Annotated in this window: 51 protein-coding genes and 1 pseudogene (2 of these 52 running past the window's edge); 31 read left to right on the forward strand and 21 right to left on the reverse strand. The window is 57.3% G+C overall.

Annotation, left to right across the window (positions count from 1 at the left end; translation table 11 throughout):
- The 4 genes from ACZ1G5_RS04865 to ACZ1G5_RS04880 all read left to right on the forward strand — a co-directional run.
- Positions 1 to 601 carry the 3' portion of a LysR family transcriptional regulator gene (locus ACZ1G5_RS04865; RefSeq protein WP_472731780.1) on the forward strand. The gene continues 305 nt to the left of window position 1, outside the view, so 601 of the gene's 906 nt are visible here — the last part of the coding sequence; its start codon lies beyond the left edge, outside the window; it ends in the stop codon at positions 599 to 601.
- A 93-nt stretch (positions 602 to 694) separates the two neighbouring features.
- Positions 695 to 2,299: an FAD-dependent oxidoreductase gene (locus tag ACZ1G5_RS04870; RefSeq protein ID WP_472731781.1), complete on the forward strand. Its 1,605-nt coding sequence runs from the start codon at positions 695 to 697 to the stop codon at positions 2,297 to 2,299.
- A 201-nt stretch (positions 2,300 to 2,500) separates the two neighbouring features.
- Positions 2,501 to 3,334: a helix-turn-helix domain-containing protein gene (locus ACZ1G5_RS04875; protein ID WP_472731782.1), complete on the forward strand. Its 834-nt coding sequence runs from the start codon at positions 2,501 to 2,503 to the stop codon at positions 3,332 to 3,334.
- Entirely contained in the window at positions 3,331 to 3,705 is a 375-nt protein-coding gene (locus ACZ1G5_RS04880) for a hypothetical protein (RefSeq protein WP_472731783.1), read from the forward strand. The genes ACZ1G5_RS04875 and ACZ1G5_RS04880 overlap by 4 nt, the downstream gene beginning before the upstream one ends.
- Positions 3,706 to 3,896: 191 nt before the next feature.
- Here ACZ1G5_RS04880 and ACZ1G5_RS04885 read toward each other — a convergent pair whose 3' ends face one another.
- The 4 genes and pseudogenes from ACZ1G5_RS04885 to ACZ1G5_RS04900 all read right to left on the reverse strand — a co-directional run.
- Positions 3,897 to 4,772, reverse strand: coding sequence for a metallophosphoesterase (locus ACZ1G5_RS04885; RefSeq protein WP_472731784.1), 876 nt, complete (start codon positions 4,770 to 4,772; stop codon positions 3,897 to 3,899).
- Positions 4,773 to 4,781: 9 nt separating this feature from the next.
- The gene (locus tag ACZ1G5_RS04890; RefSeq protein ID WP_472731785.1) at positions 4,782 to 5,882 is read right to left on the reverse strand and encodes an AAA family ATPase; all 1,101 of its coding nucleotides are present in this window, start codon (positions 5,880 to 5,882) and stop codon (positions 4,782 to 4,784) included.
- Between the two features lie 329 nt (positions 5,883 to 6,211).
- Positions 6,212 to 9,352: an LAGLIDADG family homing endonuclease gene (locus ACZ1G5_RS04895; protein ID WP_472734274.1), complete on the reverse strand. Its 3,141-nt coding sequence runs from the start codon at positions 9,350 to 9,352 to the stop codon at positions 6,212 to 6,214.
- A 39-nt stretch (positions 9,353 to 9,391) separates the two neighbouring features.
- Positions 9,392 to 9,655: pseudogene (locus ACZ1G5_RS04900) on the reverse strand (ribonucleotide reductase N-terminal alpha domain-containing protein); the annotation flags it as partial.
- A 174-nt stretch (positions 9,656 to 9,829) separates the two neighbouring features.
- Between ACZ1G5_RS04900 and ACZ1G5_RS04905 the strand changes: the two are divergent.
- The 3 genes from ACZ1G5_RS04905 to ACZ1G5_RS04915 are packed head-to-tail and all read left to right on the forward strand — an operon-like array spanning position 9,830 to position 12,635.
- Positions 9,830 to 10,261, forward strand: a complete 432-nt coding sequence (locus ACZ1G5_RS04905) for a DUF1489 family protein (RefSeq protein WP_472731786.1) — start codon at positions 9,830 to 9,832, stop codon at positions 10,259 to 10,261.
- 33 nt (positions 10,262 to 10,294) lie between these two features.
- Positions 10,295 to 11,830 (forward strand): AMP-binding protein, encoded by a 1,536-nt coding sequence (locus ACZ1G5_RS04910; RefSeq protein WP_472731787.1) that lies wholly within the window; start codon positions 10,295 to 10,297, stop codon positions 11,828 to 11,830.
- Positions 11,831 to 11,843: 13 nt separating this feature from the next.
- On the forward strand, positions 11,844 to 12,635 hold the full coding sequence (locus tag ACZ1G5_RS04915) for a YkgJ family cysteine cluster protein (protein WP_472731788.1): 792 nt from the start codon (positions 11,844 to 11,846) through the stop codon (positions 12,633 to 12,635).
- Here ACZ1G5_RS04915 and hisG read toward each other — a convergent pair.
- The 4 genes from hisG to ACZ1G5_RS04935 all read right to left on the reverse strand — a co-directional run bounded on the left by hisG (position 12,632) and on the right by ACZ1G5_RS04935 (position 16,561).
- Positions 12,632 to 13,324 carry an ATP phosphoribosyltransferase gene (hisG, locus tag ACZ1G5_RS04920; protein WP_472731789.1) on the reverse strand — a complete coding sequence of 231 codons (693 nt, stop codon included), beginning with the start codon at positions 13,322 to 13,324 and terminating at the stop codon, positions 12,632 to 12,634. The two genes, ACZ1G5_RS04915 and hisG, sit on opposite strands and share 4 nt — an antisense overlap.
- Complete coding sequence (locus ACZ1G5_RS04925; RefSeq protein ID WP_472731790.1) at positions 13,321 to 14,394, reverse strand: ATP phosphoribosyltransferase regulatory subunit; 1,074 nt, start codon at positions 14,392 to 14,394, stop codon at positions 13,321 to 13,323. The genes hisG and ACZ1G5_RS04925 overlap by 4 nt, the downstream gene beginning before the upstream one ends.
- Positions 14,395 to 14,544: 150 nt before the next feature.
- The gene (gene hisS / locus ACZ1G5_RS04930) at positions 14,545 to 16,050 is read right to left on the reverse strand and encodes a histidine--tRNA ligase (RefSeq protein ID WP_472731791.1); all 1,506 of its coding nucleotides are present in this window, start codon (positions 16,048 to 16,050) and stop codon (positions 14,545 to 14,547) included.
- 52 nt (positions 16,051 to 16,102) lie between these two features.
- The gene (locus tag ACZ1G5_RS04935) at positions 16,103 to 16,561 is read right to left on the reverse strand and encodes an Lrp/AsnC family transcriptional regulator (RefSeq protein WP_472731792.1); all 459 of its coding nucleotides are present in this window, start codon (positions 16,559 to 16,561) and stop codon (positions 16,103 to 16,105) included.
- A 73-nt stretch (positions 16,562 to 16,634) separates the two neighbouring features.
- Between ACZ1G5_RS04935 and ACZ1G5_RS04940 the strand changes: the two genes are divergently transcribed.
- Positions 16,635 to 17,462: a phenylalanine 4-monooxygenase gene (locus ACZ1G5_RS04940; protein ID WP_472734275.1), complete on the forward strand. Its 828-nt coding sequence runs from the start codon at positions 16,635 to 16,637 to the stop codon at positions 17,460 to 17,462.
- Positions 17,463 to 17,471: 9 nt separating this feature from the next.
- The gene (locus tag ACZ1G5_RS04945) at positions 17,472 to 17,675 is read left to right on the forward strand and encodes a SlyX family protein (RefSeq protein ID WP_472731793.1); all 204 of its coding nucleotides are present in this window, start codon (positions 17,472 to 17,474) and stop codon (positions 17,673 to 17,675) included.
- A 40-nt stretch (positions 17,676 to 17,715) separates the two neighbouring features.
- Here ACZ1G5_RS04945 and dnaE read toward each other — a convergent pair whose 3' ends face one another.
- Positions 17,716 to 21,213: a DNA polymerase III subunit alpha gene (dnaE, locus tag ACZ1G5_RS04950; protein ID WP_472731794.1), complete on the reverse strand. Its 3,498-nt coding sequence runs from the start codon at positions 21,211 to 21,213 to the stop codon at positions 17,716 to 17,718.
- Between the two features lie 113 nt (positions 21,214 to 21,326).
- Between dnaE and ACZ1G5_RS04955 the strand changes: the two genes are divergently transcribed.
- From ACZ1G5_RS04955 to ACZ1G5_RS05020, 14 genes are all read left to right on the forward strand, one after another.
- Positions 21,327 to 21,656 carry an ArsR/SmtB family transcription factor gene (locus ACZ1G5_RS04955; protein ID WP_472731795.1) on the forward strand — a complete coding sequence of 110 codons (330 nt, stop codon included), beginning with the start codon at positions 21,327 to 21,329 and terminating at the stop codon, positions 21,654 to 21,656.
- 88 nt (positions 21,657 to 21,744) lie between these two features.
- On the forward strand, positions 21,745 to 22,209 hold the full coding sequence (locus ACZ1G5_RS04960; protein ID WP_472731796.1) for an SRPBCC domain-containing protein: 465 nt from the start codon (positions 21,745 to 21,747) through the stop codon (positions 22,207 to 22,209).
- Between the two features lie 198 nt (positions 22,210 to 22,407).
- Positions 22,408 to 23,763, forward strand: coding sequence for a xanthine dehydrogenase small subunit (locus tag ACZ1G5_RS04965; protein WP_472731797.1), 1,356 nt, complete (start codon positions 22,408 to 22,410; stop codon positions 23,761 to 23,763).
- Positions 23,760 to 26,147, forward strand: a complete 2,388-nt coding sequence (gene xdhB, locus ACZ1G5_RS04970) for a xanthine dehydrogenase molybdopterin binding subunit (protein ID WP_472731798.1) — start codon at positions 23,760 to 23,762, stop codon at positions 26,145 to 26,147. The genes ACZ1G5_RS04965 and xdhB overlap by 4 nt, the downstream gene beginning before the upstream one ends.
- The gene (gene xdhC, locus ACZ1G5_RS04975; RefSeq protein ID WP_472731799.1) at positions 26,144 to 26,884 is read left to right on the forward strand and encodes a xanthine dehydrogenase accessory protein XdhC; all 741 of its coding nucleotides are present in this window, start codon (positions 26,144 to 26,146) and stop codon (positions 26,882 to 26,884) included. Before xdhB ends, xdhC begins: the two co-directional genes overlap by 4 nt.
- Positions 26,881 to 28,404: an ABC transporter ATP-binding protein gene (locus ACZ1G5_RS04980; protein ID WP_472731800.1), complete on the forward strand. Its 1,524-nt coding sequence runs from the start codon at positions 26,881 to 26,883 to the stop codon at positions 28,402 to 28,404. The genes xdhC and ACZ1G5_RS04980 overlap by 4 nt, the downstream gene beginning before the upstream one ends.
- 51 nt (positions 28,405 to 28,455) lie before the next feature.
- Entirely contained in the window at positions 28,456 to 29,538 is a 1,083-nt protein-coding gene (locus ACZ1G5_RS04985; protein ID WP_472731801.1) for an ABC transporter permease, read from the forward strand.
- Positions 29,538 to 30,452: an ABC transporter permease gene (locus tag ACZ1G5_RS04990; RefSeq protein ID WP_472731802.1), complete on the forward strand. Its 915-nt coding sequence runs from the start codon at positions 29,538 to 29,540 to the stop codon at positions 30,450 to 30,452. Before ACZ1G5_RS04985 ends, ACZ1G5_RS04990 begins: the two co-directional genes overlap by 1 nt.
- Positions 30,453 to 30,482: 30 nt before the next feature.
- On the forward strand, positions 30,483 to 31,562 hold the full coding sequence (locus tag ACZ1G5_RS04995) for a BMP family ABC transporter substrate-binding protein (RefSeq protein ID WP_472731803.1): 1,080 nt from the start codon (positions 30,483 to 30,485) through the stop codon (positions 31,560 to 31,562).
- 294 nt (positions 31,563 to 31,856) lie between these two features.
- Positions 31,857 to 32,813 (forward strand): type IV pili methyl-accepting chemotaxis transducer N-terminal domain-containing protein, encoded by a 957-nt coding sequence (locus tag ACZ1G5_RS05000; protein WP_472731804.1) that lies wholly within the window; start codon positions 31,857 to 31,859, stop codon positions 32,811 to 32,813.
- 89 nt (positions 32,814 to 32,902) lie between these two features.
- Positions 32,903 to 33,751 (forward strand): MBL fold metallo-hydrolase, encoded by an 849-nt coding sequence (locus ACZ1G5_RS05005; RefSeq protein ID WP_472731805.1) that lies wholly within the window; start codon positions 32,903 to 32,905, stop codon positions 33,749 to 33,751.
- A 94-nt stretch (positions 33,752 to 33,845) separates the two neighbouring features.
- The gene (locus ACZ1G5_RS05010) at positions 33,846 to 35,714 is read left to right on the forward strand and encodes a putative bifunctional diguanylate cyclase/phosphodiesterase (protein ID WP_472731806.1); all 1,869 of its coding nucleotides are present in this window, start codon (positions 33,846 to 33,848) and stop codon (positions 35,712 to 35,714) included.
- A 21-nt stretch (positions 35,715 to 35,735) separates the two neighbouring features.
- Positions 35,736 to 37,391, forward strand: coding sequence for an energy-dependent translational throttle protein EttA (gene ettA, locus ACZ1G5_RS05015; RefSeq protein WP_472731807.1), 1,656 nt, complete (start codon positions 35,736 to 35,738; stop codon positions 37,389 to 37,391).
- Positions 37,391 to 37,762, forward strand: a complete 372-nt coding sequence (locus ACZ1G5_RS05020; RefSeq protein ID WP_472731808.1) for a hypothetical protein — start codon at positions 37,391 to 37,393, stop codon at positions 37,760 to 37,762. Before ettA ends, ACZ1G5_RS05020 begins: the two co-directional genes overlap by 1 nt.
- Here the strand turns inward: ACZ1G5_RS05020 and ACZ1G5_RS05025 are convergent, their stop codons facing one another.
- The gene (locus ACZ1G5_RS05025) at positions 37,763 to 38,257 is read right to left on the reverse strand and encodes a hypothetical protein (protein ID WP_472731809.1); all 495 of its coding nucleotides are present in this window, start codon (positions 38,255 to 38,257) and stop codon (positions 37,763 to 37,765) included.
- A 330-nt stretch (positions 38,258 to 38,587) separates the two neighbouring features.
- Between ACZ1G5_RS05025 and ACZ1G5_RS05030 the strand changes: the two genes are divergently transcribed.
- Both ACZ1G5_RS05030 and ACZ1G5_RS05035 read left to right on the forward strand, forming a co-directional pair.
- Positions 38,588 to 38,794, forward strand: coding sequence for a cold-shock protein (locus tag ACZ1G5_RS05030; RefSeq protein WP_008231132.1), 207 nt, complete (start codon positions 38,588 to 38,590; stop codon positions 38,792 to 38,794).
- Between the two features lie 232 nt (positions 38,795 to 39,026).
- Positions 39,027 to 39,236: a cold-shock protein gene (locus tag ACZ1G5_RS05035; protein WP_055291916.1), complete on the forward strand. Its 210-nt coding sequence runs from the start codon at positions 39,027 to 39,029 to the stop codon at positions 39,234 to 39,236.
- Between the two features lie 60 nt (positions 39,237 to 39,296).
- Here the strand turns inward: ACZ1G5_RS05035 and ACZ1G5_RS05040 are convergent, their stop codons facing one another.
- The 3 genes from ACZ1G5_RS05040 to ACZ1G5_RS05050 are packed head-to-tail and all read right to left on the reverse strand — an operon-like array spanning position 39,297 to position 40,736.
- A complete protein-coding gene (locus tag ACZ1G5_RS05040; RefSeq protein WP_472731810.1) occupies positions 39,297 to 39,497 on the reverse strand; it encodes a dodecin family protein in 201 nt (66 codons plus the stop codon).
- 35 nt (positions 39,498 to 39,532) lie between these two features.
- The gene (locus tag ACZ1G5_RS05045) at positions 39,533 to 40,120 is read right to left on the reverse strand and encodes an SOS response-associated peptidase (RefSeq protein WP_472731811.1); all 588 of its coding nucleotides are present in this window, start codon (positions 40,118 to 40,120) and stop codon (positions 39,533 to 39,535) included.
- 4 nt (positions 40,121 to 40,124) lie between these two features.
- On the reverse strand, positions 40,125 to 40,736 hold the full coding sequence (locus ACZ1G5_RS05050) for an arylesterase (protein ID WP_472731812.1): 612 nt from the start codon (positions 40,734 to 40,736) through the stop codon (positions 40,125 to 40,127).
- 70 nt (positions 40,737 to 40,806) lie between these two features.
- Between ACZ1G5_RS05050 and ACZ1G5_RS05055 the strand changes: the two genes are divergently transcribed.
- The 3 genes from ACZ1G5_RS05055 to ACZ1G5_RS05065 are packed head-to-tail and all read left to right on the forward strand — an operon-like array spanning position 40,807 to position 44,563.
- A complete protein-coding gene (locus ACZ1G5_RS05055; protein ID WP_472731813.1) occupies positions 40,807 to 41,499 on the forward strand; it encodes an ABC transporter ATP-binding protein in 693 nt (230 codons plus the stop codon).
- Complete coding sequence (locus tag ACZ1G5_RS05060; RefSeq protein WP_472731814.1) at positions 41,496 to 44,012, forward strand: ABC transporter permease; 2,517 nt, start codon at positions 41,496 to 41,498, stop codon at positions 44,010 to 44,012. The genes ACZ1G5_RS05055 and ACZ1G5_RS05060 overlap by 4 nt, the downstream gene beginning before the upstream one ends.
- Complete coding sequence (locus ACZ1G5_RS05065) at positions 44,009 to 44,563, forward strand: gamma-glutamylcyclotransferase (RefSeq protein WP_472731815.1); 555 nt, start codon at positions 44,009 to 44,011, stop codon at positions 44,561 to 44,563. The genes ACZ1G5_RS05060 and ACZ1G5_RS05065 overlap by 4 nt, the downstream gene beginning before the upstream one ends.
- On the opposite strand, the gene ACZ1G5_RS05070 is transcribed toward ACZ1G5_RS05065, so the two are convergent.
- The 6 genes from ACZ1G5_RS05070 to ACZ1G5_RS05095 form a co-directional block, all read right to left on the reverse strand.
- Positions 44,534 to 45,937 (reverse strand): MATE family efflux transporter, encoded by a 1,404-nt coding sequence (locus ACZ1G5_RS05070; protein WP_472731816.1) that lies wholly within the window; start codon positions 45,935 to 45,937, stop codon positions 44,534 to 44,536. The two genes, ACZ1G5_RS05065 and ACZ1G5_RS05070, sit on opposite strands and share 30 nt — an antisense overlap.
- An 88-nt stretch (positions 45,938 to 46,025) precedes the next feature.
- Positions 46,026 to 47,348 carry a glutamate--tRNA ligase gene (gene gltX / locus ACZ1G5_RS05075; RefSeq protein ID WP_472731817.1) on the reverse strand — a complete coding sequence of 441 codons (1,323 nt, stop codon included), beginning with the start codon at positions 47,346 to 47,348 and terminating at the stop codon, positions 46,026 to 46,028.
- A 120-nt stretch (positions 47,349 to 47,468) separates the two neighbouring features.
- Positions 47,469 to 47,897 carry a DUF1801 domain-containing protein gene (locus tag ACZ1G5_RS05080; protein ID WP_472731818.1) on the reverse strand — a complete coding sequence of 143 codons (429 nt, stop codon included), beginning with the start codon at positions 47,895 to 47,897 and terminating at the stop codon, positions 47,469 to 47,471.
- On the reverse strand, positions 47,884 to 48,438 hold the full coding sequence (locus ACZ1G5_RS05085) for a hypothetical protein (RefSeq protein WP_472731819.1): 555 nt from the start codon (positions 48,436 to 48,438) through the stop codon (positions 47,884 to 47,886). The genes ACZ1G5_RS05080 and ACZ1G5_RS05085 overlap by 14 nt, the downstream gene beginning before the upstream one ends.
- Positions 48,431 to 49,261, reverse strand: coding sequence for a hypothetical protein (locus ACZ1G5_RS05090; RefSeq protein WP_472731820.1), 831 nt, complete (start codon positions 49,259 to 49,261; stop codon positions 48,431 to 48,433). Before ACZ1G5_RS05090 ends, ACZ1G5_RS05085 begins: the two co-directional genes overlap by 8 nt.
- The gene (locus ACZ1G5_RS05095) at positions 49,251 to 50,912 is read right to left on the reverse strand and encodes an NAD+ synthase (protein WP_472731821.1); all 1,662 of its coding nucleotides are present in this window, start codon (positions 50,910 to 50,912) and stop codon (positions 49,251 to 49,253) included. Before ACZ1G5_RS05095 ends, ACZ1G5_RS05090 begins: the two co-directional genes overlap by 11 nt.
- A 146-nt stretch (positions 50,913 to 51,058) precedes the next feature.
- On the opposite strand from ACZ1G5_RS05095, the gene ACZ1G5_RS05100 reads away from it, so the two are divergent.
- Positions 51,059 to 52,465 carry an MORN repeat-containing protein gene (locus ACZ1G5_RS05100; protein ID WP_472734276.1) on the forward strand — a complete coding sequence of 469 codons (1,407 nt, stop codon included), beginning with the start codon at positions 51,059 to 51,061 and terminating at the stop codon, positions 52,463 to 52,465.
- Positions 52,466 to 52,528: 63 nt separating this feature from the next.
- Here ACZ1G5_RS05100 and ACZ1G5_RS05105 read toward each other — a convergent pair whose 3' ends face one another.
- On the reverse strand, positions 52,529 to 54,052 hold the full coding sequence (locus tag ACZ1G5_RS05105; RefSeq protein WP_472731822.1) for a cryptochrome/photolyase family protein: 1,524 nt from the start codon (positions 54,050 to 54,052) through the stop codon (positions 52,529 to 52,531).
- Complete coding sequence (locus ACZ1G5_RS05110; RefSeq protein WP_472731823.1) at positions 54,049 to 54,711, reverse strand: SDR family NAD(P)-dependent oxidoreductase; 663 nt, start codon at positions 54,709 to 54,711, stop codon at positions 54,049 to 54,051. The genes ACZ1G5_RS05105 and ACZ1G5_RS05110 overlap by 4 nt, the downstream gene beginning before the upstream one ends.
- A 331-nt stretch (positions 54,712 to 55,042) precedes the next feature.
- Here ACZ1G5_RS05110 and ACZ1G5_RS05115 point away from each other — a divergent pair, with 331 nt between their 5' ends.
- Positions 55,043 to 56,602 carry a 2-isopropylmalate synthase gene (locus ACZ1G5_RS05115; protein ID WP_472731824.1) on the forward strand — a complete coding sequence of 520 codons (1,560 nt, stop codon included), beginning with the start codon at positions 55,043 to 55,045 and terminating at the stop codon, positions 56,600 to 56,602.
- 311 nt (positions 56,603 to 56,913) lie between these two features.
- Positions 56,914 to 57,671, forward strand: the 5' portion of a protein-coding gene (locus tag ACZ1G5_RS05120) for a rod shape-determining protein (RefSeq protein WP_100367661.1). It continues 280 nt past the right edge of the window; the window shows 758 of its 1,038 coding nt (coding positions 1-758); its start codon is at positions 56,914 to 56,916; its stop codon lies beyond the right edge, outside the window.

The following is a 57,671-nucleotide window of genomic DNA, read 5'->3' on the forward strand; positions in this document are numbered from 1 at the left end:
GCAGTCGTTCGGGGGTGCAATTGCGGCGCAGTGTCGGCGGGATTTTCCCGGGATCATCCTCGACATTGCCCTTCTTGATCGCCCCGTTGATTTGATGAACGAAGGATTTGACGGTGGGATTTACATCGGTGCCTTGCCAGACAGCCAACAGGCGGCGCGTACAATCGCGGTCGCCAAAACGATCCCCGTCGGCGCGCAAAATGTTTTGGGCGACAAAGGCATACCGCAAAGACCGTCCGATCTGGCCAAGCTTCCCGCGCTGACATTAGAGGGCGGCAAGGCACGCGCATGGACGTTTTTCCAAGACGCCAAACCAACCAGCGTCACAGTGAACCCTGTCGTCACGATGAATTCGTTAGCCGTCCTGCGGGATGCTGCGGTTGCGGGTGCTGGTATCGCCTATCTTCCCGAGTTCCTGGTTCAAAAGGACATCACCAGCGGTGCATTGATGCGCCTTTTGCCAAACTGGGACGGCGAGGATGTAACAATCTCGTTTGTGTACCCATCCCCCTATTCCGTCACCGCGCGCTTACGTGCCTTCATTGATGTTCTTGTGCAGCAATTTCCCGATCGTAGGCTAATGGATCGGCAGCCTCGCTGATCTATGCGCGTTTTTCATGTCTCTCAAGGTCGCTCCTTTCGGTGCCCAAGGACATGTGCAACACTTGGTTCATCCCCCTTCAGGAGCGCGTTTATGGAAAGCCTTGCCAGTAATCTTAAAGAAATGGCGCGCACGCCATTGCATGAAAGCCATGTTGCCGAATTGCGCAAAGAAGGACGTATCGTAGACTATGCGAAGGGCGACATCATCGCCGAAGTTGGCGATCCGATGGATACGTTTGTCTATATCTTGGACGGCGCCATCGAAGTCATTGATCCCTTCACCCGCGAGTCTTATTTGCCCGCGTCGCTTGGGCCAACCCAATTTATGGGCGAGATTTCGTTTTTGAATGGCGGGGCCTACGCCATGCCGATGCGCGCCAAAGAAGACACAACAGCCATTGTCGTGCCCCGCGAAAACATGCTGGCGGCGATGGCACGTATTCCGGAAATGTCGGACATCGTCATTACCGTCTTTGCGGCCCGTCGTCGCCGTCAACTTGAAGACGGTGATACCTCGCTTAGGCTTATCGGCCTCGAGGTTAGCGCACAAATTCGCACGATTGCCGATTTTGCGTCGCGCAACAAAATCCCGTTCCAAGTTATCGAAATAGGATCAGCGCAAGCCCAAGGGATCGCACAGACTTGTGGTGTCGCGTTGACAGAACCGGCTGTGATTTTCGGACAAGACCGGGTCGTCGAAAACCCAACCCCAGCCAGGGTTGCACGCCTGCTTGGGCTTGATTTGGTGATAGATGCCGATGAGGTCGTCGATGTCTTGATCGTTGGTGCCGGCCCCGCAGGTGTCGCAGCGGCCGTCTATGCTGGTGCCGAAGGGCTATCCGCCATCGTGGTCGAAGACATCGCCGTTGGTGGACAGGCAGGCACGTCAAGCCGGATCGAGAATTACCTTGGATTTCCAACAGGCATTTCCGGCGCCGATCTTGTTTGGCGCGGTGAGATTCAAGCAATGAAATTCGGCACCCGCTTTGCCGTCCCGCGTCGTGTTGAAGCTATGGCTATCGACGCGGATCAGCTGTTTCATGCAACATTGGACGACGGTCAGGTGCTATGCGCCAAATCGGTCATTGTCGCGACAGGGGTGCAATATAACCGCCTGCCTTTGGATGGCTTAGAGCACCTTGAAGGTAGCGGCATCTACTATGCGGCTACGGAAATGGAAGCCCGCTACTGCAAAGACGCAGAGGTCGTCGTTGTAGGTGGCGGTAACTCTGCCGGACAAGCGGCGATGTATCTGTCGCGCACCGCAAAACACGTCCATATTCTGGTGCGCAAAGACAGTCTTGCGGCCTCTATGTCGCAGTATTTGTTGTCTCGTCTTGAAACAAACCCTGACATCACCATCCACTATAAATCCCAGCTTAAGTCCCTGCATGGGCAAGACAAAATGGAACGTGTCGCCATCGAAAAAGACGGCGCTGATTGGGATTTGGCGACGCCTGCTGCGTTTATCATGGTCGGTGCTGCGCCGAACACCACGTGGCTCACGGATCATTGCGATCTTGACGCACGCGGATTTGTCATCACTGGGGCAGATGCGACGTCACCATTCGCCACATCCTGCCCTGGTGTGTTTGCTGTTGGGGATGTGCGGGCGCAATCAGTGAAACGTGTCGCGTCAGCCGTCGGCGAGGGCTCCGTAGTGATTTCCCAGGTCTGGGCGCATGTGAATAAATAGCGCGGCTTACGTCCGCCAAGGCAACCGTAGCAACACCTCACGTTTGCTGCAACCGAACCAGTTTCGCCAGGTCGGTCGTTCTTGGGCCATAGTTGGCTCTCCAGTCCGTTGAGGAGTGGCTGGACTGGTAACCGGATTTTTCAGACTTATATCTGTGGCAGCAAAGGTGACGGTCTCCTTGCGATTAGGAGGAACCTTCCGGTGCTGGATAGTGTTTTTGTAGATAAAATAACCACAGGAACCCTAGCACCATACCTCCGTCCAGATGGGTTTCGCTGTGATGTGAATGGTATTTCGATTTTGGCGATGCCGCCTGGGCATGTTGATCTCAATGTTCAGTTGCAGGGCACTGTCATCAACACGGTTCCGTCGACCCCCGCGACGTTCTCAAAGGTAAAGGTAAACGGTACACCGGTTGAGTTGGCGACCGCTTTCAAGTCTGGCAGTGCGTTCTTGCCCAGTGGTACTGATTTTGTTTTGCAATGTCAGAACCACAGTTGGGAATGCCTGATGGAGTTTACTGACGACAGCTTTATCGAGTTGGTATCTGAGCAAGTTGAGGATTTTGACCTAGAACGGGCCGATCATTTCAGCGGTGTTGACGCAAGCTCTGGGCTATTGGCACAGATGGCGATTGACCACTTGCGTCAGCCGATAGCGGACAGGTTGTATCTGGAAGGGTTGGCTATTGCGATGACAGCACGCGCGATGGCGTTTGCCGGGCCAAATCAAAAGGCGCCCTCAACGCGCGGCACGGACAAGCGTATTGATCGAGCAATTGAGTACATCCACATGTATTTGGCCACTGGGATGACGGTGAGTGATCTGGCCGCCGTGGCCTGCATGAGTCCCAGTTGGTTCACCCGGGCGTTTAAGGCGCAGACCGGTCGAACAGTGCATGCCTATGTATTGGAGCATCGCCTTGAGAAAGCATGTGAGGCTTTGCAATATCGCCAGTCCACAACCCCGACAAAGATCAGATACATTTTAGTTTGGCCTATGCGACCAACCATCCCGCTGGGATGGAGGTTATGAGGTCGGCAGAATATGGCGCTCTATCTGAGCACGACAGAACAATTTATACAAAGTCCACGAGTGATAACGGACCGGGTCTGTTCGATGCTCTTGACGAACCACTGGAGATAAGAGGTCCATACCTGAGGGCGCGCAAGCGACATCAAGATACGGCTCATGAAGTCTTGACGACATTGCTGGGTGCTCATCATGGTGGCATCCAATTTGAAGAATTGTGTGCTCTGGCTCAACAGACATTATTTTTGAAACGAACAGAACTTGGACAGGCGATCGTTCGCTTGAGTCTTGACGGAAAAATCTATCCCAGTTGGAAAGATCGAAATGGTCGCACACCGGGCTCAAAGGATTTAATCAAGCTCACCTCAGTCTAGTTGGCGCACCAGACTAAGACGCGCATTGAAACTGGTTTAAGTCCAATAGGATCATGGATGTCCGCTTTGCTAAAGTATCCAAAGGCCTATGCAACCGCAGCGAATGACTATTTTCCGCCATCTTTGTGGAAAAACAACATACTGCTAGCGCAGAAAGTAGCGTACCAATCGAAGCGCAAGCGCCGTTCTGATCAGGCTTTCCACAAGCAAGCTTCCCTCAAATATGAAACTGACTCATCGATCAACTCACCCGCGTATCCAACGGACACGTTCCTGATATCCGTGCCTTGAACCTTCGCGCGAAGCCGTCGATGAGAATGGCCAAAAAACCATGCGTCTGGCCGATACTGAATGAGAAGTTCACTCATGTCTGAGTGGAACGCAGAAGAAAGCGTGTCGATCTCACCAGCGACGGCAGGATGAGGGCCGTGATGTGTGACAACGACCGTTTTGCCGTCTGCTCCCGTCGGATGTTGGCTCGCCAGACTGCGCGTGAGCCAAGAACGATGGTCCCAATGAACGCGAAGAACTTCTCTGGGCTTCAATCGACGCTCTCGATGCATGATTGGGACACTGTCGATGGGACTGCTGGGATCCAGGGGGGCTCCGATCATGTCATAGTCTGCCATAAGTAAGTCAGCATTGCGCATGGCGATGGATGGCTCACCAGATAGGTTAAAATCCGACCACAAAGTGCAACAAAAGATGCGCGTATCACCATGCAGCAAGGCTGTTTTCTGTACGAAATGCGCACCAGCGTTCTTCGCTACCCTTTCGAGCTTATGGTCGTCGGTCAGGTGTGCGTCGTAATAATCGTGATTCCCAGGTAGCGCGTAAATCCGCTCTGGCAGAATGAACTCGGATAGATACTGGATCACCTGCGCCCAGCGATCAGCTGGCCCGTTGGTCAGGTCGCCAGCAAGGATCAGGGCATCGGCGTTCCAGGCGATGTCTTGCAGAGCCCATTGATTGATGGGGTGTAGGGAGAAGCGGCGATAGCTGTCATAATGGAGATCAGCCAAAATGGCGATGTCACCGGTATGGTACGGAATGGTTTGATAATTCATTACGCGACCTCAGTTCAGCATTGGCTGGCAGGCCAGCGTCTGGGCGCGGTCGAGCATGCGACTGACTGTCCGCAAGCTCAAACCGGCGTGCGCAATCGCCCCGCAGTCGAAGACATCCATTAAGGCTTCAATTGCAGGATCCGGCAAACCCCGACGCGCGCCTTCAGTCTCTGCAAACTGCCGCAGCTGGCTTGTCGTCAGGTCCGGAAGGTCCAAGACCTGGCAACGGCTTTGCAAGGGCTCAGGCAAGCCTTGGCGGCTATTGGCTGTCATCACCCAGTTCACCCAGGACATATCGCATTTGATCTGAAAAAATGGGCATTCCCACGTCGCCGCCGTCATGCGTTCCAGCAGCGGCAGGACCGCGTCGGTCAGCGCGTGACGCGTGCCTCTGCTTGAGTGAACATCGCCCGCCTTTTCCACCTCATCGACGATGACCAATGGCCCGCCGTGTCGATCGCGTAAAACCGTCTGCATCAGCTTGCCTGGTGTTGCGGTAGACCACCCTCGCTGAGAGCCGACGAGTGCAAACGTGGCTGGTTCACCAGTCGCATCAATCATGGTCGTCGGCACCGCCAGATGATGCGCCAGACGGCGGGCCCAATAGCTTTTGCCGATCCCGGGAGAGCCGACCAAGACAAGCGGGTTGAAGCGCAATCCGGGCAACCCTTCCCTTGCCGATGCGCGTAGGCCATACCAAACGGCCTCGGTCGCCTGAGACATCCAAGGCATCTCAGCATGAAGTTCTGCGGCGATCTCATCAGCCTCATGTTCCGTGGCAACACGGGCAACCGGCAGCCCACCTCTGAGGGCCATTAGCCTAACGCGGTTTTCTGCAGAAAGATGTGACATACCAGACGCAGCTTGCTGTCGCTCGAGGAACCAAATGGCGCGCCCTTTGATCCGCTGTTTGTCGGCGTCATCGACCAAGTCGTACGGGTACACGCGGTCATCATCCGTCATGCGACCCGCCGCGATCTCAGCGCGCTGAGCATTCTCGCGGGATGTCTTCAGAAAATTCGTCAGACGCTTCTCGACATCCCGCAGTTTGGGTTGGTCGTCATGGAAGGTAAGATTGTGAAACGGAATGGTAGTTTGGGATCGGGTCATGTGGGAATCCTTTCATAGCGCAAAGGCGACCTTGCGCGTTCACCCGACGACCAACGACCACCGAGCAGATGTGATATGAAAGGTTCCGGAACCTGTGGTACACTTAGTGAACAAACGAGGGAGCAATGCAAGCCCGTGGCTGCGCGGCGTCTAAAACGCCTATGGCGCAGACGGCCGACAAGCAGAAAACCCACAAGTCACTGAAAACATTAAAAAACCACCGATCTCATAAAGATCGATGGTCATTTGATCCGTGTGGAGTGGTCAAAAAACACCCCTAAGTGGCCAAGTTATGCGAGGTCCCACACTTGCCGCACGCCATTCCAGGCCTAGCCGCACTTAGAATAGCCACAAGACCCGCAAGTCATACATCCCTCGACCATGCGTAACTCGTAAGATCCGCAAGACGAACAGGCCTTGCCGCGCGGCGCGCCGTTGATCGCAACCACATCGGCCTGCGGATCCGCCTTCAGCCCCATGCCTTCGCCTGCCAAAAACCCGGTGGCGATCATGTGCTTTTCGATCACGCCACCGATAGCAGCCAAAATCGACGGCACATATTTGCCCTGCATCCATGCGCCTCCGCGCGGATCAAACACCGCCTTCAGCTCTTCCACGACAAACGACACATCACCCCCGCGCCGGAACACCGCCGAAATCATGCGTGTCAGCGCCACGGTCCACGCAAAATGCTCCATGTTTTTGGAATTGATAAACACCTCAAACGGACGCGGATGTCCTGCAATCACAAGATCATTCACGGTGATATAGATGGCATGCTCACTGTCGGGCCATTTCAGTTTATAGGTCGCCCCCTCCAACTCTTGCGGACGGTCCAGCGGCTCGGACATGTAGACGACCTCGGCCCCCTCATCACTCGTCGTGATTTGGGCGGGCACTTCGGATGGCGATGCCTCCTCAGACACTGACAACACAGACCCGGTCACATCATTAGGCCGGTAGGTCGTGCATCCCTTACAGCCTTGATCCCAAGCGGCCATATAGACCTCTTTGAACGCATCAAAGCTGATGTCCTCGGGGCAGTTGATCGTCTTGGAAATCGAGGAATCAATCCATTTCTGTGCTGCCGCCTGCATCCGCACATGGTCCAGCGGGGCCAGCGTTTGGGCATTGACGAAATAATCCGGCAAAGGCGCGTCACCCTTCAGATCACGCCACATCTGCACGGCGTAATCGACCACTTCTTCCTCGGTCCGCGAGCCGTCTTTTTGCAAAACCTTGCGGGTGTAGGCGTAGGCAAACACAGGCTCGATCCCGGATGACACATTGCCCGCATAAAGGCTGATCGTGCCTGTGGGCGCGATTGAAGTCAGCAAGGCGTTGCGAATACCGTGCTCCGCAATCGCATCCCGCACATCCGCGTCCATCGCCTGCATGGCGCCACTGGCAAGGAACTGTTCGGCGTCAAACAGCGGGAAGGCACCCTTCTCTTTGGCAAGATCAACCGACGCGAGATAGGCCGCGCGGGCAATCTGATGCATCCATTTGTCCGTCTGCGCCGCGGCCTGATCGGACCCATAGCGCAAACCAACCATCAAGAGCGCATCTGCCAAGCCGGTGACACCCAACCCAATGCGGCGTTTGGCTTTGGCCTCCGCCTTCTGCGCCTCAAGGGGAAAGCGCGAGGCATCCACGACATTGTCCATCATGCGGACGGCCGTGGCGACCAAATCAGTCAACGCCGCCTCATCCAATGCAGCGGCATCCTCAAACGGGTCCGCAACCAAACGCGCCATATTGATAGAGCCCAGCAAGCATGCGCCATAAGGCGGCAAGGGCTGTTCGCCGCAATTGTGGACGTAAAGCCCATTTGCATCAAAAGCATTCACGCCAGGAACCTGCACATCAAACACATCCGCGCTGCCCACCGGGCGCACATCGACAACGCGCGCTACAAAACGCTCGCGATTGGCTGCGCGCTTGTAGCGGCCCAACGCATTTGTCAGACGCGTTGACTTATCGGTATCCACAAAACCAACGCGTTGTTCAAAACCGGACAGATTCGCACCCGAAACGACCAACTCATGCTGTGCTTTGGTGGGGTACATGGCCATACCACCACGTTGATCGGGCAATTCTCGTTGCCCCGCATCGCGGCGGTTTTGATAGATCACCGCATTGATCCCAAGACGCCCCAGCATCCGTTGAACAGCCCGCAACAACGGCAGGTCGGATTGGGCCAGGCGCACGGACACGCCCTTTTCTTGCGTGCCTTGCACAGATCCATCTGCATCAAACAAACCACGTAGAACAGCAGCCGTGAAACCAGCACTTGCCTTCTCGATCTGCGGAGTCACCGTCTTATGTCCCCGCGCCAAACCATAGCGGGCGGCCAAATCGCGCAGCGCTGTTGTGCCAATCCGGTATTCATTGCGCGCGGCAATCGCCTGCCAGCCCGCGAAATCTGCGCGGTGCGGCATCGCTGACAACAGCGTTTCAATATGCGTCATCATCGCTGACGGACCAGCAGGCAGCGATCCATCCGCGCAAGGGTCGGCCATCCAAACGCTCAGCAATGTCTTGTCATCGCGGATCACGCCATCCCCGATCAACGCGCCCAACAGATAACCCTGCTCAGCCTCGGGATCGTTTTGCGCCCAAGCGGCATCTGCATGGTTATGCAAAACAATTTCGTCGTCAGGGCGCAAATCTTGCGCCGCAGTCCACGTCGTCTCAAGCTTGTAGCGGGTCGCACGGCTGACCTGACGGACCAAATGATCCGGCGTCAATCGCAACACGCGACCACAGCGGGTCGCGACTTCCAAAATCGGTTTATGACCCGTTGCAAAAAAACCTTGCGGGCCGCTGTCATAGGGCTTGCCATCAACAAAAGCAGTGAATGGTCGTCCAATCAGATCAGCCACCTGACGCGGCCCAGCGGTGGTATGCACCCAGGTATCTGCTGTGACGCAAGGGTTCGTCGCCGCAATCGTCTCGCAGTAGTTTAGATTATTCATCTGGTTGATGCGGTCGATAAAGATCACGCCGGGTTCGGCGTAATCATAGGTCGACTTCATAATCGCGTCCCACAACTCACGCGCTTGCACAGTGCGGTAGATATCACCGTTGAAAACCAGATCCCACGACCCGTCTGCCTTCACCGCTTCCATAAAGGGATCGGTAATCAACACAGACATATTGAACATGCGCAGCCGAGCGGCGTCCGATTTGGCGGTGATGAAATCCTCAACATCGGGGTGATCGCAGCGCATCGTCGCCATCATTGCCCCCCGGCGCGACCCGGCGGACATGATCGTGCGGCACATCGCGTCCCACACATCCATGAATGACAGCGGGCCAGAGGCGTCAGCGGCCACGCCTTTCACGTCTGCACCTTTCGGGCGAATGGTGGAAAAATCATAACCAATGCCGCCCCCCTGCTGCATCGTCAGCGCGGCCTCTTTGAGCATATCAAAGATACCGCCCATGCTGTCAGGAACCGTGCCCATGACAAAGCAGTTGAACAAGGTCACCGACCGCGCGGTGCCTGCCCCTGCCGTGATCCGGCCCGCAGGCAGATATTTGAAATCAGCCAAAGCGTCGTAGAACTTGCCTTCCCACGCCTTTGGATCATCCTCGACCGCAGCCAATGACCCGGCGATGCGGCGCCAAGTGTCCTCAACCGTTTCATCAATCGGGGTGCCATCCGCTTGTTTGAACCGGTACTTCATGTCCCAAATCTGTTCGGCAATAGGGGCTGAGAACGCGGTCATGGCAGGGAATCTCCTAATGGCAGCAGGCAAGGCCTGCATCTTACGGGGTGGGGTATCACTTTGGAATGGCGAAATCGGGTCAATATCGCCGCAGGCCGTGACGCTACCACATATAGTGGTTGATCTCAACACATACACCACATAAACCTTTCTCGCTGGATGTGTTGATTACAACTCAGAGCGGCTTACATGTTGTGCATCCCGGGGGGATTGATGTCGAAAACTGTCCACATGCTCAAACTATCCGTCGGCACCGAAGACGTCGCCGGGTTAGCGGCATGGCAAGCGACCAAACGTGCGCAGTCTGACGACGGGCTGCCGCGCCACATCACCCGGATGTGGCCCAAGCGCGGCGATGAAATCCTCAATGGCGGGTCGATCTTCTGGGTCATCAAAGGCGTGATCCTGTGCCGCCAACCTATCCTGCGGCTTGATGAATACCTCTCTGCCGACGGCATCCGCCGCTGCGCAATCACATGCAAACCAGGGCTGATCCGGGTCGAGGCGACACCCAAACGCGCCTTCCAAGGCTGGCGTTACCTGAACGTCGCCGACGCCCCGCGCGACCTGCCAGACGGGCGGCAAGACGAAGAAGCGCTGCCCCCGGAACTGTCCAAAGCGCTCGCCGCGATTGGTGTGCGCTAAGTCCTGTGCCATGATCCTTGCAGGAGGATCACCATGACCATTTTCACCAGCCCGTTCCCCGACGTCGCCATCACAGACCTTTCAATCACGCAGCGCGTGTTTGCGGGCCTCGAAAACCGTCCCGATGACATCGTGCTGACCGACGGTCCGTCGGGCCGTACGATGACGGCGGCGGATTTCATGGATCAAGTGAAACGCATGGCAGGCGGGCTGACCGCCGCAGGGTTTGGCGCAGGGCACACCGTCGCGATCATGGCCCCCAACATCCCTGACTATTGCGTCGTCTTTCATGCGGTGGCTTGGGCTGGGGGCACGATCACAACGCTCAACCCCACCTACACCGCACACGAGGTCGGACATCAAATCGGAGATGCGCGCGCAGAACTGCTGATCACCATCCCCGACTTTATGGAAAACGCAAAAGAAGACGCCGGCGACATCCCGGTCATCGCCATCGGCACAGCGGAATACGCCGCCCTTTTTGGTGATCCAATGACCGCACAAATCCCCGTCGATCTTGACGATTTCACGGTGGTTCTGCCCTACTCGTCAGGCACCACAGGCCTGCCCAAAGGCGTGATGCTGTCGCACCGCAATCTGGTCGTCAACGTAGATCAAACCATCGCTGCCGCCGACTTCCAACCCGGAGAGGTCGCCGCAGCCTTCCTGCCGTTCTTTCATATCTACGGCATGACCGTGTTGATGAATATTCACCTTGGCGGTGGCGGGGCGCTGGTCACGATGCCGCGCTTTGATCTGCCGCTGTTTTTGCAAATCTGTCAGGATCACAAATCGCAACGCATGTGGATCGTGCCCCCCGTCGCACTCGCTCTGGCCAAACATCCGTTGGTCGATGACTATGATCTCTCTTCCGTCAAACAGGTGTTTTCCGGCGCAGCACCGCTTGGGGCAGAGCTGTCAGACGCCGTCGCGTCCCGGCTGAACTGCGTTTGCCTGCAAGGTTATGGGATGACCGAACTTGCGCCTGTTTCACACGCCACGCCGCACGACGCGCCGCGCTCTGGCGGATCGGGGCAAACGCTCCCCAACACCCAGTGCCGGATCGTCGATATCGACAGCGGCGCGGACCTGCCCGCAGGCGAAGAAGGCGAGCTGTGGATTAAGGGCCCGCAAGTCATGCAAGGCTATCTCAATAACGCCAAAGCCACGGCAGAAACGCTGGCAGAGGGCGGCTGGCTCAAGACAGGTGACATCGCCATGATTGATGCCGACGGCTATATGTTCATCACCGATCGCCTGAAAGAACTGATCAAATACAAAGGCTTCCAAGTGGCCCCTGCAGAACTGGAGGCAACGCTTGTTGCGATGGAAGGCATCACGGATGCAGGCGTGATCGGCAAACCAGATCACGAGGCGGGCGAGTTACCCATCGCTTTCGTTGTCACCGGCGATCCGGCCCCGGACGAGGCCGCGATCAAAGCGCATCTTGCTACCCAGCTCGCACACTATAAACAGGTGCATGAGGTGCACTTCGTCGATGAGATCCCGAAATCCGCTTCCGGCAAAATCCTGCGGCGTTTTCTGCGCGAAGGGCTAAAGACACAATGAAAGACGCTTCACCATGAAACCACCATCGACACGCGCAGAACGCAGGCAGGCACAAAAGACCGACAAATCCGGCCCGCTAACAATAGAAGACCTGGCTAAACGCGTGGCACGCGCAAAGCTTAAAGGCGTCAGCCAAACGATGGAGGTGCGGGCAAAACGCACTCTGACGTCATACCTGCAAACCGCGCATGCATATGAAATGCCAATCAAAGACGTGGTGTTTGAGATGGCGAGTGGCCGGACGGCATGGCGCATTGGGACCGCACTGCGCGATGAAATCCTCAAGACGCCACCCGACGTGGTCAAAAACGCCGCTTGCAAGCAGGGTTGCGCCTTTTGCTGCATCCTGACGGACGGCGAAGGCGGGGTGATTACCGCATTTGAGGCAACGCAACTTCACGCGGCGGTTTCCCCGCTCGAAGGCCAGCCCGATGGGCGCGCTTGGCACGCCAGAGCTTGTCCCGCATTGGACCCCGACACCCGCAGTTGCCGCGCATATGAGGCGCGCCCGATGATTTGCCGATCATTTCTGTCGACAGACGCCGATGCCTGCGAAAGTAACGCGAACGGGGGCGCAGAACGCGGCGCCGGGCTTTTGGGCAGTCACCTCGATTATCTGGCGGTTCACGCGTTATGCCGTCAGGCACTGAAAGGGATCACGCAAGTCCCGACATACAGCATGGCCGCAATGGCGGCAGCAGCCGTCTCAGGCACAGATGCCGCTGAAAGTTTGACGCAAGCCAAGCATAAGACAGCAGCATTGCATGATGCATGCCGCGACGGTGCGAAAGCCGCGCTGGCCTAAACGCCCAGCACCATCGTCAACGCCTTGAGCTTCTTGCGTTGCGCGTCTGTCCAATCCCGCCGACGCCCGCGAAACAGCGTCGCCTGCGACGCATGGATCAACCCGTCATCAAGGATCTTGAGACCATTGGCGCGCAACGTCTCTCCGGTGGATGTGATATCTGCAATCGCCTCTGCGGTCTCGTTCTTGACGGTGCCTTCGGTCGCCCCTTGGCTATCGACCAACTGGTAATCCGCAACGCCTTGCTCGCGCAAAAACTCACGGACCAACCGGTGATATTTGGTCGCAATCCGCAGCCGGAACCCATGCGTGCGGCGGAATGCGGCGGCGGCGGCATCCAGATCATCAAGGGTCGAGACATCGACCCACGCCTGCGGCACGGCAATAATCAGATCAGCGCCGCCAAATCCCATCGGGGCCAGTTCCGCGACCTGACTGTCCCAATTGGCCAGCTTTTCGCGCACCAGATCGGACCCGGTGACACCAAGATGGATATTGCCCGCAGCCAACTCGCGCGGGATTTCCCCAGCCGACAACAGAACCAACTCAACCCCGTCAATCCCGTCAACGGCACCCGCATATTCACGATCAGACCCGGATTTGCGCAGACCAATGCCGCGCGCACCAAACCAATCAAAGGTCTTTTCCATCAACCGGCCCTTGGAGGGCACACCAAGCTTCAACATCACCGCAACCCCAACGCCAGATCGGGGCGGATCACGCCCCCCACAGCAGGCACCGCACGGCCCTCCCCCAGTCGCGCTGTCAGCGCGTCATAGCGCCCGCCCGTGGCCACAGGCGGATGATCGGGGCGACCGGTCGCATAGAAGCCAAAGACAAAGCCATCGTAATATTCCAGCGACGTGCGGCCATAACTGCCTTCAAAATCAAGCGTATCCACGTCCACATCCCGCGCCGAAAGTGCATCCAACCGCGCATCCATGCCTGCCACAGCATCGCCAATCGCAGGCATATCCACCGCGATATCGCGCAAGGTACTTAGCACATTTGTGGCCGTTTCACGTAGCCCAAGGATGGCATCAATCAGCGCAATCTCTTCGGCGGCAATCGGGGCGGCAGCAGCATCAGCGCGCAGCGCCTCGATGCGGGCCGCAACCTCACGCCGGCTGCGCAACCCAATATCGGGGCCTGCCTTGGCAAAAGGATCATCCGCCGCCAAAAGGGCCGCACGTTTGGCCGTGACCTTGCCCGATCCAAACCGCTTCATCAGCGTGCGAAACCGGCCTGGCCGCCAGATATGTCGCAATAGCGCCGCCTTGCGATCATCGGTCGTGCGCAGGCCACGCACGGCAGCCATCAACACACCGATATCACCGGTCGCCGCGCGCACAGGCAGACCTGCCAAGCCTTCGGCAATCGCGGCAAACACCTCGGCATCGGCGGCGGCGGGGTTCTGGCCGTCAAACACCTCATAGCCCACCTGCACATACTCATTCGCGCGGGTCTCATCACTTTCCTGCTTGCGAAACACCTTGCCTGCATAGGCATAACGCGCCGGATCAGCGCGGCTTTCCATATGCATCTGGACGACAGGCACGGTAAAATCAGGACGCAGCACCATCTCACCACGCAACGGGTCCGAGGTCAGGTAAGCGCGCGCACGGATATCTTCACCATAAAGATCAAGCAGGGTGTCGGCGGGTTGCAGGACGTCGGCCTTGATCACCTGTGCGCCCTTGGCGGCAAAGAGATCGCGCAGGCGGCGGGCCTCGGTCAGGGTTTCAGGAGAGGATGACATCAAGACTGCCTCCACAAGGCACCAACACAGCTACAGACCATCAGCAGAGCACCAGATGCGATAACCGGCCACATCACAAGCATGACTCCCGCGATGATCAAGGCGAAACCAAACAGCATGCCCCAGAACCACCAAGGCAAGGAGAAGGCATCAGTCAGCATACTCAGCAAGTCCACAGCTAGCCCTCCCATCCAAAATCTCGCGCACTTTCGCGATCATCTGATCACGCGGCACTTCGTATTGGCTGGGGCGGTCTTTCCATTCTTCCAGCGTCGCGTTCTTGGCAATCTCGGCCCCAAGAACTAAGTCCTTGATCTGCACGATGCCGCCATCAAATTCATCACTGCCCGCAATAATCGCGACCGGAGAGTTGCGCTTATCCGCATACTTCAACTGATTTCCAAAGTTCTTCGGGTTCCCCAAATAAACCTCGGCCCGGATACCGGCATTGCGCAACTCCGACACCATGGTCTGATAGTCCGCCATGCGGTCACGATCCATGACCGTGACAACAACCGGGCCGACGGCGGCCTGATCCATCTGACCCTTGGCGCGCAAGGCGGCCAGCAACCTGTCCACACCAATCGAGACACCCGTAGCAGGCACTTCCTGCCCGGTGAACCGCTTGACGAGGTCGTCGTAACGGCCCCCACCAGCGACAGAGCCGAAGTTACGCGGACGGCCCTTTTCGTCTTTGATCTCAAAGGTCAGTTCAGCCTCGTAGACGGGGCCAGTGTAGTAACCCAGGCCACGGACGACGGATGGGTCAATCTCAATCCGGTTCGCAGTGTAACCTTGCGCATCCAAAAGCTCTGCCATGGTTTCAAGTTCAGCGGCACCTTCACCACCGATGTTGGACCCCGCCACAAGCTCGCGCAACCGCGCAACGGTTGCGGCACCAGTATCGCGCTTGGCCGCCATGAAACCCATCACGACCTCGGCCTGCTCATCATTCAGCCCAGCGCCCTTGGTAAAGTCTCCGCTGGCATCCTTGCGGCCCTCACCCAACAACGCCCGCACGCCGTCTGGCCCCAGCCGATCCAGCTTATCTATCGCGCGCAGCACGATCCCGCGTTCGGCCTCTTTGTCATCACCAGAGAGGCCCGCGACCTCCATCACACCATTCAAAACCTTGCGGTTATTCACCCGGATCACATAGTCGCCGCGCGCGATCCCCACGGCCTCCAACGTGTCCGACAGCATCGCGCAAATCTCGGCGTCGGCCACGACTGACGACGCCCCAACCGTATCCGCATCACATTGATAAAACTGGCGAAAGCGGCCCGGTCCGGGCTTTTCATTGCGCCATACAGGGCCCATCGCATAGCGGCGATAGGGGCTGGGCAGATCGTTGCGATACTGGGCGGCAACACGGGCCAAAGGGGCGGTCAGGTCATAGCGCAGGGCCAGCCAATCATTGTCTTCCTCCCACGCAAAAACACCCTCGTTCGGGCGATCCACATCGGGCAGGAACTTGCCCAGCGCCTCGACCGTTTCCACAGCAGAGGTTTCCAGCGCGTCAAACCCATAGCGATGATAAACAGCCGCGATCTTGGCCAGCATCTCGGTGCGCTGGGTCACCTCAGCGCCGAAATAATCCTGAAAGCCCTTGGGCGTCTGAGCCTTGGGGCGCGGTTGCTTCTTGATCTTGGCCATTGGGTTGGTCCTGCCAGTCTTTCACGTTCACGCGCCGTTTAACCCGGCAATGTCACAGGGGCAATGCAGTCGTATATTTCAACTCTTTCAGGCTGAAGGACGAGACCACCGATTTGACGTATGGCGACCGCAAAAGGTGATGGGTCATGAACGCCTCATACCCGTCCACGTCAGCGCAGCGGATCTTGAGCATATAATCGGCGGTGCCCGATATCGCATGCGCCTCCATGATCTGGCTGTGGCTGCGGATGACCGAGGCGAAACCCGCAATCGCGTCCTCAGAATGATCAGAAAGGCGGACCGTGGCAAAGACGCATAGTTTGGCATCAGCCAAAGCAGGGTCCAACAGCGCCACGCGGCCCCGGATTAAGCCCAGTTTCTCAAACTCCTGCACCTTGCGCCACACAGTCGACGTCGCCATGCCCGCCTGTTCTGCCAGTTCAGCGAGGGATGCCGCCGCATCCGCCTGCATCGCATCCAACAACCGGCGCTCTTGATCAGAATATTTCATTTTAGCCGAAAACTCGCTTATCATCTTGCCAATAAAACTCAAAAACCTGTCATTTCAATAAGCATATTCGATTATTTTAGGGTCATCCTACCAACAAAGGAGACCCGCCATGCCCAAAGATACCAGTTACACGTCGCTCACCCCCGATGCCGCAGGCCACTACACCTACACGGCCGAAGATGACGCGGTTTGGGGCGAACTCTACACCCGCCAGATGGCTTTCCTGCCCGGTAAGGTCGCACCCGAATACATGGAGGGGGTTGCAAAGCTTGGGCTGCGTGCCGTCAAAACCCCGCAGGTCAAAGACATCGACGCAAAGCTGTATGTGCTCACAGGTGCCGGCGCAACGGGCGTGCCCGCGATCATCCCGCCGTCGCAGTTCTACGACTTGCTGAGTCAACGCAAATTCCCTGTCGCGACATTTCTGCGGGGACGCGAAGATATGGACTACATCGAAGAACCTGACCTCTTTCATGAAGTGTTCGGCCATTGTCCGATGCTGACGAACCCGGCATATGCCGAGTTCATTGAAGGGTTCGGCAAAAAAGCTAAGGCGCTGGGGAAAGGTCATTCTTGGCATATGTTCCGGCTGTTTTGGTTCACAGTCGAATTCGGCATAATCCGGACTGCCGACGGCCTGCGCGCCTATGGCGCCGGTATCGTGTCATCACCGGCAGAGGCAGCGCATGCAATGTCGGGGGAGGCACTGATGCAGGAGTTTGATTTGCCGACCATATTCCGCACGCCCTATCGGATCGACATCGTCCAGCCGACATACTTTGTGATCGACAGTTTCGACCAACTCGCGCAGTCACTGAACGCCGACTTTGGCACACTTATCAACGATGCGAAAACGCGGGGCGACCTGCCTGCTCTTTTCGAAAGCAAACAAGCGGTGTAGACAGCCGCCATGTCAGACACCACACATCTTGAAGAACAAATCGCTCACCTTACCAAAACGGTCGAGGAGTTGTCAGACATCGTCGCCCGCCAGGAAACCGAACTGGCGCAGGCGACACGACGGCTGGCTGTGTTGATGGAACGCGAAGCAACGCGCGAAATGGATGCCGGCGGAACGGTGCCACTGGCGGACCAACGCCCGCCGCACTGGTAGGGATTTTGCGCATGTAAGGTGGATCACGATCCACCTTACCTCATGCGTCCTCCACCTCAATCACGCCGCCCAGAGAGCGTAACGCGCCCTTGATCTGCGGATTGACAGGGAATTCTTCGCCAAGGTCCAATTCGACCTCACCGGGCAGACCGTCCCCCATCAGGCAGAAATAGACCGGGCCACGGCCCGCTCGCACGGTCCCCGACGCAGCATTCGCCAGAACGGATGCCACCGACCCGATAACCTCCGGCCCATCAATAAACACGCGCAATCCAGCCCCGCCCGCATCTGCAACCATTGTGTCAACCGGCGCGACCGAACGGCCCAGGAGCTTCAGTTGATCCGCCTCCATCGTCGCCTCGCAGGTCAGCACAATCTGGCTGCCTGTTTCCAGATGTTCCCGCGCTGTCTCCAATGTGTCCGAGAACATCGTGACTTCATATTGCCCCGTGGGATCAGACAGTTGCACAAAGGCAAAGCGGTTGCCCCGCGCCGATTTGCGTTCCTGACGCCCCGACACAGTACCCGCCATTTTCACAACAGCAGCCCCTTTGCCCGCACGCACGATCACATCGTCCAGCGTCAAAACCTGCTTACGCTTCAACGGTCCCATGTAATCGTCCAGCGGATGCCCAGACAGGTAAAATCCAATCGCCTTGAACTCTTCGGCGAGCCGTTCCGCAGGCAACCAATCCTCGCCGCCCATCAAACGCGGCTCTGGTAGATCCTCACCCGCATCGCCGAACAAGGACACTTGGTTCGATGATTTCTGATCATGGATTGCCCCCGAATAGGCCGTGAGCGCATCAAGGCTCATCATCACCCGGCGACGGTTTGGATCAAGCACGTCGAAGGCACCCGCACGGGCCAGCATTTCCAGCGGGCGTTTGCCAACACGTTTCAAATCCACCCGGCGGGCAAAGTCGAAGAGGTTCACAAACTCACCATCGCCGCGCGCTTCGACGATCAGTTTCATTGCCTCCACGCCGACGTTTTTCAACGCGCCCAGCGCATAGACAAGCTTTTGATCTTTCACATCAAAGGTCGCCATCGACCGGTTCACACACGGCGGGGTGTATGCGATCCCCAGCCCCTTTTTGACCTCTTGGAAGTAGACCCCCAGCTTATCCGTCAGGTGAATATCACAGTTCATCACGCCGGCCATGAACTCGACCGGATGGTTCGCTTTCAGCCACGCGGTTTGATAGCTGACGACAGCATAGGCAGCGGCGTGTGATTTGTTGAAACCATAGTTGGCGAATTTCTCCAACAGGTCGAAAACCTCGCGGGCCTTCTTGGGCTCGACCCCATTGGCCTTGGCACCCTCTTCAAACTTCGGGCGTTCCTTAGCCATCTCTTCTGCGATCTTCTTACCCATAGCCCGGCGCAACAGATCAGCGCCACCAAGGCTATACCCCGCCATGACCTGCGCGATTTCCATCACCTGTTCCTGGTAGACGATGATGCCTTGGGTTTCTTTCAGGATGTGGTCAATCGACGGGTGGATGGACTCCAGCTCGCGCTGCCCGTTCTTCACCTCGCAATAGGTCGGGATATTCTCCATCGGGCCGGGACGGTAGAGGGCGACCAAAGCCACGATATCCTCGATACAGGTTGGCTTCATGCGCTTGAGCGCATCCATCATGCCGCTGGATTCCACTTGAAACACCGCAGTCGTCTTGGCACTGGAATAAAGCGCATAGGACTTTTCATCATCCAGCGGGATCGCCCCGATGTCGTATTCAAAGCCCTCAAGCACGTCATAAAGCTGCGCACCATCAGCAGCGACATTTAACGGACGGCCCGCCTTGCGGATCAGCTTTACCGCGTTCTCGATCACCGTAAGCGTCTTCAGGCCCAGAAAGTCAAACTTCACCAGCCCCGCCTGTTCGACCCACTTCATGTTGAACTGGGTTGCGGGCATATCTGAACGCGGATCCTGATAAAGTGGGACAAGCTCGTCCAGCGGACGATCCCCAATCACGACACCAGCGGCGTGGGTGGAGGCGTTGCGCAGCAATCCTTCAACCTGCTGGGCGTAGGTCAGCAGACGACCCACGACCTCCTCGCTCTTGGCCTCTTCGCGCAAGCGCGGTTCATCGGCCAACGCCTTTTCAATCGATACCGGCTTGACCCCTTCCACCGGAATCATCTTTGACAGGCGGTCCACCTGCCCATAGGGCATCTGCAAAACCCGACCCACATCGCGCACGGCGGCCTTGGACAAGAGCGCACCAAAGGTGATGATCTGTCCCACTTTGTCGCGCCCGTATTTGTCTTGGACATAGCGGATCACTTCTTCGCGGCGGTCCATGCAAAAATCAATATCAAAGTCGGGCATCGACACACGTTCGGGATTCAAAAACCGTTCAAACAGTAGCGAATAGCGCAGCGGATCAAGATCGGTGATCAGCAACGCATAGGCCACCAAAGACCCCGCGCCAGAGCCACGGCCCGGCCCCACGGGAATGCCATTGTCCTTGGACCATTTGATAAAGTCGGCAACGATCAGGAAATAACCGGGAAAGCCCATGCCCTCGATGATGCCCAGTTCAAATTCCAGCCGTTTTTCGTACTCCTCAACCGATGTGGCATGTGGGATCACAGCCAAACGCGCCTTCAACCCTTCCTCTGCCTGACGCCGCAGTTCTGCGACCTCATCATCGGCAAACTTGGGCAGGATCGGATCGCGCTTGTAGGCCTTGAACGCGCAACGTTTGGCAATCTCAACGGTGTTCTCAATTGCTTCGGGCAGATCGGCAAACAGGGTCGCCATCTCCTGCGGTGATTTCAGATAATGCTGGGCGGTCAACCTGCGGCGTGGCTCTTGCTGATCAACATAAGCGCCTTCTGCGATGCAGATCAGGGCATCATGGGCTTCGTAAAGCTCCGTCTTTGGGAAATAGACATCATTTGTCGCGACCAACGGTAGACCTTTGGCATAGGCCATTTCAATATGGCCGCGCTCTGACAGGCGTTCGGCTTCGGGCAAACCATCCCCGGGATGGCGCTGAAGCTCGATATAAAGGCGGTCGGGATAGATCGCGGCCAGCCGATCCACCAGCTCCTCGGCCTTTGGACGCTGGCCCTCGCGCAGCAACCGTCCGACAGGCCCATCAGGGCCGCCGGACAGACAAATCAGACCATCATGATGTGCGGCCAATTCATCCAAACTGACCTGCGGCAGTTGCCCTTGCGCATCCAGATAGGCGCAGGAGTTCAGCTTCATCAGGTTCATGTAACCCGTTTCCGACTGGGCAAGCAGAACGATTGGTGCCGGAGGCGCGGCCCGCTTGCCCGGCTCGGGCGTCGCAAACCCCAGATCAATCTGACAGCCTACAATCGGCTGGACACCAGCCTTTGATGCACCTTCGGAAAATTCCAACGCGCAGAACATATTGTTGGTGTCCGTCACTGCGACGGCAGGCATGCCCATCCCGGCAATCAAACCGGGTAATTTCTTGACCGGGATAGCCCCCTCTAGAAGAGAGTATTCGGTGTGCACGCGGAGGTGAATGAATCGGGGGTCAGCAGTCATAACCGCGAAAGTAGCGAATGCACACGGCATCGCAAGCGGCGATCAGCGCGTTCAGTTAGCTAATTCACTAAGTGTCTTGACGAAACGACGTTATGCCGACAATACTTAGCACTATGACTAACCAACTTGATAGCTTCTTCGGCGCCATGGCCGACCCGACCCGCCGCGCCGTGATTGAGCGGCTCGCATCTGGCCCCGCCAGTGTCAGCGAATTGCACGCACCGCATGACATGGCGCTGCCGACCTTCATGCGCCACCTCAAAGTGCTTGAGAATACGGGGATCGTCCGGTCCATCAAAAAAGGACGGGTGCGGACCTGCCATATTGAGGCAGCCCCTCTGATCGAAGCGCAAGGCTGGCTGGCATGGCAACGCGAAATCTGGGAAAGCCGGTTGGACCGGCTGGATGCGCTGGCCCGAAGCATTGAGGGCCTTGATGACTGAGACGACACATCAAGCCAAATGACCGCAACCCCTCGCTGATAGATGGTGCAGCACATTTCACCACGAAACTCTGGAAAGGAACTGACCCATGCCTCTTGATACCAAATCATTTGATCTGCACCGCACGCTGCCGCTTGCTCCGACAAAATTGTGGGATCTGGTCACTGACGCCAAACACCGCGAAAAATGGGGTGCGCCGGACGCAGACATGGTGTTGGTCACCGATGTCGCCGACGTTCGGGTTGGCGGGCAGGACCGGCAGAGATGCGGGCCGGCGGACGCACCTGAATTCGAAGTTGAAACGCGGTGGTACAATCTCAGCGCCCCAGAGCGTGCCGTCTTTACCGAAACCCTGATCTTTGGCGGTGAAGCCGTCTCAACCAGCCTTGTGACCTATGTGCTGGAAGGCAAAGGCAAGGAAACGATGCTGAGCATAACGGTCGCGGTTTCGTCATTCTCTGGCGATGAGACGCTGCACGAAATTGAACAGGGATGGGCCGGCGGTCTTGATAATTTGACCGCCTACGCAAAGAGCGCGGCTCACGCAAGCTGACAGGGGGGTGGATTGAAATCCACCCGACGGCGCACAAACTTTACGCATTTGAGATCGTCTTGGGCGGTGCCCTCATAAGAAAGCCTTGCCAAACGCCGCGCCGCCCGATTTGATGAGGGACGAAAAAGAGGCAGGTGTCTACGCCGCATCGACATCTGACCACCCTCTCACGCTTGGGTAAGGCGGCAGGTTTACAATATGGACGTCACGTTTCTTCTCAACGGGGAAACCGTGCAGGTGAAAGCGGACCCAACGCGCACCCTGCTTGATTGGCTGCGCGAAGACCGGGCGTTGTGCGGCACCAAGGAAGGCTGCAACGAAGGCGACTGCGGGGCATGCACGGTGATGGTGACCGATGCGGATGGAGCCAAAGCGCTGAACGCCTGCATCCTCTTTCTGCCACAGCTACATGGCAAAGCGGTGCGAACGGTCGAAGGGATCAGCGGACCAGACGGCGCGCTACACCCCGTGCAACAGGCCATGATCGAAAAACATGGATCCCAATGTGGGTTCTGCACGCCAGGGTTCATTGCATCAATGGCAACAGGGCACCTGCTGGGGCGGACCGATCACGACGATATCCTTGCGGGGAACCTCTGCCGTTGCACGGGCTATACACCGATCGTGCGTGCAGCAGAAGCAGCAGAAAACGCGCCAATTCCTACTTGGATGAACGACGCCCCGCCAGCGGTTGATAGCCAAGCCTACGCGCACGACAGACTTGACGATTTGGCTGATTGGTACGCCGCCAACCCTGATGCAACGTTGGTGGCGGGCGCGACGGATGTGGGCCTCTGGGTCACGAAGCAGCTGCGTGACTTGCCGCAGGTCGCATTTCTGAACCGCTGTGCCGAACTGCGCGCAACGACGGTCACAGATGATACCATCCGTTTCGGCGCCGCCGTGACAATGACCGAAGTGCTGGACGCTATTCGGAAGGATCATCCGTCCTACGCTGAAATGATCCGCCGCTATGGATCAGAACAGGTGCGCAATGCCGCGACCATCGGGGGCAACATCGCCAACGGCTCACCCATTGGGGACAACCCGCCCGCGCTGATCGCACTTGGGGCGACGCTCCATCTGCGGCACGGCACAACAACCCGTGATATCCCGCTGGAGGAGTTCTTCATCGCCTATGGCACACAGGATCGCACGTCTGGTGAACTTGTCACTGGCGTGACACTGCCGCGTGCGGCACCCGCCCTGCGGTGTTATAAAATCTCCAAGCGCTTTGACCAAGATATCTCGGCAGTCTGCGGCTGCTTCAATTTGACAGTGGCCGATGGCACCGTCGCAGATGCACGGATTGCCTTTGGCGGTATGGCGGGCACACCGCACCGGGCTAGCGCGGTTGAGGCCGCCTTGATCGGCCAACCCTGGACCGATGATACGATCGCTGTGGCGGCGGCGGAATTCGCCCAAGACTACACGCCCATGACCGATATGCGGGCCAGTGCCGCCTACCGCTTGGAAATCGCAGCCAACCTGCTGCACCGGTATTTTGCCGACCTGTCAGGGCAGGCAACCTCGGTTCTGGAGGTGCGCGCATGAGCGTCGCCAAACCCCTGCCCCATGATGCCGCAGCCCTGCATGTGACCGGTGCTGCGCGCTATATCGACGACTTGCCAACACCGACAGGCACGTTGCATCTGGCATTCGGGACGTCCGAAATCGCCCGTGGCATGGTCGCGGCAATGGACCTCGGTCCGGTTCAAAATGCAGCGGGCGTTGTCGCTGTGCTGACGGCGGATGATCTGCCTTTCAGCAATGACATCTCGCCATCCATTCACGACGAACCGCTTCTGGCGACCGGTGATGTCCACTACCTTGGCCAACCGCTCTTTCTGGTGGTCGCAAAGACCCATCTGGCCGCCCGCAAGGCCGCGCGGCTGGCCAAGATCACGTACCGCGAAGAGGCACCCATCCTGACCATCGATCAGGCGATGGCAGCGGGCAGCCATTTTGAGGACGGCCCGCGCATCTGGACCAAGGGCGACGTCGATCAAGCGCTCGCAAGCGCACCCCATCGCCTGCAAGGCAAGATCATGATGGGCGGGCAAGAGCATTTCTATCTTGAAGGTCAGGCCGCACTCGCCCTGCCGCAAGAAGGCGGGGACATGGTCGTGCATAGTTCCACCCAACACCCCACCGAAATTCAACACAAAGTGGCCGATGCTCTGGGCGTACCGATGCACGCCGTCCGCTGCGAGGTCCGGCGCATGGGTGGCGGCTTTGGTGGCAAGGAAAGCCAGGGCAACGCACTAGCCGTGGGGTGCGCAGTGGCCGCCCGCGCGACGGGGCAGCCTTGCAAAATGCGCTATGACCGTGACGACGATATGATGATCACGGGCAAGCGGCATGATTTTCAGATCAGCTATGATGTGGGCTTCGATGGCGAAGGCCGCGTCACCGGGGTTGATTTCACGCAGATGACACGCTGCGGCTGGGCGCTTGATCTGTCCCTGCCAGTGGCGGACCGGGCGATGCTGCATGCCGATAATGCCTACCATTTGCTGACCGCCCGGATCACATCCCACCGGCTTAGAACGAACACGCAATCCGCCACCGCCTTCCGCGGCTTTGGTGGCCCGCAAGGGGTGCTGGGGATCGAAAGAGTGATGGATCATATTGCCGCCACGCTCAACTTGGATCCGGTGACCATCCGCCAGCGCAATTACTATGATGCAACGGATGCAGGGGGGCTGTCTGCCCCCCACGCTGCGCGCCCGCCCGAAGGTATTTCGGAACATGAGAAGATGGGGCGCGGCACCCGGTTTGGTGGGCAGTATTCGCCCAAGCAGGCGATACAGACGACCCCCTATCACATGCCCGTCAAGGATTTCATCCTGCATGAGATGACCGAGGCTTTGCTGACATCATCCGACTATTGCGCGCGCCGCGCGGCAATTGCGGATTGGAACGCAGGGCAGTCGATCCTGAAGAAAGGGCTGGCCTTCAGTCCGGTCAAATTTGGGATCTCCTTCACACTGACCCACCTGAACCAAGCAGGTGCGTTGGTGCACGTCTATCAGGATGGTTCTGTACATATGAACCACGGCGGGACCGAGATGGGCCAAGGCCTGTTTCAGAAGATCGCGCAGGTCGCGGCCCATCGGTTCGGCATTGGCGCGGCGGCAGTGAAGATCACCGCAACAGACACCGGCAAGGTGCCCAACACATCTGCCACCGCCGCATCATCGGGATCGGATCTGAACGGGATGGCCGTGGCCAACGCCTGCGATATCATCCGCGACCGGATCGCCGCCTGTCTGGCAGAGCTGCATCAGTTGCGCACGGAAGACGTCGTTTTCGCAGAGGGCAAAGTTCAGGTCGGCAAAACCGAGCTGACCTTTGCCGAGGCCGCGCAGACCGCGTACCTCAACCGCGTCAGCCTGTCTGCCACTGGGTTCTATAAAACACCTGACCTGTCGTGGGACCGGATCAAGGGAGCCGGGACACCGTTCTTTTACTTTGCCCAAGGCTGCGCTGTGACCGAGGTGGTGATTGATACTCTGACCGGTGAGAACCGCATCCTGCGCACAGATATCCTGCATGACGCGGGCGCGTCGCTGAACCCCGCCCTTGATATCGGCCAGGTTGAAGGCGGCTATGTCCAGGGCGTTGGCTGGCTGACAACCGAGGAACTTGTTTGGGACGATCAGGGGCGTTTGCGCACCCATGCGCCCGCGACCTATAAAATTCCGGCCTGCTCGGACCGGCCCGATGTTTTTAATGTTGTTCTTTGGGACGCACCGAACCCTGCGCAGACGATCTATCGGTCCAAGGCGGTGGGAGAGCCACCATTTATGCTTGGTACATCCGCATTTCTGGCGCTGTCGGACGCCGTCGGCGCCTGCGGGCCGTACTACGCTGACCTGCAGGCACCTGCCACGGCAGAAGAGGTCCTGCGCGCCGTCGGACGCACCCGCGCATGACAGACGCGATCCGCATCACAGTGACCAAAACCGCAGGATCCGTCCCGCGCGAGGCAGGCACGCAAATGCTGGTTTGGGCGGACAGGATCACGGGGACTATCGGAGGTGGAACACTGGAATGGGAGGCGATGGCCGAGGCGCGCCGCATGCTGCAAGACGGACGGACGACCCATGCCGCGCGCATCCCGCTGGGCCCCGCGATGGGGCAATGCTGCGGCGGATCCGTCAGCCTGCAATGGGACGTTACAGATCAGCTGGATTTGCCAAAGTCACGCCCGCTCTGGATCTATGGCGCGGGCCATGTTGGTCGCGCACTGGTGCATGTGATCGCGCCGGTGCCAGAGTTTGAGATCACATGGGTTGACACACATGCGGATCGGTTTCCAGATACGCATATCAGCACGCTGGTCGCCGCTGCTCCTGCCCGCGTGGTGCAACATGCCCCACCGGAGGCCGCCCATCTGATCCTCACCTATAGCCATGAGCTGGACCTTGCCCTTTGTCATGCGCTGCTTCAGCACCGGTTCCATTCGGTCGGATTGATCGGGTCAGCCACGAAATGGGCGCGCTTCAAGAGCAGGCTCGCCGCATTGGGGCATGCGCCAGAGCAGATTTCGCGCATCGCGTGTCCAATCGGTGATCCGACCTTGGGAAAACACCCTTCTGCGATTGCATTGGGCGTGGCAACTGCAATGATCAGACCCAATGCAAGCCAGACAAAGGATCGCACTGCATGACCGCCCCGCTTTTGCGCCTGTCTGGCCTGACCAAAGCCTACCCGGGCGTGGTCGCCAACAAAGACGTCTCTTTCGACATTGCAGGTGGCGAGGTGCATGCGCTTCTGGGTGAAAACGGGGCGGGCAAGTCAACGCTGGTGAAAACAATCTACGGCCTGGTCAAACCCGACAGCGGCACGATGCTGCTGGAAGGGCAAAACTTTCAGCCACCCGAACCCCGCGCCGCACGGGCCGCCGGGGTGGCAATGGTATTTCAGCATTTTTCACTCTTTGATGCGATGAATGTGGCCGAGAATATCGCCCTTGGCATGGAAAACCCGCCGCCACAGGCCGAAATCGCGGCGCGTGTGCGGTCGGTGTCGGATCAATACGGGCTGCCGCTGGACCCTGACCGGATCGTCGGCGAATTGTCAGCAGGAGAACGGCAAAGGGTCGAAATCATCCGCTGTCTGCTGCAAGATCCCAAGCTACTGATCATGGATGAGCCGACATCTGTTCTGACACCGCAAGAGGTGGCGATCCTGTTCGAGACCCTGCGCCAACTCAGCGCGGAGGGGACGGCGATCCTATATATTTCGCACAAGCTCGAAGAGATCCGCGCGCTTTGCGACAACGCCACTGTATTGCGATTGGGCGAAGTAGTGGGCAGCTGCAATCCGCGCACCACCTCTGCCCGCGATATGGCCGAACTGATGGTGGGGACCAAGCTGCACGTGCCGGAAAAGGCGGACAAGCCCGCCGGCGAGACTGTCTTGTCACTTAGCGGGCTGGCCGCGATGGCACCGCATCGCTTTGGCACCCCCCTGCGCGACATCAATCTGGAGGTCCGCAAAGGCGAGGTGTTGGGCATCGGCGGCGTTGCAGGCAACGGTCAGGATGAGCTGGTGGCGGCGCTATCAGGCGAGATGAAGACGGCGAAAGCGATGATCACCTACAAGGGCAACCCGGTTGGGCATCTGTCCCCCAACGCACGGCGCAAGATTGGTTTGCTGGCCGCCCCGGAAGAACGGATGGGGCACGCCGCCGCCCCCGATATGAGCCTGACCGAAAATGCCGTATTGACAGCGACAACACGCGAAGGGTTTACCACCAAAGGGTTCGTGCATTGGGCCAAGGCGCGCGCATTCGCCGAAAGTGTAATTACAGCCTTTGATGTGCGCACGCCCGGGCCGCAGAACGCAGCGCGGTCATTGTCGGGTGGAAACCTACAAAAATTCGTGATCGGACGCGAGATTATGCAAGCACCCGAAGTGCTGATTGTGAACCAGCCGACATGGGGTGTGGATGCCTCTGCGGCGGCAGCGATCCGGCAGGCGCTGCTTGATCTGGCAGCCAAAGGCACAGCCGTGATCGTGATCAGTCAGGATCTAGACGAGCTGATGGAAATTTCGGACCGTTTTGCGGCTTTAAACGAAGGGCGGCTGTCCGCTCCGCGCACCGCCAAAGGACTGACCGTCGAAGACATCGGCCTGATGCTGGGTGGTGCTCATGACATGGAGGTGGCGCATGTTGATGGCTAGGAATGCCTCCGGCGGAAGTTTGATTGGACATAGAAAGTTGGAGGGCGGCGCATGATCATGCTTGAGAAGCGCCCACAGCCGTCACGGGCATGGACTTTTGCCACCCCGGTTGTTGCCGTTGTTCTCACGATGGTCTTTGGCGGGTTGCTGTTTGCAGCGCTTGGGCAGGACCCACTGGTGACCATCCGCACGATCTTTCTTGATCCGTTGTTTTCTGAATTTGCGTGGTTTTATCGCCCGCAACTCCTGATCAAGGGCGCGCCTTTGGTGCTGATCGCGATTGGTCTGTCGTTTGGGTTTCGCGCCGGGATTTGGAATATCGGGGCCGAGGGGCAGTATATCGTTGGCGCAATTGTCGGGGCGGCGGTTGGATTGGCCTTTTACCCGATGGAAAGTTTCATCATTTTCCCCCTGATGATCATCGCGGGCGCATTGGGCGGGCTGCTTTGGGCTATGATCCCGGGGTTGCTCAAAGTGCGGTTTGGCACCAACGAAATTCTGGTGTCGCTCATGCTGGTCTACGTGGCCGAACAACTCTTGGCCTCGATGGCGCTGGGCGCGTTGCGTAACCCTGATGGCATGGGGTTCCCGGGCAGCAGGAACCTGTCGCAATATGACAGCGCCGCGAACCTTGAAATTATCGCGGGCAGCGGCATGCATTGGGGTGTGGTCACAGCCTTCATCGCCGTGATCCTGGCCTATATCGCGCTATCGCGTCACATCTTTGGTTTCAACGTGCGGCTGTCAGGGCAAAGCCCGCGGGCGGCACGGTTTGCCGGGGTGAACCCCGGTCTGCTGGTTTTGATCTGCATGGGTATTTCCGGCGCACTTGCCGGACTGGCAGGCCTGTTTGAAGTGGCAGGACCTGCCGGGCAAATCAGTATCGACTTCAACGTAGGCTACGGGTTTACCGCGATAATCGTTGCGTTTCTGGGCCGGTTGCATCCGGTCGGTATTCTGCTGGCAGGTGGGTTGATGGCACTGACCTATATTGGCGGGGAAATCGCGCAATCCAATCTAGGGCTGCCCATCGCAGCAATCCAGATCCTGCAAGGGATGCTGCTGTTCTTCCTGCTGGCGGTAGATGTGCTGACGAACTACCGGTTCCGGTTTGGCAAAGGAGAGGTGGCGTAATGGACCTCTCTTCCATCAACCCCATCCTGCTACTCGCCTCGCTCATGGTCGCGGCAACCCCCATCTTGCTCGCGGCTATCGGCGAATTGGTGGTTGAACGCGCGGGCGTGCTGAACCTTGGTGTTGAGGGGATGATGATCACGGGGGCCGTTTGCGGGTTTGTCGTGGCCGTTGGCACCACCTCGCCCTGGTTGGGCTTTTTGGGTGCTGCGGTGGGCGGTGCAACTCTGTCACTGGTCTTTGGCCTGTTGACGCAATTTCTGCTCTCGAACCAAGTGGCGACGGGGCTGGCGCTGACGCTCTTTGGCCTCGGCCTTTCGGCGCTGATGGGGCAAGGCTATATCGGGATTAAAGCGCCTGAATTTCCCGACTGGCATATCCCCCTGCTGGGCGACATTCCGGTGATCGGTCCGATCATCTTTCAACATGATCCGGTGGTCTATGTCGGTCTGATCATCGTGGCGGGCGTTTGGGCTTTCATGAAATATAGCCGCGCGGGCCTGATCCTGCGCGCCGTCGGTGAAAACCACGAAGCAGCACACGCGTTGGGGTACCACGTGGTCAGGGTGCGGATGCTGGCGATCATGTTCGGCGGGGCCTGTGCGGGGCTGGGTGGGGCGTATCTGAGCCTTGTGCGCGTCCCCCAATGGACCGAAGGCATGACCGCTGGTGCCGGCTGGATTGCGCTGGCCATCGTCGTCTTTGCCAGTTGGCGGCCGGGCCGTCTTTTGCTGGGTGCCTATTTGTTTGGCGGGGTGACTGTTTTGCAGTTGAACCTGCAAGCAGCCGGGGCCGCCATCGGGGTCGAGTATCTTTCTATGGCGCCCTATCTGGCCACCATCGTGGTTCTGGTTATTATGCGGGCCGGACGTGCGCCCGGATCACTCGGCCAATCATTCCATGCCTCACGTTGAGGCGACACTAAGACCACCAAGGGGAAACTTATGACAATGAAAACACTTCTGGCCGGGGCAACACTCGCACTTGGCCTTGCAACAGGGGCCGCTGCTGACGGTCACGAGCCAACAACGGTTGGTTTTGTCTACGTCGGGCCAATCGGCGACGGCGGTTGGACCTATGAACACGACAAAGGCCGCCTTGCGGTCGAGGAAGCATTTGGCGATCAGGTTGAAACCGTCTTCGTCGAAAGCGTCCCCGAAGGGCCGGACGCAGAACGCGTGATGACACAGATGGCGCTGCAAGGTGCTGACCTGATTTTCACCACATCCTTTGGCTACATGGATCAGACCATCGCGGTCGCCGAAAAGTTCCCCGATGTACGCTTTGAGCACGCTACAGGGTACAAGCGTGCAGACAACGTATCTACATACTCTGCCCGTTTCTACGAAGGTCGCGCCGTACAGGGGCACATCGCCGGGCAAATGACCGAAAGCAACATCGTCGGCTACATCGCATCGTTCCCCATCCCCGAAGTGATCCGGGGCATCAATTCGGCCTATCTGCATGCAGCTGAAGTAAACCCCGATGTCGAATTCAAAATCATCTGGGTCTACACTTGGTTTGATCCTGCAAAAGAGGCCGAAGCGGCCAACGTGCTGATCGAACAAGGCGCGGATGTGATCCTGCAACACACCGATTCAACCGCACCACAAGCCGCCGCACAGGCCGCTGGCAATGTTGTGACCTTTGGTCAGGCGTCTGACATGGCTGAATTCGGGCCATTCCCCCGCGTTTCATCCATCATCGATGACTGGGCACCCTACTACATCGCCCGCACGCAAGCGGTGATCGACGGCACATGGGAAAGCACCGATACTTGGGACGGTATCGGCCCAGGAATGGTGGCCATTGGTGAAATCTCGGACGCAGTTCCCGCCGAGATAAAAGCATCAGCCGAGGACATGATCGAGCGTTTGCGGACGGGCGAATACCACGCATTCACCGGTCCGATTAACAAGCAGGACGGCACGGCATGGCTTGCGGATGGTGAAACCGCAGACGATGGGACCCTTGCCGGTATGAACTTCTATGTCGAAGGCATCACTGGCGAAATTCCCCAATAAATCATCGCCATAACAGTTCGAAAGGGCTCTGCCAGTGGTAGGGCCCTTTTTCTTTTGCAGTCATAGATTGTGGCCAGAATATGTCTAATGCGCTGTATAGACTGTACTTTTGTACAGACCGCACAATCAGAATCCTTTGGATGACGCTGGGGCAATGCTACGTCTGGGTTGTATCGTAAACTGACCTGTTGGTGGGCACGTGCATAACGAATACTTCGTCGAGCACGACCCATGGTTGGAATGCGCCATTATTGAGTGACAGATTTATAGCCGACCAGCCGAAGGATAACAGTAATGAGTAAGTCTTTGAAAAGTGGTACCCGTCAATTTTTTGTGCCTGCGGCAATCATGGTTGCGATGGTGCTCGGTGCTACCGCACCGGCAACCGCCAAAAGCTTTTCAACAACGCGAACGGCCGTGATCGTCCAAACCAACTTTGTCGAGGACGTCGGCGGTAGCGAACGTATCAACCTCTCTGGAAAACTACGGATGCTTAGTCAGCGCGTGGTTGCAGCAGCATGTTACTATCAGGCCGGGATCGACCCAGACCGAAGCCTTGCCACGCTCACCGCTGCAACGCAGGAGTTCGCAACAATTACACAAGCCCTTGAATTTGGGAACGCGGATCTTGGCGTGATTGGGTCAGAAGAGCGCGGGAGAACTTTGGCCGGCATTGAAAGACTGAACAATCTTTGGACGCCGGTTGCAGCATTGGCAGACAAGGTTGCCGCAGGCGAAGGTTCTCTAAACGATGTGGTAGAGATCGCAGAACAGAGCGCGCCACTGCTTGAGATGGCCAAGTTGCTCGTCAGCATTATTTCTGCGCAATATTCCAACCAAGCCGAACTGCTGATGACCGATGCCTTGGCCATCGACATCGCGGGCCGCCAGCGGATGCTGTCACAACGGATGTCAAAGAACACCTGCTTGGCGGCGCAAAACCTCAGCACAGAAACTGCTGTCGCCGAATTGGCAGGTGCTGCGGAAATGTTCGATGTGTCACTGAATATTCTTTACAATGGCGACGCAAGTGTCGGCATCGCTCCGCCGCGAAACGAAACCATTTCATCCGGGCTTGAGGTCGTTTTGGCGCGATGGGCAACCCTGCAACCGATCGTCGAGCGGGCACTGACCACGGGAGATTTGGACGATGAACAGCTGGCGATCATGTTCAACGGTGCCAATGCGATGACGGGCGAAATGAACGTGGTCGTCGGCGAGTATTCAGCCGCGTCAAAACTCGGGCTGTGATTTAGGAGTAGTTGATCTTTGAATGGTCTTTCTCATTCCGACAGGATGGGCAAAGTTAAGGGCAGCCCCGTGCAACAAAGGAAACGGTGATGCCCGATAGTCTGGCCCTGTTGGGCGTGAAGGGTGGCCCTGCCATCAGACCTGGATCAAACATGCCAACAGCGATGCTATTACGAATGGCAGGGCAGACGATCCTGATTGATGCAGGTCTGGGCGTGACCCGTGGCATTTGCGATCAGGGCGTCCCACTCACCGACATTGACCTGATCGTTATCACGCACTTGCACTCTGACCATTATCTCGAATTGGGTCCTTATTTTCATACCGCATGGACTGCTGGACTAAACCGCACGATCCCAGTCATCGGGCCTCCGGGTCTTGATCGCTATTGGGCCGGATTTCAGGACAGCATGGGGTTCGATATCGACCTGCGGATGCGCGACGAAGGGCGCTGCGACTTCGATGCGCTGGCAGACATCCGTGTCATCGAAGACAAAACCATCTTTGGCGACATCACGATACGAACGATGCGCAATGTGCACCCCCCGATCAAAGACACGTTTGCACTGCGGTTTGAGGCCAGCGGCAAAGCGGTCGTTGTGTCGGGTGACACCGCCTACATGGATGAAATGGCAGCCTTTGCAAAAGGGGCTGACCTTCTGGTGCATGAGGCGATGTTACGCGATGGTGTCGAAGCGCTCTGCGCGCGGATGACAAACGGAGATGAACGGCTGCGCACCCACATCTTGCGCAGCCATACCGACGCCGCAGATGTCGGAAAGATTGCGCAGGACGCGGGTGCAAAACAACTGGCCCTCAATCATTTTGTCCCCGATGGCGACCCAGCCTTTACCGATCTGCACTGGACGGCAGAGGTGCGCAAACACTGGGACGGGCCACTGTTCTTAGGCAAGGATGGCATGGTCATCCCACTCTAGCGGACGCTTACTTTTCTGGCGGTGTTAACGGTTCCCGAAGGCCTGATCATTATGACTGTTGGTGATTTGGATTTGCCGGAATGCGAAACGCCTGTTGCCACACCTGTTCGATATCATTGCCCTGCTCTTGATTGTTGCTGTCGGTCTGGCCATGGCGCGGGGTACCCGCCAACGGCCGTCCATGACACCCGGACCGATTGCAGAACTTGATGATGAGAAATTTGCGCACTTTGCCTGCCAGAAGGCCAATGACGGGCTGTGCGTGCTGGATATGTCCGGGATCGTACAGTGGGTAAATCCGGCCTATTGCCGGATGATGGGCCGCGAGGCGTCTGAAATGATTGGCCACAACCCGCGCAGCTTTGCCCTGCGTCCCGAAGCGCGCCCTTCTGCCCAAGACCTCGCCGCTTTTCGCCTTGATGAGATTGTATCCGGAGCTGAAACCCTTGAGCTAGTTGAAAACATGCGCAAAGACGGGACCGTCTTTTGGAACCAGATCAACACAGCCTTTCATACCACACCCAGCGGCCAGCGCTTTGGCATCGTGGTCAGTCGCGACGTCACTGCGCTGATCGAAAAAGAGCAGCAGCTTGAAGAGACAACCCGCGAATTGGCACATATCGCGGCGCATGATGATCTTACCGGCGTGGCAAACCGTTCGCAGTTGCCGCAATTCCTAGATTCAGCGCTGCAAAACGCGCGACAAACCGAGACCGCCGTCGGCGTGCTGCATGTCGATCTTGATAAATTCAAATCCATCAATGACACGTACGGGCATTCTGCGGGTGATGCCGTCCTCGTTGCCATCGCAAAACGGCTTGGACACAAAATCCGCGAGACTGATCTTGTTGCCAGGATCGGCGGGGATGAATTCGTCGTTGTTTGCTGCGGGCTGCATGCATTGAACGACCTCACGAAAATAGCAGAGACACTGCGCATTGCCGTCGACCAACCTATCACATGGCAAAACACAGTGCTGCATTGCAAAGTCAGCATAGGTGCGGCCCTATCAAACGATGCTGACTTGACGGCAGAGGACCTATTGGGGCAGTCAGATTTCGCGCTTTTTGACGCAAAGGGTGCAGGACGCGGTCGCGTCGCCGCCTATGACGCAAACCTGCATCGCCGCCACACCCGCGCGTCAAACCGGCAAGATGCGCTTTTGCAGACAATCCGCAAGCAGGCCCTCACCTTTCATTTTCAACCTGTCGTGGCCCGCGATCACGGCATCGTCAGGGGGTTGGAAACTCTGGTCAGATGGGAACACCCAACCGACGGCATGATACAACCGGACGAATTGCTGCCTCTTGCTCAATCGCTTGGGGTTATGGCGGATCTCGACTTTCTGGCGATGAATGCCGCACTCGACATGAAACGACAGCTGAACATATCAGGACACGCGGACGTGCTCACCAGTTTTAACGCCTCGCCAGAGCTTTTGGCCCATCCTGAATTTTGCCACAGGCTGCTGTCAGGTTTGGAGTTCCGCAACCTGACGCCAGATGACGTTATCGTCGAGGTTCTGGAAACCGTCGTTTTTGAAGATCACCTTGTCGCCACACCCTTTGTGCAGACGGTTGCCGAGTTGGACTCGCACGGTATCTTCACCGTGCTGGATGATTTTGGCAGCGGCAACGCCGGGATCGCGCAATTGGCCAAGCTGGCGATCAGGGGCGTCAAATTCGATAAATCCATCGGCATGCGCATTCTGACCGATCCCACAATGGAAATCGTCTATCGCACCCTGACCGGCCTGTGCAACGACCTTGACCTGCGCATGGTCACCGAAGGGGTGGAAACGGCCGCGCAGGCCGAACGTCTGCAAGCTCTGGGGTGTACGAATATGCAGGGCTTTCTGATTGCCAAACCCATGCCCGCTGACGCCGTTTTTGCATGGCTGGACGACTATACCTCTTCTGCGATTGCCCCGACGGACGCCCAAGGCTATCTAAAGGCCAAATAACCATTTCGCGGAGCGTTCAGCATGGCTGCCAATCAATTCGTCTATTTCATGGACGGTGTGTCCAAAACCTATCCCGGTGGGAAAAAGGTCTTTGAAAACATCCGACTGAACTTTCTGCCTGGTGTGAAAATCGGCGTCGTCGGCGTGAACGGCACTGGTAAGTCCACACTGATGCGGATCATGGCAGGTCAAGACAAGGATTTCGCGGGCGAAGCATGGGCGGGCGAAGGCGCGCGCGTCGGCTATCTGCCACAGGAACCGGAACTGGACCCCAATCTGACCGTGCGCGAAAACGTGATGCTGGGCGTGGCCGACAAAAAGGCAATTCTGGACCGCTACAACGAAGTGGCGATGAACTATTCCGAAGAAACCGCTGATGAGATGGCAGCACTGCAAGACCAGATCGACAGCCAGAACCTTTGGGACCTTGATGCACAAATCGACATCAGCATGGAGGCGCTGCGCTGCCCACCGGATGATGCCGATGTGACCACGCTTTCGGGCGGTGAGAAACGGCGTGTGGCCCTCTGCCAACTGCTGCTGGACGCGCCCGACATGCTGCTGCTGGATGAACCGACCAACCACCTCGATGCGGAAACCATCGCCTGGCTGCAACAGCACCTGATCGACTATAAGGGCACGATCCTCATCGTCACCCACGACCGTTACTTCCTTGATGCGATCACTGGCTGGATCCTTGAACTGGACCGTGGGTCCGGCATCCCCCACGAAGGCAACTACTCCAGCTGGCTCGAAGCCAAGGCCAAACGGCTGGAGCGGGAGGCGAAAGACGACAAATCCAAGCAACGCACGCTGCAACGCGAATTGGAGTGGATGCAGCAAGGGGCGAAAGCACGACAGGCCAAGTCCAAAGCCCGGATCAGCGCCTACAACGATCTGGCCAACCAGTCCGAGAAGGAAAAAATGGGCCGCGCCCAGATCATCATCCCCAACGGGCCACGCTTGGGGTCGAAGGTGATCGAAGTTGACGGGCTGAAAAAGGCGATGGGTGACAAGCTTCTGATCGAAAACCTGACGTTTGATCTGCCCCCCGGCGGCGTTGTCGGTGTCATCGGGCCCAATGGCGCCGGTAAGTCCACACTGTTCTCCATGCTGACCGGGCAAGCGGAACCGGATGAAGGCAGCGTGGAATATGGCGACACAGTGAAACTGTCCTACGTCGACCAATCGCGCGACGCGCTTAACCCCGACACGACCGTCTGGGAAGAAATCAGCGGCGGCGCTGAAATCATCGAACTGGGTGATGCCTCAATGAACTCCCGCGCCTACTGCTCGGCGTTCAATTTCAAAGGCGGCGACCAGCAAAAGAAAGTGGGGCTTTTGTCAGGCGGTGAACGCAACCGGGTGCATATGGCCAAACTGCTGAAATCCGGCGGCAACGTACTGCTGCTCGATGAGCCAACCAACGACCTTGACGTTGAAACGCTGCGCGCGCTCGAAGACGCATTGGTCAGCTTTGCAGGCTGCGCCGTGGTCATCAGCCACGACCGCTTCTTCCTCGACCGGATCTGCACGCATATCCTGGCCTTCGAAGGGGACGCACATGTCGAGTGGTTTCAGGGGGCCTTCACCGACTACGAAGAAGACAAAAAGTCACGGCTGGGTGCAGACGCGCTGGAACCCAAGCGGATGAAGCACAAGAAGTTTGTGCGGTAATGAAGCTGGGACTGGCCATCGGATCAGCGTGGGTCGCCGCGCTGATAGTCCATCTGGTCGATCTTCCACGCCTTGCAGGGGCGCACCCGCAGTGGGCAACACAAGTGCTGGTATCAGGGGCCGTGATCGGCACGATGCTGGCCGTTGTGACACTGCGGCTATCGGGGTCTTGGCGGATCATTGGCTGTAGCGTCTTTGCGATTCTCGCGTATCTGGTCGCCACGACCGGCAAGACCCGCTTTGCGGCATCCTACGCCGAAGACGCAGCGGCGGGGCAAATGTGGTACTTTGGCTGGCACGCGCTGTGTGCATTTTCTGTGGCCGGTGTGATCGCTGCCGCGCATTGGATATTGGCAAAAAAGGCCGGCTAGTTACAGTGGCGGCAGGCCAAAACGCGCACGCATCGCCGAATAGATTTCGTTTCGAATTTTGTCCTTGGAGCGATTTCGACCTTCCAGGGATGCCAGTACGCGCCGTGGATCGCACACAGCCACACTTGTTGTGCCAATCATCATCTGTTGCGACGTACGGATCGCCTGTTCGTATGGTTCAGTCGCAAACGCAATCACGACATCGAGCATGCCCAGCGGTGTTACCATTAGCCAATCCAGATTTTCGGCGGTCGCTGGCTTTGGTGTCCATTCACGACAAGCATCCAGTGTGCCGCGCGCCCCACCCCAACCATCCAGGTAAGCTGAAACGGCGCCAAGCTCGGTCAGGCAGGCCGCAAGTCGCTGCAAGTTCTGCGGGGACAGCTCTGGCAAGACATCAAGATCGTTTGGGGTCAGATCTGCACCATGCAGAGCCAAGACCTGCGAACCGACCAGCACCCAGGCCACCTCGTGCCGCGCAAGGGCTGCAACCATTGGTTCCACCTGTTGTGCTGGCCTGTCACGTGGGTCGAGCATGGCGAAACTTTACCTCATTTACACGATGGAATCACGCTGCCTCTTCGATAACAGGTGGTCGGACAGTCGCATGAATTCCGCTCACTAGACATCGTCGAATTGTCGCCGATGCGGGACTTCATAAAACTTTTACTTGAAATTAAAGGGTTTAGGCCTCACATGGGTTGTGCAGACGTTACACAACTCGACCACTGTTTTCCCTTTCGGCTACAGTCTCTCGATCTTGACACTGACGAAGCCAAGCTGTCGCAATATCGCGGACAGCATTGATACTAAAGGAAAAACACGATGGCTACTGGCACCGTGAAATGGTTTAACACAACAAAAGGCTTCGGCTTTATCGCACCTGATGGCGGCTCTAAGGACGTATTCGTTCATATCTCCGCTGTTGAGCGTTCGGGCCTCACAGGCCTGCAGGACGATCAAAAAGTAACTTTTGACGTCGAAGCTGGCCGCGACGGCCGCGAGAGCGCAGTAAACCTCGCACTCGCTTAAGCTGAGCAGAAAATAAGGCTGTAGCGCGCGGACTCCGCGCGCTCGCTATCCATTGTACGCCGAACGCGAACAATACCCGGATTTCCTTGAATTTTGGCGTCGAATGTGCCATAATGTCGCGGCAACGTTGACTAATCGACCACTGTTTCCTCCTCGGCCCAGTCTTTCGATCACGTTTGACCGAGCCAATCCGCTGCACTCCCGCGAGCGGGCTACATAAGGAAACAAGGACATGGCTTCAGGCACTGTCAAATGGTTCAACACGACCAAAGGTTACGGCTTTATCGCGCCCGACGGCGGCAGCAAAGACGTTTTCGTTCACATCTCGGCTGTCGAACGCTCCGGCCTCACCGGCCTCAAGGATGATCAGAAAGTCAACTTTGATATCGAAGCTGGTCGTGATGGGCGCGAGAGCGCTGTGAACCTGACACTCGCCGACTAAGGCAGATTTATCGTTAAAGCATTTTGTGAAATGGGCGCCCACGACAGGCGCCCATTTTTGTTAGTTCAGAACAAACGTGACCTTAAGAACAACGCGGTATTCGTCGACCTCGCCATCCTTCACCGTCACCTTCTGATCTGCGACCCATGCGCCGGTGATGCCCTTGAGCGTCTTTGACGCCCGCTTGATCCCGTTTTCAACTGCATCGTCGAACGATTTTGTTGAGGACGAGATAATCTCGGTGACCTTCGCAACTGACATGTTTTTCTCCCTATTTGTTGGTTTGCTCAGAGAGACTATCGTCCCGCGCCATCCCAGTCCACATCATCTGCCTTTTCTACAATCAGCTGGCCGTCGGGAAACGGTTTCATCAGAGGCTTGGCGTTCGCATCATCACCCTCAAGCCACTGTGCGCATTGGCTTTTGGTCAGGATCACACCCATGCGGTGATGGATGTCGCGCACATCCGCCGATGGCGGGCAGGTTACGGTCGCAACCTGATGAACCTGCACGCCGCCCGGTCCATTCCATACATCATAGATTGCTGCAAAATAGAGCAGGCCACCATCTTTGTGCCTGATCCGCCACGGCTGTTTACGTCGCCTCTCGCCCGTCCATTCGTACCAGCCATTTGCAGGCACAATCGCCCGTTTAACATCGGCAAAAGCGGATTTATCAAAGACCGTTTCAGAGCGGGCGTTGATCAGGGTCTCCATGACCGGACGCCCCCGCGCATTTACGCGTCCAACAGGGATCAGACCCCACCGCATGTGCCGCACCCCGTCCGATGTCAGTGTGACCACATCCTCACCCGGCGCAATATTCAATCTTGGCGGATCGGCGATCCCGTCAATCTGCTCTGTTAGAAAGAAGCGGCCGGGCATGCGGTCACTCTGTTGTCGCGATAAGGTCGAGCACCGCAGGCCCCATCGCGGCCACGATCACAGCAACACCCGCTGCATTGGGATGTATACCATCGGCCTGCAAAAAATCGGTCATGCCGTCCTGCGTTCCGGCCTCCGCGCGTAGTCCAGCGGCAAAGTCGGCATAAAGCGGGACATCATATTTTGTAGCAAGCTCTGCATACATAGCTTCGAACTCTTGCTTATAGTCGGGGCCATAATTGGCCCCCACCGACAGACCCACCAAGAGCATATCAACGCCGGCCTCTTGTCCTGCGGACAGAATTCCGTCCAGGTTGGCGCGGCTGACGGCGGGATCAAGGCCGCGCAGGTAATCATTACCGCCCAGACTGATAATCATCGCGTCAACCTCTGGGGTCAGGGTCCAGGCCACCCGGCTCAGCCCGCCCGCTGTTGTATCGCCCGAAACACCAGCATTCATGACAGCAACATCCGCACCCTGCTCTTCCAGCCATGCCTGAAGCTGCGGCACAAAGCCATCTGACTGCGTCAATCCATATCCCGCCGTCAGACTGTCGCCCAGCGCCGCGATTGTCACCGTTTCCGCCTGCGCCATCGCTGTTGTGATCAAAAGCATGGCGCCTAACTTGCTGACGCCCGAAATGGCCCCATATGCAAAGACAGCGACTTGACCAGAGGCCCACCTGATGTCCGATCCCATTCTGTCAATAACTGACGCCAGCCTATCGCTTGACGGAAATGCAGGGCGCATCAACATCCTGCACGATATCTCTATTGATGTCGCGCGCGAGGAAACGCTGGGGCTGGTAGGGCCGAGTGGATCTGGCAAATCATCGCTCCTGATGTTGATGGGCGGGCTGGAACAGGCGACATCGGGGACGATCATGGCATCGGGCCAGGACCTTACCGCGATGAACGAGGACCAGCTTGCCCTGTTTCGTAGGGATAATATGGGGGTAGTGTTCCAATCTTTCCACCTGATCCCGACAATGACAGCATTGGAAAACGTCGCAACGCCGCTGGAACTGGCGGGTGACAAGGATGCATTTTCGCGCGCAGAGACAGAGTTGGAGGCCGTGGGCCTTGCCGACCGGATTGATCACTACCCCAATCAAATGTCGGGGGGCGAACAACAGCGTGTGGCACTTGCGCGGGCGTCCGCCCCGCGCCCACGAATCCTGCTTGCAGATGAACCCACCGGTAACCTGGACGAAACCAACGGGCGCGCGATTATTGATCTGCTTTTTGACCTGCGCGACCGTCATGGTGCAACGCTCATCATGGTGACCCATTCAAATGAACTGGCACGCCGCTGTGACCGCATTGTGCGTCTGCGTGATGGCCGGGTTGAGGCACCTGCGGCAAAGGCAGCTGAATGAGCCTGGTGATTGCATCCCGCTTTGCGGCCCGCGAATTGCGTGGTGGGTTACGCGGGTTTCGCGTCTTTCTTGCCTGTCTGGCATTGGGTGTCGCCGCTATTGCAGCGGTCGGCACGGTACGGGCCGGGATCACGGCCGGGCTCGAACGCGATGGTGCAGCCTTGCTTGGCGGTGACGCAGAGGTGGAATTCACCTACCGGTTCGCCCGCGATGCCGAGCTTGAGTGGTTAGAAAGCATCTCTGAACGGGTGTCCGAAACTGTTGATTTCCGCTCGATGGTGGTGGTTGACCGGGACGGCAATAGCGAACGCGGCCTGACGCAAATTCGTGCTGTTGACGACCTCTACCCCCTGATCGGAACTGTCGCGCTTGACCCCCCGATCTCTCTGCCAGAGGCGTTGTCTGACAAGGGCGGCGTGATGGAGCGCGTGCTTGCTGACCGCTTGGCTCTTGTCCCCGGCGATAGGTTTCGGCTAGGCGAACAAGACTTTACACTGCGTGCAATCCTCGATCGCTATCCCGATAACGCCGCCGGCGGCTTTGGGCTTGGGCCGCGCACCGTCGTCTTGACCGACGATCTGGCCGCATCGGGATTGCTGATCGAAGGCACGCTCTTTTCTACGCAATACCGCCTTGATTTACCCCAAGGTGCTGACTTGCAGGCGCTTGAAGATCAAGCCGAAGCGGAGTTCAGCGACAGCGGGCTGCGCTGGCGGGACAGCAGGCGCGGCGCTGGCGGTGTAGAGCAATTCGTCGACCGCATCGGCGCGTTCCTGATCCTTGTCGGACTGTCTGGATTGGCGGTTGGTGGCGTTGGTGTCTCAGCGGCGGTGCGCGCTTACTTGGCCAGCAAAACCAGCGTCATTGCCACACTCAAAACATTGGGTGCCACCCGCTCTGTGATCTTCCAGACCTATTTTCTTCAGGTTGGCGTTCTGACGCTGGTCGGCGTCATCATCGGCCTGGTGCTCGGTGCAGGTTTGCCGATCCTGTTTGCCCCGTTGATCGAGGCGCGTTTGCCTATTCCCGCTGTCTTCACATTCTATCCCGCGCCGTTGTTCGAAGCTGCGGTCTATGGTCTGCTTGCCGCCCTTGTCTTTACATTGTGGCCGCTCGCGAAAACCGAAGACATCCGCGCCGCGACACTGTTTCGCGATGCTTTTTCGGCAAGCGCGACCTTGCCGGGCTTGCGGTATCTGTTTGCAATCGCCGCACTTCTGGCGACCCTCATCGGTGCAGCCATTTGGTTTTCGGGAACGGTGTACCTGACCCTTTGGACAGCGGGTGGCATCGCCGGTGCGCTTGCAATTCTCGTTCTTGCGGCCTTTACCATCCGCTGGATCGCACGCGGGCTACGCAAACCATCACGCGGCCGCCCAGCCCTGCGATTGGCGTTTGGATCCATCGGTGCCCGCGGTGGTGAAGCAACGTCAGTCGTGCTGTCACTTGGGTTGGGCCTGACAGTTCTGGCGGCCGTGGGGCAAATTGATGGCAATCTGCGCAACTCTTTCGCCAATGACCTGCCCGATGTGGCGCCAAGTTACTTTTTCGTCGATATCCAGCCTGACCAAATTGCGGGCTTCCGCGAACGGCTCGACACGGACGATGCCGTCAGCCGCGTTGATACCGCGCCGATGCTGCGCGGTATCATTACGCAGATCAACGGTCAGCCAGCGGATGAGGTGGCAGGCGGCCATTGGGTTGTGCAGGGTGATCGCGGCATCACCTATGCAGACGTCCAGCCAACAGGCACCGAAATCACCGCCGGAGAATGGTGGCCCGCAGACTATGCCGGTCCCCCGCAAATCAGCTTTGCTGCCGAAGAAGCGGCTGAGATGGGGCTGCAACTTGGGGATATGATGACGGTCAACGTCTTGGGTCGCGATATCACCGCCGAGGTGACCAGCTTTCGTGATGTCAGCTGGGAGGATGCCGGTATCGGGTTTGTCCTCGCGATGAACCAGGGCGCACTTGCAGGGGCGCCACACAGCTGGATCTCGACCGTCTATGCGCAAGAAGAGGCCGAAGCGGAGATCCTGCGCGATCTTGCAACGGCATATCCCAACATTACCGCAATCCGGATCAGAGACGCGATTGATCAAGTGATCGAACTGGTGGGTGGTATTTCCGCCGCCACCCGTTACGGCGCGCTGATCACGCTGGTGACAGGCTTTCTTGTTCTGGTTGGTGCAGCAGCGGCCGGTGAAAGGGCGCGGACCTTTGAATCAGCGGTTCTTAAGACGTTGGGCGCATCACGCCGCCGGATCATCGCCAGCTTTGCCTTGCGGGCCGCAATTTTGGGTCTGGCGGCGGGCATCGTCGCTTTGGGAGCCGGAATTTTGGGCGGTTGGGCGGTGTCCCGATTTATCATGGAGACGGACTATCAGGTCATCTGGTCAAATGCATTGATGATTGTCGGCGGTGGCATTGCAGCTTCGCTTTTGGCTGGATTGGCATTTGCGTGGCGACCGCTGGCGGCCAAACCGGCACAGGTTCTTCGGGCCCGCGAATGAGTGATCCTGCATTTTTCGGCTATGGGAGCCTCGTCAATCTGTCCACCCACGACTATGCCAATCCACGCAAAGCCATCCTACCGGGCTGGCGGCGGGTCTGGCAAAGGACGCATCTGCGCAAGGCGGCGTTTTTGTCGGTAATCCCCGACAACAGCACGTCGCTTCAGGGCGTTGTCGCACAGGTCCCCGGCGCCGACTGGATCGCTTTGGACCAGCGCGAGGCGGCCTATCTGCGCAACGACATCAGTGAGGCGGTGCAGTATGAGGGGGCCAAAGCGACAACAGCGGTCTATCAAGTCAAACCCGAACATATCGCCGGCGGCGATGCCCACCCCATCCTGCTCAGCTATCTGGATGTGGTTGTTCAAGGGTATTTGCAGGTCTTCGGTATTGACGGTGTGATCCATTTCTTTGAGACGACTGACGGTTGGAACGCACCCATTCTTAATGACCGGGCTCAGCCGGTCTATGTCCGGCATCAGCAGCTGAGCCACGCAGAACGTGATCTGGTCGACCGTCACCTAGCGGCGGTGATGCAAAAGGCTAAATAGGCGCGCCTGACGGGCAAAGGGCTCTGCGGCTGTGGTGCCTGCATCTTGCTTGGCCATGACCCGGCCTGCCAGAATAATCGCGACAACCGCAAAGACAGCCCCGCCCAGATACTGACCGATCAAAACGCCCGGCGCACCGAACCATGCGGCACCGACAAGGACAAAAGGGATTGTGCCAAGCGTATGCCGCCCCCAGTTCACCATGGTCGAATAAAACGGGTGCCCAAGGTTGTTGAAGGCCGCGTTGGCAACAAAGATCACACCGTTGAAAAAGAACATCAGCGACAAGGGGCCCGCGAAGAGGAATACCAACGTCAAAGCCAAACCATCTTCGAGTTGGAACAACATTTGAATGGCCGTACGCGCAAGAAAGAAAAGCGCGGAAACAACGACAACAACGATACCGGTAAACAGCAGTCCCTCACGGAACGCGCCGCGGACACGGTCATTCAGACCGGCACCTGCATTCTGGCCGATGATGGGCCCGATCGCCCCGGACAAGGCAAAGATGATGCCAAAGCCAACAGGCGTCATTCGGGCGACAATCGCCATACCAGCGACAGCGTCTTCCCCAAACTCTGCCATCGCGCGGGTGACATAGGCCTGCCCGATGGGTGTTGCCAACTGGGTTAGGATCGCCGGAACCGCAATGGCAAGGATTGGGCGTAGATCAATCATGAGACTATTCGGCGTCGGCCGGTCAAAGCCCTCATAGTGGCGTATCAGTGGCAGCAAAGCGGTGACTGCAATCACAATACGTGCACAGACACTGGCGATTGCCGCACCCGTCAGCTCAAGGTCCAACCCGAAGATCAGAATGGGGTCGAGGACCGCGTTGACCAAGCCACCCCAAATGGTCGCCATCATGGCGCGGCGCGCATCGCCATGTGCTCGCAAAATCGCGCCACCAATCATGCCCACCATTAGGAACGGCAGCGACGGCACAATGATCTGCAAGTAATGCACCGCGAGATCAAGTGTCGTGCCGTTCGCCCCCAGCAGCGACGCAAGATACCCAAGGTTGAACCAAACAATGGCGGCAAAGATTGCGCCGAAAATGACGCCATAGATCAATGAATTTGTGGCGCGTCTGCGTGCTTCCTCGGGCTGACCTGCGCCAAGGGCGCGCGAGACCAAAGCCCCTGCGGCAATCGCCATACCGATCCCGAAAGAGGTCGTAAAAAACAGGATCGCACCTGCATACCCAACGGCTGCCGCAAGTTCGGCTTTCCCCAACATCGAGATAAAAATCATGTCGACAAAATCGACAAGGAAGACCGCCATCAAGCCGATGGAAGCCGTCAGCGACATAATCGAGATATGCCGGAACAGGCTACCTTGGGTAAATTTGGCGTGGGCGTCGGCGTCACTCATGGTGCTGATAAGCCTGCTTGGAGATCTGATCCTTCAAGTGAGCACAGGGCGCGACGCGGATTTCAAGCACTTTTCGTTCCGTGCTGGGCTAGTCAAACTTGGGTGCTGTTTGCAGCAGCGGCATCACATCTGCCATTTCTGGCCCCCGCTGTCGCCCGGTGACCGCCTTGCGCAGCGGCATGAACAGGCCTTTGCCTTTCCGACCTGTCGCGTCCTTGACTGCCGATGTCCAGTCGCCCCATGTCTGTTCAGTATAGGGTAGTGGCGGCAGCATGGCGAAGGCCTGCGCCACAAATTCCACGTCTTCTTCGTCAACCAGTGGCGTGGCACCGTCGCGGAACAAAGCCCACCATGTGGCGACCTCATCCAAGTTGCTGATATTGTCGCGCACGACGTTCCAGAAGGGGTTTTGCAACGCCTCTGGTACGCCAGCCGATGTTAAAACATCGGCCACGTCGCTGGACGCGAGGGTCGCAAAATGACGGGCGGTGAGCGGGATCAGATCATCGGCGTCGAATTTTGTGGGGGCCGAGCCAAACTTGCTGATATCAAACCTGGCAACGACCTCAGCGATATCGGCCCGCAGTTCCACCGGATCCGATGACCCCAAACGTGCCATCAGTGACAAGATCGCTTGCGGTGCGATCCCTTGCTTGCGCAAATCACGCAGCGCGAGTGTGCCGAGGCGTTTGGACAGCGCCTCGCCCTGAGGTCCGGTCAGCAAGGAATGGTGCGCGAAACGCGGAACCGCGCCGCCAAGCGCCTGGATCATTTGGATTTGTGTGGCGGTGTTTGTGACGTGATCAGAGCCGCGCACAACGTCTGTGATACCCATTTCAGTGTCATCTACAACCGACGCCAAAGTATACAAGATTTGACCGTCGTTCTTGAACAAGACCGGATCACTGACCGAGGCCGCATCAATCGAAATATCGCCAATGATCCCATCGGTCCATTCGATCCGTTTGTGATCCAGCTTGAAGCGCCAATGTGATCCTCGCTCTGCCCGCAGCCTGTTCTTTTCGTCCTCGGACAGATCAAGTCCCGCCCGGTCATAAACCGGCGGCTTGCCCATGTTCAGTTGCTTCTTGCGCTTGAGGTCGAGTTCGACGGGTGTCTCAAAACATTCGTAAAGCCGCCCCATGTCGATCAGCTTTTGTTTGGCGGCAAGATAGTTTTCCATCCGCGCGGACTGATGTTCGACCCGATCCCATGTGAAGCCGAGCCATGTCAGGTCTTCTTTGACGCCTTCGATATATTCATCTTTGGAGCGTTCTGCATCTGTGTCATCGATCCGCAGGATAAACGTGCCGCCTTGCTGGCGCGCGATGGCATAGTTGAAAAGCGCCGCGCGCAGGTTGCCTATATGTAGCCAACCGGTGGGTGATGGGGCGAATCTGGTGGTGGTCATGGATGCGTCTCCTGGTTCCTCCGGCTTTGACCATGAGACGCGGGCGATGTCCAGTTTTGCCCATGCCGGACCGGGGCCAGCCCCGGACCCCGAAGTTTGATTGGACATAGAAAAGGAGGGCTAGCTTGGCGTCACCCGCCACCGGGTTGCCAGATCATCGAGGCCTGCGCGGATGATCTCTGCGACCACGTCCAGATCAATATCGGCAAGTTTATTGATGTAGAGGCATGACTTGCCCTTTTTGTGTTTACCCAAGCGGTCCAAAACATGCTGAAAATCAGCATAGCCCGGCATGATATATAGCACGAGGTTTGCTTTGCGTGGACTAAAGCCGGTGGCCAAACAGTCGCCGCTGTGTCCGCTGTCATAGACATAGTGATACTGGCCATAGCCGACCAATGTCGGCCCCCACATTCTGGGTTCCCACCCGGTGATCTTGCGAAACATGGCATCAAGCGTTTCGGCATCCGCGCGGCGCGTAGGGTGTTCAACAGCTGCGATAAAATCTGCGACGCTATAGTCCGTCGCCTTTGTTTTATTCTCTGTCATGGCTCATCTTATCATGGTTTGGGTCTGTCACAAAGGGCGTCCCCGACCGGACCTCCCACACGCCAGTCAACGCACCCGCTACGGCGGTGCGGCCTTGGTGGAGAAATTTGCCCTGTCTTTCCAGCCTGATTCCAATCAGATTAATGATGTCGCGCCCATCATGGGTCAGATGGATCACGTCCAGAGGGGTTTCCTGCCGCGCTGTCAAAAAGGTCAGCCGATAGTGCTTTGAGAGCGCCGGCATGTTGTGTTTGATCTGCATAATGTCTTGTAACGCGATCGTCTTGTTCGTGGTCCCAATCGTGATGGCCGCATCACTGATCCGCAGACGCGTCCTGGGGGGATGACGCGGAAAGAGCGCCCAAAGCCCAAGGGCCGTCAGAAACGGTCCCGGCAGGAGCATTGCCGCTTCACCAAAGCGGTTAATCCCCGACAGCAGCACAAGCAATGCTGGCGCGGTGAGAAGGAGCCCGACCAGAAGCAGCAACGCACCACCGGCCCGCCGAGGAACGTAGTTCTCTTTGATGATCGTGTCAGTCACAGGAGCCCGTTGCTTGGTATTTTGCCACAAGCGCGTCGAACTGATTTTGGTACTTGGCGAGCCGCGCCGCATCTTTGATGCTGTTCAGGAATGGTTTCCGTCGGCCCGTCACCATGACCTCGTGAATGCGCAAAATCGAACCGGTGCTTTGATAAGCGGCAAGCGATGCGCAGCGCAGGTCGGGGCATTTGGCCCGCAGATAGGCATAGTCTTCCGTTGGAAATGTGTTGGGCAGGTTGAGATGGCGTAACGCTTTGCAGCGCGCCAGAGGGCGCAGGCTGTCGTTACCTAACTTCACAGACAACAGGCGCAATTCGCTAAGCTGCGGCAAGTTTGTGAGTGGTTCCAACGTCTCGACCATTTGGGTGGTGCTCATCCCGCCCGCGATGGTCAGCGCGCGCAGTGTGGGAATAGCACCTACCGCAGAAATATCCTGCGCATATCGGATATCATCAAGCACCAAGACTTCGAGTGGCACATCGCGAAGTGGCGAAAGATCTGCAAGCTTTTGCACCCACCATAAGCTCAGGCTTTCAAGTCGACCCAGCTGTTGCAAAGGCTCGATGGTGGTCGTGCGCAAGCCCTTAAAACCAAGGGCGGCAACATCGATATGCGCACAGAGGTGGATCAGTTCCTTTTCGTTGACGGAATAGCCGAAGGCCGCCGCACCCTTTAGCGGCGTCTTGATATCAAGGATACGGTACAGCGTGCCGTCAACAAAGACGTGCCCACCTTTGCCCTCTGGCACCCGCGCTGGACCACGCGCCGCGTCCAGCGCGTCGTTTAACCTGCCGTGAAGGACAAAATCTGGTTCAGCTGTCATCCCGCCAACGGTTCACGATTGGATAGCGCCGGTCAAGCCAGAACGCCCGGTCCGACAAACGCGGCCCCGGTGCCGATTGAAACCGCTTGTATTCGCTGATGTAGATCAGATGCTCGACCCGTTTCACGGTATCACGATCAAAACCAGCCGCGACACAGTCCGCGACTGACGCCTCTTGATCGACCAACATCATCAAGATCCCATCAAGCACATCATACGGTGGCAGGCTGTCGTCGTCGCGTTGATCTGGCCGCAACTCTGCAGAGGGCGGCTTGTCGATGATCGTAACGGGAATGACTTCACCCGCCGGGCCATTCATCCAGTCGCGATGGTTCGCGTTGCGCCACCGCGCGGCTTGAAAGACGCGGGTTTTGTACATGTCCTTGATCGGATTATAACCACCTGACATATCACCATAGATCGTCGCATAGCCAACTGCGACTTCGGATTTGTTGCCCGTGGTCAAAAGCATCTCGCCAAATTTGTTGGATTGCGCCATCAGCAAGAGGCCCCGCAGACGCGATTGGATGTTTTCTTCTGTCAAATCTTCGGCCATGCCACCAAAAAGCGGGGCCAGGGCTTCGGTCACCGCCGCACGCGGACCGGCGATGCTGATGGTGTCGTATGCGCAGCCCAGCGCGTTCGCTGCGCTAGCCGCATCATCAAGCGAGCCTTGCGAGGTATATTCTGATGGCAGCATAACGCAGCGCACATTTTCGGCCCCAAGCGCGTCCACTGCAATGGCGGCGACAATCGCGCTGTCTATGCCACCCGACAGACCCAACAGGACCTTCTTGAACCCAGTCTTTGCCATATAGTCGCGCAGCGCATGGACCATAACGCCGTAGTCCTGTTCCATCGCATCAGGGTGCGTTGCTTTTTCACCGTCAAGCGCGGTCCAGCCTTCCTCTGTCAGCTCAAAATCGACATGCGCAATGGCTGTTTCAAGCACTGGCAGTTGAACAGCCAGTTTTCCCCCGCGGTTCAGAACGAACGAACCTCCGTCAAACATCTGGTCGTCCTGCGCGCCCATCATGTTGATGTAGACAATCGGCACATTGTTTTCGATGACGCGTGAAACAATTGTGTTCATACGGATCGGAAATTTATCTCGGAAATAGGGTGAGCCGTTGGGCACAACGAGAATCTCGGATCCGCTTTCCACCATTGCTTCGCAAACATCAGGATACCAGGCATCTTCGCAGATTGGATTGCCGATCCGTGGACCATTGTTCATTGCATATGGCCCGGCGATATCTGCGCTTTTAAAAAGCCGAACCTCGTCGAAAACATTGAAATTTGGTAGGAAATGCTTGCGGGCGGTCGCGAATATTTCGCCTTGTCGCAAGGTGAAATAAGCGTTGTACAGACGCTCATCTTCGATAATCGGACCCCCAATCGACAGTGCAGGACCGTCAGCGCAATCACGCGCCAAAGCCATCAGCTGCGCCATCGCGTCCGCCACGAATGCCGGTTTGGTGACAAGATCTTGGGTTTGATAGCCGACCAGAAACATCTCTGGCAGAGCAACAAGATCGGCGCCTGCTGCTTTTCCTTCAGCCCATGCTTTACGAGCCTGATCAGCGTTCCCAGCGATATCACCGACAGTCGGATTGAGTTGAGCAATCGTGAGGCGAAATTTTTTTGTCATAGTTTTGTCCCAAAGCCTTGGCATTGATGTAACAGAAAGAGGCGCGGGGGAAAGCTGTTTGCGGTGGCGCGGTCTTAACCGTTGTCAGGTGACATCTCCTCCCATAAGCTGCGGAAATCTTGATGCGAACGGAGAAACCGATGACGATGTTTGGACTAACCAAAGGGGTTGCTGTTGCCCTGATAGCGACGAGTGTTGCAACCAGCGCGACGGCACAAGAAGTCCAGACAAAACAATATGATGACGGTGGTATCTACGAAGGCACCTTCGTGGATGGTAAGCAAGATGGGACCGGGACGTATCGCCTCCCCAACGGATATGAATATACCGGTGAATGGGTTGAAGGCGAGATTCGCGGCCAAGGCATCGCCCGCTTTCCTAATGGGTCAGTCTACGAAGGATCGTTTGTCGCTGGCAAACCAGAAGGCCAGGGTCGAATCACATTTGCAGATGGTGGCACCTTCGAAGGCGAATGGGTCGACGGTAACATTACCGGCCAAGGTGTCGCGGAATATGCAAACGGTGTCGTCTATCAGGGTGAGTTCCGTCAAGCGCGACACAACGGCGTTGGCATCATGACAAGCCCCGGCGGCTATATTTACGAGGGTGAGTGGGTCAACGGCGCCAAAGAAGGTGAAGGCAAAATTACCTATCCAGATGGCGCCGTATATGAAGGCACCCTGAAAGCAGGCGAACGTGATGGTATCGGAACGCTGACAATGGCGGATGGTCTAGTCTATAGCGGCGAGTGGGTTGACGGCCAAATTCAGGGCGTCGGCACGTTGTCTCAACCCAATGGCGACGTTTACGAAGGTGCGCTCATCGATGGCCGCCGCGAAGGTGAAGGCTCTGTCGTCTATGCGAACGGCGACACCTATGAAGGCAGTTTTGTAAATGACCGCCGTCATGGCACTGGCACATTCCGCGGAACTGATGGTTACGTCTATGTTGGCGAATGGGTCGAAGGCCAGATCGAGGGTGAAGGCGAAGTGACCTATCCTGACGGCTCTGTCTATGCAGGGACGTTCGTCAATGACGTGGCGGATGGCACAGGCACAATCACCTATCCTGACGGATCCACCTATGAAGGCACGTGGGAGGCTGGCGTGATCAACGGCGTTGGCGTGGCCACCTATGTCAATGGTCTGGTGTATGAAGGTGAATTCCTGAACGCCAAAAATCACGGTCAGGGTAAGATGACCTATGCCGATGGCTATGTTTACGAAGGCCAGTGGTCCGAAGGGCAACGGAACGGACTGGGTCGTGCTGTCTATGCTGATGGCACGGTATACGTCGGCGAATTCCTGAACGGCCAACGCAATGGTGATGGCGAGATCACATTGCCCGATGGCTTCAACTACGTCGGCACATGGCAAGAGGGCGAGATCAGCGGCGAGGGCCTTGCCACCTATGCGAACGGTGACGTCTATGAAGGCAATTTTGTGCGCGGCCGACGCGAGGGCGAAGGCAAGATGACCTACGCCACTGGACAGGAGAGCATTGGCATCTGGTCCGACGGTGCGTTGGTGTCCGAGACAAACGATACCGAATAAAAAGAGACATTATCTTTGATGAAAGAGCTGGTCGCGCGACCAGCTCTTTTTTGTTTCACGGCCCTAAACTGCGTCGCCCGCATCCATCCGCTTCAAGAAATCGTCTGCTTCCGTCAGAACGGTTTCGCGGCGCATCTCGTCCATCCGATCCCAAACACGGTACATATTGCCCATACGCGGATTGCCGGAAAAACGGTCTCTGTGCCGATCCAAGAAATGCCAGTAAAGCAGATTGAAAGGACAGGCATCCTTGCCGGTCTTGTCCTGCACGCGGTAGGCGCAGGACCCGCAGTAGTCCGACATTTTGTGAATGTAGTTGCCGGACGAAATGTAGGGCTTTGATGCAATGATCCCGTCATCGGCAAACTGACTCATCCCGATGACATTGGGGGCCTCGACCCACTCATAGGCATCTGCATAAACGGCCAGATACCATTCGTGAACTTGTGCAGGATCAATTCCCGCCAAGAGGGCAAAGTTGCCAGTCACCATCAGCCGTTGGATGTGATGTGCGTAGGCTTCTTCTTTTGTCTGGTTCACAGATTTAGCCATGCAGTTCATCTTGGTCGCGGCACCCCAATAAACCGCTGGCAGTGCGCGATCATGACCCAAGGCGTTGCGCGCCATATAGTCGGGCCCTTCTCGAAAGTAGATGCCGCGCACATATTCGCGCCACCCGATAATCTGCCGAATAAAGCCTTCCACGGCATTCAATGGCGCGTCGCCATTACGGTAAGCCGCTTCAGCTTTTTGACAAATCTCCAATGGATCAAGCAGACCTGCGTTCAGATAGAGCCCGACAATCGCATGATACAGAAACCGATGATCGTTGAGCATGGCATCCTGAAAGTCGCCAAACTTTGGCAGACCGCCTTTCAGCCAATGCGCCAAATGTTGTCGGGCCTGCCCTGTATCAGTGGCGAACCAAAACGGCTCCAGATCACCAAAATTGTCGGCAAATCGCTCACCGACCAACGCTAGAACGTCTTCTACAACGCCATCCGGTGTGAATTGCATCGGTCCGGCATAGTCGACCTGATCTGGCGCAGGTTTGCGGTTTTCATGATCATAGTTCCACTTGCCCCCCTCTGGCTTATCACCATCCATCAAAAGACCCGTCTTGCGGCGCATCTCGCGATAGAAATACTCCATCCGCAGCTGTTTGCGGCCCTCCGCCCAATCATCAAACTCTTGATGGCTGGCAATAAACCGTGTGTCAGGCAGGCAATGGGTCTTCAGCGGCATCTCGCCCAAAGCTTGGATCAACCGCCACTCTCCGGGCTCGGTATAGACCACACCAGCCGCATCATATTCAGCCGCGCGGCGGATCAGTTCACCCGTGATTGAACCAGAGTTCTCAGCATCATCAAGTCTAGAATAAGCGACCGTCCAACCCTCATCGCGCAGCTTGTCAGCAAACTTGCGCATTGCAGAGAAGGTAAAGGCGATCTTTTTGGGGTGGTGAGGCACATAGCTGGCTTCATCCCTGACCTCTGCCATGACAACGACGTCCTGCGTTTTGTCAGTTTTACACAGGGCCGAGAGGTTTGGTGACAGCTGATCACCCAAAACAAGAACCAGCCTCACCACGCAATCTCCTGCCCGGCATAGTCATAAAAGCCGCCCGATTGTTCGGGGGTCAGCTTTGCAATGACCGCCAGCAGATTGGCGGCGGCTTCGATCGCAGGAACTGTCTTGTGCCGCCCCGCATAATCTTGCGTGAACTTCGTCTCAACGGTGCCAGGATGCAGCGATACGCAGATAGATTGCTTATGGGTACGGCCCAACTCAATTGCTGCGCCATGCACGATCTGGTTCAGCGCCGCCTTGGATGCACGATAAGAATGCCATCCACCGATCTGATTATCGCCAATGGAACCAACGCGCGCGGATAGCGTTGCGATCACACCTCGCCTATCTTTTGGCAACAGCCGCGCAGCATGCCGCAAAATCAAAGCAGGGCCAATCGTATTGACCGCCAGCACGCGGGCCATTTCGTCGGGTTTGATCGCCGACAAGTTCTTTTCCGGGGTGCCCCACAAAGGGGCCAAGATACCAACAGTGACAAAGATCAGATCAAAAGACCCGGTCTGTTGCGTCATCCCCCGCTCAACCGATGAGGCATTGCCGACATCGAAGCCATCAATTGACCGCGACAGACCTGTGACATTCCATCCGTCGCCTTGCAAATGCTTGAAAACTGCCGAGCCGATACCGCCACTTGCTCCAATTACCAACGCACGCATGCAATTCTCCCTTATTCTTTCGGGATTTAGCGCCGGTGCGCCAAGGGGCAAGTCGGATAACAGCGATGCCCGGTCAACGCTGCATCAGATGTCAGGCTGGTCGAGCATCATCGCAAAAACTCCCGCGTTGAACTCAATAAAGCCTTTTCAACAAAAGTTTCGCCGGTATAGTCGCGCACATGATGAACCGCGCGCATATCACAAGCTTAGCTCTGAAAGGGCTTTTTCGCGCGACATCCTACTCCTTAGCTGCCTCTGAGCGTGCCTGTCGGCGCGACCGCTCAGAGGGTGAAACGCGCCAAGACATGCTAAGGACCAAAGGAATTCCAAAATGACCAAATCGAATGAAGTGTTGATCTTCGACACCACCCTGCGCGACGGCGAGCAATCGCCGGGTGCGACCATGACACATAGCGAAAAGCTGGAGATCGCAGGCCTGCTTGATGACATGGGCGTCGACATCATCGAGGCCGGTTTCCCAGTCGCGTCAGACGGTGATTTCAATGCGGTGAGCGAGATTGCCAAGCTGGCACAATCGGCAACGATCTGTGGCTTGGCCCGCGCCAACTACAAAGACATCGACCGCTGTTGGGAAGCTGTGAAGCACGCCAAATCCCCACGTATCCACACGTTCATCGGCACCTCCCCCCTGCACCGGGCGATTCCGAACCTGAATATGGATGAAATGGCAGAGCGGATCCACGACACCGTCACCCATGCCCGCAACTTGTGCGACAACGTGCAGTGGTCGCCAATGGATGCGACCCGGACGGAGTGGGATTATCTGTGCCGGGTGGTGGAGATTGCGATCAAGGCCGGGGCCACGACGATCAATATTCCAGATACTGTTGGCTATACGGCACCTGTCGAAAGCGCAGATTTGATCCGTAACTTGATTTCGACCGTGCCGGGTGCGGACGAGGTGATTTTTGCAACCCATTGCCACAATGACCTTGGCATGGCGACGGCGAACTCTTTGGCGGCTGTGGAAGGTGGCGCGCGCCAGATCGAATGCACGATCAACGGCTTGGGCGAACGTGCGGGCAATACCGCGTTGGAAGAGGTCGTGATGGCCCTGAAAGTGCGTGGTGATATTATGCCGTTTACGACCAAGATCGATACGCGCAAAATCATGAATATCTCGCGCCGCGTGGCGACCGTTTCAGGGTTTGCGGTCCAGTTCAACAAAGCCATCGTCGGCAAGAATGCTTTCGCCCATGAAAGCGGCATTCACCAGGATGGGATGCTGAAGAACCGCGAAACATTCGAGGTGATGAAGCCCGAGGATGTCGGACTGTCCGGCACATCCCTGCCTTTGGGCAAGCACTCTGGGCGGGCCGCGCTGCGCGCCAAATTGGCTGAGCTGGGGTTTGACCTTGCGGACAATCAGCTGAACGATGTCTTCGTGCGGTTCAAGGAATTGGCTGATCGTAAAAAGGAAGTTTTTGACGATGACCTGATGGCGTTGGTTACCCAAAACGGGACCGAGGATGATCGGCTGAAACTGAAATCCCTGCGCGTGGTTTGCGGCACTGATGGCCCGCAAAAGGCCGACATGGTGATGGAGGTTGACGGTGCCGATGTCGAGACATCGGCCACGGGTGACGGCCCGGTGGATGCCACCTTCAACGCGGTGAAAGCCATCTTTGCCCATGGTGCCCGACTGCAATTGTATCAGGTGAGCGCTGTGACTGAGGGTACCGATGCGCAGGCGACTGTATCTGTGCGGATGGAGGAAGAGGGCCGCATCGCAACTGGTCAATCCGCCGACACGGACACTGTTGTCGCCAGTGCGAAAGCCTACATCAACGCACTGAACCGTTTGCTGGTCCGGCGTGAACAATCTGAGCCAGGCTATGACGTCAAAGGGGTCAGCTACAAAGACGCCTAAGCCATTGTCAGTGATTCACTATTGCTGCGGCGATCCAATTGTTTGGATCGCCGCTTTCTTATTGGGACTGACCAACCTCACATCCGGACTATTCTGTTCTAACCGGAAATTACCAGTAAAAGACAATTTTTCATCAATTTTGCCGATCTCTGTTTCATAAAAAAGTTGAAAATGTATAAGTAGCAACATGCCGCCACGTTGATCGAAAGCGGGGGTTCTATCCCAACTCCAGTCCCTCTATAACCAGTTAACACCTGCCGAACTGGGACGACGCAGGCAATGCACTTATGGATGGGGAAGGCCACAACGACATGGCAGGCTTTGGCGGATTGTTTTCATCGGATATGGCGATTGACTTGGGTACGGCGAACACGCTGGTCTACGTCAAAGGCAAGGGTATCATTCTGTCCGAACCATCGGTCGTCGCTTACCACGTCAAGGATGGCGTGAAGAAGGTTTTGGCCGTCGGCGAAGACGCAAAGCTGATGTTGGGCCGGACCCCAGGTAGCATTGAAGCGATCCGCCCGATGCGCGACGGGGTGATTGCCGATTTTGATACTGCTGAGGAAATGATCAAGCATTTCATCCGTAAGGTGCACCGCAGGTCCACATTTTCAAAACCCAAGATCATCGTCTGTGTCCCGCATGGCGCGACACCCGTTGAAAAGCGGGCGATCCGTCAGTCGGTTCTGTCTGCGGGCGCACGCCGCGCTGGTCTGATCGCGGAACCGATTGCTGCGGCTATCGGTGCTGGCATGCCCATCACGGACCCCACCGGCAACATGGTTGTCGACATCGGTGGCGGTACGACGGAGGTTGCTGTTCTGTCGCTGGGTGACATCGTATATGCCCGCTCGGTCCGCGTGGGTGGTGACCGCATGGATGAGGCGATTATCAACTACCTGCGCCGCCAGCATAACCTGTTGATCGGTGAAAGTACGGCGGAACGGATCAAGACATCCATCGGGACCGCACGTATGCCAGACGATGGCCGTGGCCAGTCGATGCATATCCGCGGCCGCGATCTGTTGAATGGTGTGCCCAAAGAAACGGAAATCAGTCAGGCGCA

Source organism: Yoonia sp. JB2-21, from assembly GCF_055693545.1.

Coding starts and splice junctions, on each gene's coding strand:
- ACZ1G5_RS04955 (WP_472731795.1), top strand. CDS start 21,327: ATGACTAACCAACTTGATAGCTTCTTCGGCGCCATGGCCGACCCGACC.
- dnaE (WP_472731794.1), bottom strand. CDS start 21,213: ATGACTGCTGACCCCCGATTCATTCACCTCCGCGTGCACACCGAATAC.
- ACZ1G5_RS05080 (WP_472731818.1), bottom strand. CDS start 47,897: ATGACAGAGAATAAAACAAAGGCGACGGACTATAGCGTCGCAGATTTT.
- ACZ1G5_RS04985 (WP_472731801.1), top strand. CDS start 28,456: ATGATCATGCTTGAGAAGCGCCCACAGCCGTCACGGGCATGGACTTTT.
- ACZ1G5_RS04915 (WP_472731788.1), top strand. CDS start 11,844: ATGAAACCACCATCGACACGCGCAGAACGCAGGCAGGCACAAAAGACC.
- ACZ1G5_RS05095 (WP_472731821.1), bottom strand. CDS start 50,912: ATGACAAAAAAATTTCGCCTCACGATTGCTCAACTCAATCCGACTGTC.
- ACZ1G5_RS04925 (WP_472731790.1), bottom strand. CDS start 14,394: ATGTCATCCTCTCCTGAAACCCTGACCGAGGCCCGCCGCCTGCGCGAT.
- ACZ1G5_RS04990 (WP_472731802.1), top strand. CDS start 29,538: ATGGACCTCTCTTCCATCAACCCCATCCTGCTACTCGCCTCGCTCATG.
- ACZ1G5_RS05050 (WP_472731812.1), bottom strand. CDS start 40,736: ATGCTTTTGATCACAACAGCGATGGCGCAGGCGGAAACGGTGACAATC.
- ACZ1G5_RS05035 (WP_055291916.1), top strand. CDS start 39,027: ATGGCTTCAGGCACTGTCAAATGGTTCAACACGACCAAAGGTTACGGC.
- ACZ1G5_RS04885 (WP_472731784.1), bottom strand. CDS start 4,772: ATGAATTATCAAACCATTCCGTACCATACCGGTGACATCGCCATTTTG.
- xdhB (WP_472731798.1), top strand. CDS start 23,760: ATGAGCGTCGCCAAACCCCTGCCCCATGATGCCGCAGCCCTGCATGTG.
- ACZ1G5_RS05070 (WP_472731816.1), bottom strand. CDS start 45,937: ATGAGTGACGCCGACGCCCACGCCAAATTTACCCAAGGTAGCCTGTTC.
- gltX (WP_472731817.1), bottom strand. CDS start 47,348: ATGACCACCACCAGATTCGCCCCATCACCCACCGGTTGGCTACATATA.
- ACZ1G5_RS04905 (WP_472731786.1), top strand. CDS start 9,830: ATGTCGAAAACTGTCCACATGCTCAAACTATCCGTCGGCACCGAAGAC.
- ACZ1G5_RS05115 (WP_472731824.1), top strand. CDS start 55,043: ATGACCAAATCGAATGAAGTGTTGATCTTCGACACCACCCTGCGCGAC.
- ACZ1G5_RS05090 (WP_472731820.1), bottom strand. CDS start 49,261: ATGACAGCTGAACCAGATTTTGTCCTTCACGGCAGGTTAAACGACGCG.
- ettA (WP_472731807.1), top strand. CDS start 35,736: ATGGCTGCCAATCAATTCGTCTATTTCATGGACGGTGTGTCCAAAACC.
- ACZ1G5_RS04995 (WP_472731803.1), top strand. CDS start 30,483: ATGACAATGAAAACACTTCTGGCCGGGGCAACACTCGCACTTGGCCTT.
- ACZ1G5_RS05040 (WP_472731810.1), bottom strand. CDS start 39,497: ATGTCAGTTGCGAAGGTCACCGAGATTATCTCGTCCTCAACAAAATCG.
- ACZ1G5_RS04965 (WP_472731797.1), top strand. CDS start 22,408: ATGGACGTCACGTTTCTTCTCAACGGGGAAACCGTGCAGGTGAAAGCG.
- ACZ1G5_RS05060 (WP_472731814.1), top strand. CDS start 41,496: ATGAGCCTGGTGATTGCATCCCGCTTTGCGGCCCGCGAATTGCGTGGT.
- ACZ1G5_RS04960 (WP_472731796.1), top strand. CDS start 21,745: ATGCCTCTTGATACCAAATCATTTGATCTGCACCGCACGCTGCCGCTT.
- ACZ1G5_RS05055 (WP_472731813.1), top strand. CDS start 40,807: ATGTCCGATCCCATTCTGTCAATAACTGACGCCAGCCTATCGCTTGAC.
- ACZ1G5_RS04980 (WP_472731800.1), top strand. CDS start 26,881: ATGACCGCCCCGCTTTTGCGCCTGTCTGGCCTGACCAAAGCCTACCCG.
- ACZ1G5_RS04890 (WP_472731785.1), bottom strand. CDS start 5,882: ATGACCCGATCCCAAACTACCATTCCGTTTCACAATCTTACCTTCCAT.
- ACZ1G5_RS05065 (WP_472731815.1), top strand. CDS start 44,009: ATGAGTGATCCTGCATTTTTCGGCTATGGGAGCCTCGTCAATCTGTCC.
- xdhC (WP_472731799.1), top strand. CDS start 26,144: ATGACAGACGCGATCCGCATCACAGTGACCAAAACCGCAGGATCCGTC.
- ACZ1G5_RS05020 (WP_472731808.1), top strand. CDS start 37,391: ATGAAGCTGGGACTGGCCATCGGATCAGCGTGGGTCGCCGCGCTGATA.
- ACZ1G5_RS04870 (WP_472731781.1), top strand. CDS start 695: ATGGAAAGCCTTGCCAGTAATCTTAAAGAAATGGCGCGCACGCCATTG.
- ACZ1G5_RS05025 (WP_472731809.1), bottom strand. CDS start 38,257: ATGGTTGCAGCCCTTGCGCGGCACGAGGTGGCCTGGGTGCTGGTCGGT.
- ACZ1G5_RS05000 (WP_472731804.1), top strand. CDS start 31,857: ATGAGTAAGTCTTTGAAAAGTGGTACCCGTCAATTTTTTGTGCCTGCG.
- hisS (WP_472731791.1), bottom strand. CDS start 16,050: ATGGCCAAGATCAAGAAGCAACCGCGCCCCAAGGCTCAGACGCCCAAG.
- ACZ1G5_RS04910 (WP_472731787.1), top strand. CDS start 10,295: ATGACCATTTTCACCAGCCCGTTCCCCGACGTCGCCATCACAGACCTT.
- ACZ1G5_RS04895 (WP_472734274.1), bottom strand. CDS start 9,352: ATGGGCACGGTTCCTGACAGCATGGGCGGTATCTTTGATATGCTCAAA.
- ACZ1G5_RS05005 (WP_472731805.1), top strand. CDS start 32,903: ATGCCCGATAGTCTGGCCCTGTTGGGCGTGAAGGGTGGCCCTGCCATC.
- ACZ1G5_RS05100 (WP_472734276.1), top strand. CDS start 51,059: ATGTTTGGACTAACCAAAGGGGTTGCTGTTGCCCTGATAGCGACGAGT.
- ACZ1G5_RS04945 (WP_472731793.1), top strand. CDS start 17,472: ATGTCAGACACCACACATCTTGAAGAACAAATCGCTCACCTTACCAAA.
- ACZ1G5_RS04935 (WP_472731792.1), bottom strand. CDS start 16,561: ATGAAATATTCTGATCAAGAGCGCCGGTTGTTGGATGCGATGCAGGCG.
- ACZ1G5_RS05045 (WP_472731811.1), bottom strand. CDS start 40,120: ATGCCCGGCCGCTTCTTTCTAACAGAGCAGATTGACGGGATCGCCGAT.
- ACZ1G5_RS05110 (WP_472731823.1), bottom strand. CDS start 54,711: ATGCGTGCGTTGGTAATTGGAGCAAGTGGCGGTATCGGCTCGGCAGTT.
- ACZ1G5_RS05030 (WP_008231132.1), top strand. CDS start 38,588: ATGGCTACTGGCACCGTGAAATGGTTTAACACAACAAAAGGCTTCGGC.
- ACZ1G5_RS04880 (WP_472731783.1), top strand. CDS start 3,331: ATGAGGTCGGCAGAATATGGCGCTCTATCTGAGCACGACAGAACAATT.